The 57671-nt window shown below is 38.5% G+C and carries 65 protein-coding genes and 1 riboswitch (1 of these 66 only partly in view); of the genes, 57 read left to right on the top strand and 8 right to left on the bottom strand.

The features are described from left to right. Nucleotides 1-84: the 5' end (the start) of a Z-ring formation inhibitor MciZ gene (gene mciZ, locus MKX72_RS22230; protein ID WP_033579730.1), read on the bottom strand. It extends 84 nt beyond the left edge of the window; only the first 84 of its 168 coding nucleotides appear in the window; it begins with the start codon at nt 82-84; the stop codon falls past the left edge of the window. Nucleotides 85-155: 71 nt separating this feature from the next. Between mciZ and MKX72_RS22225 the strand changes: the two genes are divergently transcribed. From MKX72_RS22225 to lysA, 19 genes are all read left to right on the top strand, one after another. Then, nucleotides 156-707, top strand: a complete 552-nt coding sequence (locus MKX72_RS22225; RefSeq protein WP_028411551.1) for an NUDIX hydrolase — start codon at nt 156-158, stop codon at nt 705-707. 534 nt (nt 708-1241) lie between these two features. Next, entirely contained in the window at nt 1242-1886 is a 645-nt protein-coding gene (spoIIM, locus tag MKX72_RS22220) for a stage II sporulation protein M (protein ID WP_014458293.1), read from the top strand. 112 nt (nt 1887-1998) lie between these two features. After that, complete coding sequence (fur, locus tag MKX72_RS22215; protein WP_013059082.1) at nt 1999-2451, top strand: ferric iron uptake transcriptional regulator; 453 nt, start codon at nt 1999-2001, stop codon at nt 2449-2451. Between the two features lie 195 nt (nt 2452-2646). After that, complete coding sequence (locus MKX72_RS22210; protein WP_013059081.1) at nt 2647-2874, top strand: YqzK family protein; 228 nt, start codon at nt 2647-2649, stop codon at nt 2872-2874. Nucleotides 2875-2880: 6 nt separating this feature from the next. Further along, on the top strand, nt 2881-3774 hold the full coding sequence (xerD, locus tag MKX72_RS22205) for a site-specific tyrosine recombinase XerD (protein WP_028411550.1): 894 nt from the start codon (nt 2881-2883) through the stop codon (nt 3772-3774). A 197-nt stretch (nt 3775-3971) separates the two neighbouring features. Beyond that, a complete protein-coding gene (gene deoB / locus MKX72_RS22200; RefSeq protein ID WP_028411549.1) occupies nt 3972-5153 on the top strand; it encodes a phosphopentomutase in 1182 nt (393 codons plus the stop codon). 16 nt (nt 5154-5169) lie between these two features. Next, on the top strand, nt 5170-6000 hold the full coding sequence (locus MKX72_RS22195) for a purine-nucleoside phosphorylase (RefSeq protein WP_028411548.1): 831 nt from the start codon (nt 5170-5172) through the stop codon (nt 5998-6000). Between the two features lie 116 nt (nt 6001-6116). Further along, entirely contained in the window at nt 6117-7283 is a 1167-nt protein-coding gene (locus MKX72_RS22190) for a D-alanyl-D-alanine carboxypeptidase family protein (protein ID WP_033579732.1), read from the top strand. Nucleotides 7284-7385: 102 nt separating this feature from the next. Then, nucleotides 7386-7736 (top strand): anti-sigma F factor antagonist, encoded by a 351-nt coding sequence (spoIIAA, locus tag MKX72_RS22185; RefSeq protein WP_014458299.1) that lies wholly within the window; start codon nt 7386-7388, stop codon nt 7734-7736. Further along, entirely contained in the window at nt 7736-8179 is a 444-nt protein-coding gene (gene spoIIAB / locus MKX72_RS22180) for an anti-sigma F factor (protein ID WP_013084935.1), read from the top strand. The genes spoIIAA and spoIIAB overlap by 1 nt, the downstream gene beginning before the upstream one ends. Nucleotides 8180-8191: 12 nt before the next feature. After that, nucleotides 8192-8953 carry an RNA polymerase sporulation sigma factor SigF gene (gene sigF / locus MKX72_RS22175; protein WP_013059074.1) on the top strand — a complete coding sequence of 254 codons (762 nt, stop codon included), beginning with the start codon at nt 8192-8194 and terminating at the stop codon, nt 8951-8953. 161 nt (nt 8954-9114) lie between these two features. Then, nucleotides 9115-9735: a stage V sporulation protein AA gene (locus MKX72_RS22170; protein ID WP_028411546.1), complete on the top strand. Its 621-nt coding sequence runs from the start codon at nt 9115-9117 to the stop codon at nt 9733-9735. Next, a complete protein-coding gene (locus tag MKX72_RS22165; RefSeq protein ID WP_014458301.1) occupies nt 9725-10147 on the top strand; it encodes a stage V sporulation protein AB in 423 nt (140 codons plus the stop codon). Before MKX72_RS22170 ends, MKX72_RS22165 begins: the two co-directional genes overlap by 11 nt. 18 nt (nt 10148-10165) lie before the next feature. Further along, a complete protein-coding gene (gene spoVAC, locus MKX72_RS22160) occupies nt 10166-10627 on the top strand; it encodes a stage V sporulation protein AC (RefSeq protein WP_028411545.1) in 462 nt (153 codons plus the stop codon). Between the two features lie 13 nt (nt 10628-10640). Beyond that, nucleotides 10641-11672, top strand: coding sequence for a stage V sporulation protein AD (gene spoVAD / locus MKX72_RS22155; protein WP_155007653.1), 1032 nt, complete (start codon nt 10641-10643; stop codon nt 11670-11672). Continuing rightward, nucleotides 11660-12010 (top strand): stage V sporulation protein AE, encoded by a 351-nt coding sequence (spoVAE, locus tag MKX72_RS22150; RefSeq protein WP_013059069.1) that lies wholly within the window; start codon nt 11660-11662, stop codon nt 12008-12010. Before spoVAD ends, spoVAE begins: the two co-directional genes overlap by 13 nt. A gap of 6 nt (nt 12011-12016) precedes the next feature. Next, entirely contained in the window at nt 12017-12583 is a 567-nt protein-coding gene (locus MKX72_RS22145; protein WP_014458304.1) for a stage V sporulation protein AE, read from the top strand. After that, nucleotides 12576-14057: a spore germination protein gene (locus MKX72_RS22140; RefSeq protein WP_034270946.1), complete on the top strand. Its 1482-nt coding sequence runs from the start codon at nt 12576-12578 to the stop codon at nt 14055-14057. The genes MKX72_RS22145 and MKX72_RS22140 overlap by 8 nt, the downstream gene beginning before the upstream one ends. A 138-nt stretch (nt 14058-14195) precedes the next feature. Next, complete coding sequence (lysA, locus tag MKX72_RS22135) at nt 14196-15515, top strand: diaminopimelate decarboxylase (RefSeq protein ID WP_098112925.1); 1320 nt, start codon at nt 14196-14198, stop codon at nt 15513-15515. A 47-nt stretch (nt 15516-15562) separates the two neighbouring features. Here the strand turns inward: lysA and MKX72_RS22130 are convergent, their stop codons facing one another. After that, complete coding sequence (locus tag MKX72_RS22130) at nt 15563-16438, bottom strand: DUF1002 domain-containing protein (protein WP_014458307.1); 876 nt, start codon at nt 16436-16438, stop codon at nt 15563-15565. Between the two features lie 389 nt (nt 16439-16827). Between MKX72_RS22130 and MKX72_RS22125 the strand changes: the two genes are divergently transcribed. After that, nucleotides 16828-17262 (top strand): peptidylprolyl isomerase, encoded by a 435-nt coding sequence (locus tag MKX72_RS22125; protein ID WP_013059064.1) that lies wholly within the window; start codon nt 16828-16830, stop codon nt 17260-17262. 244 nt (nt 17263-17506) lie between these two features. After that, a complete protein-coding gene (locus tag MKX72_RS22120; RefSeq protein ID WP_013059063.1) occupies nt 17507-17860 on the top strand; it encodes a GNAT family N-acetyltransferase in 354 nt (117 codons plus the stop codon). A 75-nt stretch (nt 17861-17935) separates the two neighbouring features. Here MKX72_RS22120 and MKX72_RS22115 read toward each other — a convergent pair whose 3' ends face one another. Both MKX72_RS22115 and MKX72_RS22110 read right to left on the bottom strand, forming a co-directional pair. After that, nucleotides 17936-18457: a DUF309 domain-containing protein gene (locus tag MKX72_RS22115; protein WP_014458309.1), complete on the bottom strand. Its 522-nt coding sequence runs from the start codon at nt 18455-18457 to the stop codon at nt 17936-17938. Nucleotides 18458-18589: 132 nt separating this feature from the next. After that, nucleotides 18590-18688, bottom strand: coding sequence for a YjcZ family sporulation protein (locus tag MKX72_RS22110; RefSeq protein WP_170836726.1), 99 nt, complete (start codon nt 18686-18688; stop codon nt 18590-18592). A 198-nt stretch (nt 18689-18886) separates the two neighbouring features. Between MKX72_RS22110 and MKX72_RS22105 the strand changes: the two genes are divergently transcribed. From MKX72_RS22105 to MKX72_RS22050, 12 genes are all read left to right on the top strand, one after another. Next, nucleotides 18887-19642: a segregation/condensation protein A gene (locus MKX72_RS22105; RefSeq protein WP_013059060.1), complete on the top strand. Its 756-nt coding sequence runs from the start codon at nt 18887-18889 to the stop codon at nt 19640-19642. Next, nucleotides 19639-20211, top strand: coding sequence for an SMC-Scp complex subunit ScpB (gene scpB / locus MKX72_RS22100; protein WP_048019796.1), 573 nt, complete (start codon nt 19639-19641; stop codon nt 20209-20211). The genes MKX72_RS22105 and scpB overlap by 4 nt, the downstream gene beginning before the upstream one ends. 117 nt (nt 20212-20328) lie before the next feature. Further along, nucleotides 20329-21477 carry a D-alanyl-D-alanine carboxypeptidase family protein gene (locus tag MKX72_RS22095; RefSeq protein WP_033579737.1) on the top strand — a complete coding sequence of 383 codons (1149 nt, stop codon included), beginning with the start codon at nt 20329-20331 and terminating at the stop codon, nt 21475-21477. Next, complete coding sequence (locus MKX72_RS22090; protein ID WP_013059057.1) at nt 21470-22069, top strand: nucleoside recognition domain-containing protein; 600 nt, start codon at nt 21470-21472, stop codon at nt 22067-22069. The genes MKX72_RS22095 and MKX72_RS22090 overlap by 8 nt, the downstream gene beginning before the upstream one ends. Beyond that, complete coding sequence (locus tag MKX72_RS22085; RefSeq protein WP_013084923.1) at nt 22066-22599, top strand: spore maturation protein; 534 nt, start codon at nt 22066-22068, stop codon at nt 22597-22599. The genes MKX72_RS22090 and MKX72_RS22085 overlap by 4 nt, the downstream gene beginning before the upstream one ends. Before the next feature lie 86 nt (nt 22600-22685). Then, a complete protein-coding gene (locus MKX72_RS22080; RefSeq protein WP_028411537.1) occupies nt 22686-23411 on the top strand; it encodes a pseudouridine synthase in 726 nt (241 codons plus the stop codon). A gap of 198 nt (nt 23412-23609) precedes the next feature. Then, nucleotides 23610-24131 carry a thiol-disulfide oxidoreductase ResA gene (gene resA, locus MKX72_RS22075; RefSeq protein WP_028411536.1) on the top strand — a complete coding sequence of 174 codons (522 nt, stop codon included), beginning with the start codon at nt 23610-23612 and terminating at the stop codon, nt 24129-24131. Between the two features lie 12 nt (nt 24132-24143). Beyond that, a complete protein-coding gene (locus tag MKX72_RS22070) occupies nt 24144-25766 on the top strand; it encodes a cytochrome c biogenesis protein ResB (RefSeq protein ID WP_155007655.1) in 1623 nt (540 codons plus the stop codon). Between the two features lie 11 nt (nt 25767-25777). Continuing rightward, on the top strand, nt 25778-26956 hold the full coding sequence (ccsB, locus tag MKX72_RS22065; RefSeq protein WP_155007656.1) for a c-type cytochrome biogenesis protein CcsB: 1179 nt from the start codon (nt 25778-25780) through the stop codon (nt 26954-26956). A gap of 327 nt (nt 26957-27283) precedes the next feature. Next, nucleotides 27284-28000, top strand: a complete 717-nt coding sequence (locus MKX72_RS22060; RefSeq protein ID WP_013059051.1) for a response regulator transcription factor — start codon at nt 27284-27286, stop codon at nt 27998-28000. Further along, complete coding sequence (locus MKX72_RS22055) at nt 28000-29772, top strand: ATP-binding protein (protein WP_033579740.1); 1773 nt, start codon at nt 28000-28002, stop codon at nt 29770-29772. Before MKX72_RS22060 ends, MKX72_RS22055 begins: the two co-directional genes overlap by 1 nt. Nucleotides 29773-29943: 171 nt before the next feature. After that, entirely contained in the window at nt 29944-30633 is a 690-nt protein-coding gene (locus MKX72_RS22050) for a peptidoglycan DD-metalloendopeptidase family protein (RefSeq protein ID WP_033579741.1), read from the top strand. Nucleotides 30634-30664: 31 nt separating this feature from the next. On the opposite strand, the gene serA is transcribed toward MKX72_RS22050, so the two are convergent. After that, complete coding sequence (gene serA / locus MKX72_RS22045) at nt 30665-32239, bottom strand: phosphoglycerate dehydrogenase (RefSeq protein ID WP_028411531.1); 1575 nt, start codon at nt 32237-32239, stop codon at nt 30665-30667. Between the two features lie 299 nt (nt 32240-32538). Continuing rightward, nucleotides 32539-32682, top strand: a riboswitch (FMN riboswitch). A 154-nt stretch (nt 32683-32836) separates the two neighbouring features. Here serA and MKX72_RS22040 point away from each other — a divergent pair. After that, the gene (locus MKX72_RS22040; RefSeq protein WP_155007657.1) at nt 32837-33412 is read left to right on the top strand and encodes an ECF transporter S component; all 576 of its coding nucleotides are present in this window, start codon (nt 32837-32839) and stop codon (nt 33410-33412) included. A gap of 81 nt (nt 33413-33493) precedes the next feature. On the opposite strand, the gene MKX72_RS22035 is transcribed toward MKX72_RS22040, so the two are convergent. Continuing rightward, complete coding sequence (locus MKX72_RS22035) at nt 33494-33742, bottom strand: ferredoxin (protein WP_013059046.1); 249 nt, start codon at nt 33740-33742, stop codon at nt 33494-33496. A gap of 257 nt (nt 33743-33999) precedes the next feature. Here MKX72_RS22035 and MKX72_RS22030 point away from each other — a divergent pair, with 257 nt between their 5' ends. The 10 genes from MKX72_RS22030 to MKX72_RS21985 all read left to right on the top strand — a co-directional run bounded on the left by MKX72_RS22030 (nt 34000) and on the right by MKX72_RS21985 (nt 43432). Continuing rightward, on the top strand, nt 34000-35049 hold the full coding sequence (locus MKX72_RS22030) for a helix-turn-helix domain-containing protein (RefSeq protein ID WP_049166180.1): 1050 nt from the start codon (nt 34000-34002) through the stop codon (nt 35047-35049). Nucleotides 35050-35072: 23 nt separating this feature from the next. Then, nucleotides 35073-36590 carry a RecQ family ATP-dependent DNA helicase gene (locus tag MKX72_RS22025; protein ID WP_028411528.1) on the top strand — a complete coding sequence of 506 codons (1518 nt, stop codon included), beginning with the start codon at nt 35073-35075 and terminating at the stop codon, nt 36588-36590. Then, nucleotides 36590-37195 carry a CPBP family intramembrane glutamic endopeptidase gene (locus MKX72_RS22020; protein WP_028411527.1) on the top strand — a complete coding sequence of 202 codons (606 nt, stop codon included), beginning with the start codon at nt 36590-36592 and terminating at the stop codon, nt 37193-37195. The genes MKX72_RS22025 and MKX72_RS22020 overlap by 1 nt, the downstream gene beginning before the upstream one ends. A gap of 88 nt (nt 37196-37283) precedes the next feature. Next, nucleotides 37284-37739: a DUF2663 family protein gene (locus MKX72_RS22015; RefSeq protein ID WP_033579743.1), complete on the top strand. Its 456-nt coding sequence runs from the start codon at nt 37284-37286 to the stop codon at nt 37737-37739. Nucleotides 37740-37793: 54 nt separating this feature from the next. Next, nucleotides 37794-38168, top strand: coding sequence for a hypothetical protein (locus MKX72_RS22010; protein WP_028411525.1), 375 nt, complete (start codon nt 37794-37796; stop codon nt 38166-38168). A gap of 20 nt (nt 38169-38188) precedes the next feature. Further along, complete coding sequence (locus MKX72_RS22005) at nt 38189-38956, top strand: metallophosphoesterase (protein WP_028411524.1); 768 nt, start codon at nt 38189-38191, stop codon at nt 38954-38956. 107 nt (nt 38957-39063) lie between these two features. Continuing rightward, nucleotides 39064-39975 (top strand): MerR family transcriptional regulator, encoded by a 912-nt coding sequence (locus tag MKX72_RS22000; RefSeq protein ID WP_028411523.1) that lies wholly within the window; start codon nt 39064-39066, stop codon nt 39973-39975. A gap of 127 nt (nt 39976-40102) precedes the next feature. Next, nucleotides 40103-40705: a genetic competence negative regulator gene (locus MKX72_RS21995; RefSeq protein WP_025750420.1), complete on the top strand. Its 603-nt coding sequence runs from the start codon at nt 40103-40105 to the stop codon at nt 40703-40705. A gap of 357 nt (nt 40706-41062) precedes the next feature. Next, the gene (locus MKX72_RS21990) at nt 41063-42328 is read left to right on the top strand and encodes a Glu/Leu/Phe/Val family dehydrogenase (protein ID WP_370506064.1); all 1266 of its coding nucleotides are present in this window, start codon (nt 41063-41065) and stop codon (nt 42326-42328) included. A gap of 132 nt (nt 42329-42460) precedes the next feature. Beyond that, nucleotides 42461-43432 (top strand): YpdA family putative bacillithiol disulfide reductase, encoded by a 972-nt coding sequence (locus tag MKX72_RS21985; RefSeq protein ID WP_098626945.1) that lies wholly within the window; start codon nt 42461-42463, stop codon nt 43430-43432. A gap of 19 nt (nt 43433-43451) precedes the next feature. On the opposite strand, the gene MKX72_RS21980 is transcribed toward MKX72_RS21985, so the two are convergent. Then, a complete protein-coding gene (locus tag MKX72_RS21980) occupies nt 43452-44423 on the bottom strand; it encodes an asparaginase (protein ID WP_034270914.1) in 972 nt (323 codons plus the stop codon). A gap of 198 nt (nt 44424-44621) precedes the next feature. Here MKX72_RS21980 and prsW point away from each other — a divergent pair, with 198 nt between their 5' ends. The 10 genes from prsW (at nt 44622) to MKX72_RS21930 (ending at nt 53960) form a co-directional block, all read left to right on the top strand. Continuing rightward, nucleotides 44622-45272 carry a glutamic-type intramembrane protease PrsW gene (gene prsW / locus MKX72_RS21975; protein WP_028411520.1) on the top strand — a complete coding sequence of 217 codons (651 nt, stop codon included), beginning with the start codon at nt 44622-44624 and terminating at the stop codon, nt 45270-45272. Between the two features lie 145 nt (nt 45273-45417). After that, entirely contained in the window at nt 45418-46350 is a 933-nt protein-coding gene (gene sleB / locus MKX72_RS21970) for a spore cortex-lytic enzyme (protein ID WP_028411519.1), read from the top strand. Nucleotides 46351-46367: 17 nt separating this feature from the next. Continuing rightward, on the top strand, nt 46368-47717 hold the full coding sequence (gene ypeB / locus MKX72_RS21965) for a germination protein YpeB (RefSeq protein WP_014458333.1): 1350 nt from the start codon (nt 46368-46370) through the stop codon (nt 47715-47717). Between the two features lie 153 nt (nt 47718-47870). After that, complete coding sequence (locus MKX72_RS21960; RefSeq protein WP_155007658.1) at nt 47871-48536, top strand: flagellar brake protein; 666 nt, start codon at nt 47871-47873, stop codon at nt 48534-48536. Nucleotides 48537-48604: 68 nt separating this feature from the next. After that, nucleotides 48605-48781, top strand: coding sequence for a YpfB family protein (locus MKX72_RS21955; RefSeq protein ID WP_013059030.1), 177 nt, complete (start codon nt 48605-48607; stop codon nt 48779-48781). 162 nt (nt 48782-48943) lie between these two features. Further along, the gene (gene cmk, locus MKX72_RS21950) at nt 48944-49618 is read left to right on the top strand and encodes a (d)CMP kinase (RefSeq protein WP_034270899.1); all 675 of its coding nucleotides are present in this window, start codon (nt 48944-48946) and stop codon (nt 49616-49618) included. Further along, nucleotides 49615-50202: a lysophospholipid acyltransferase family protein gene (locus MKX72_RS21945; RefSeq protein ID WP_033579748.1), complete on the top strand. Its 588-nt coding sequence runs from the start codon at nt 49615-49617 to the stop codon at nt 50200-50202. The genes cmk and MKX72_RS21945 overlap by 4 nt, the downstream gene beginning before the upstream one ends. 162 nt (nt 50203-50364) lie before the next feature. Beyond that, entirely contained in the window at nt 50365-51501 is a 1137-nt protein-coding gene (rpsA, locus tag MKX72_RS21940) for a 30S ribosomal protein S1 (protein WP_028410732.1), read from the top strand. Nucleotides 51502-51517: 16 nt separating this feature from the next. Next, nucleotides 51518-52567, top strand: coding sequence for a type 2 isopentenyl-diphosphate Delta-isomerase (fni, locus tag MKX72_RS21935; RefSeq protein WP_098112919.1), 1050 nt, complete (start codon nt 51518-51520; stop codon nt 52565-52567). A gap of 178 nt (nt 52568-52745) precedes the next feature. Beyond that, the gene (locus tag MKX72_RS21930; protein WP_028411514.1) at nt 52746-53960 is read left to right on the top strand and encodes an MFS transporter; all 1215 of its coding nucleotides are present in this window, start codon (nt 52746-52748) and stop codon (nt 53958-53960) included. 30 nt (nt 53961-53990) lie between these two features. Here MKX72_RS21930 and MKX72_RS21925 read toward each other — a convergent pair whose 3' ends face one another. After that, a complete protein-coding gene (locus MKX72_RS21925) occupies nt 53991-54128 on the bottom strand; it encodes a YpzI family protein (RefSeq protein ID WP_013059024.1) in 138 nt (45 codons plus the stop codon). Between the two features lie 120 nt (nt 54129-54248). Here MKX72_RS21925 and MKX72_RS21920 point away from each other — a divergent pair, with 120 nt between their 5' ends. The 3 genes from MKX72_RS21920 to MKX72_RS21910 all read left to right on the top strand — a co-directional run bounded on the left by MKX72_RS21920 (nt 54249) and on the right by MKX72_RS21910 (nt 57511). Further along, entirely contained in the window at nt 54249-54854 is a 606-nt protein-coding gene (locus MKX72_RS21920; RefSeq protein ID WP_028411513.1) for a YphA family membrane protein, read from the top strand. Nucleotides 54855-55151: 297 nt separating this feature from the next. Continuing rightward, nucleotides 55152-56462: a ribosome biogenesis GTPase Der gene (gene der, locus MKX72_RS21915; RefSeq protein ID WP_014458340.1), complete on the top strand. Its 1311-nt coding sequence runs from the start codon at nt 55152-55154 to the stop codon at nt 56460-56462. A gap of 17 nt (nt 56463-56479) precedes the next feature. Further along, entirely contained in the window at nt 56480-57511 is a 1032-nt protein-coding gene (locus MKX72_RS21910; protein ID WP_013059021.1) for an NAD(P)H-dependent glycerol-3-phosphate dehydrogenase, read from the top strand. The last annotated feature ends 160 nt before the right edge of the window (nt 57512-57671 follow it).

Genomic DNA, 57671 nt, shown 5'->3' with positions numbered 1-57671 from the left:
TTCGCCGTATTCTTTTAACTTTTGCTTAATTTCCCATGCTTTACCGACTAAAATGATTTGCTTCTCGTGAACATAAACTTTCATTTTTTCTACCTCCCAAGATTCGTATGATAGAATATATGTAAGAGTCAAAAAAATAGAACGAGGTGGAGAAAATGGATCATTTAACAGAAAAAATGCGGTCTTCTGAAAAGCTGTTTGGAGGCAGAGTGATTGATTTGTACTTAGAAGAAGTAGAGCTTCCGAACGGAAAAACGAGTACAAGAGAAGTAGTTAAGCATCCTGGAGCTGTCGCTGTCATTGCGTTAACAAGCGATCATAAAATGGTTATGGTCAAACAGTATCGCAGACCGATGGATCGTATTTTAGTGGAAATTCCAGCCGGCAAGCTGGAAAAAGGAGAAGAGCCGATTGTAACGGCAAAACGTGAGTTAGAAGAAGAAACGGGCTATACAACAGATTCCCTTAGCCATATTATTTCTTTTTACACATCGCCAGGTTTTGCAGATGAGTTGGTTCACGTTTATTTAGCAGAAGATTTAAAAGTGATGACCACCAAAGCGGAATTGGACGAAGATGAATTTGTTGAAGTGATGGAAGTTACTGTAGATGAGGCCCTTACTCTTATTCAAAACAAAGAAATTTACGATGCAAAAACAGCATATGCTGTGCAGTACTTACAGTTAAAAAGCGGATTAGGAGAGTAAGAGAGTTTTTTCTTTTACATACGTACGGCAATCTAGCAATTTAGAGGTTTACATTGAAACGTCATTTGATGTGAGAAAAAACAGGCATGCGCGTATCTCTAGCTTAAAAAATGTGTGACAACCATATATTAGTTGAAGAAAAATCCGAACGATAAATAGAGATTCTTGATTTAGAATCAAATTCGTTCGGATTTTTTTTAAGTTGATGGTGAACGTAGCTTTCATTTATGTAGTTGGTTCTAGCGGTTGATTGGAGGTCAAGGCGAAGACTCCTGTGGGAAAAGCGGAATAGGTGAGACCCCGCAGGAGCGTACGCGACGAGGAGGCTCACCGGCCGCCCGCGGAAAGCGAAGCCTTGCATGAAAATCAACAGCGGTGTCACAAGCTATCCATACTATCTCATTTGTTCTTATTTAGATTAGATTAATTTCATTATGTCTTAATCTCTTTTTTATGTGATAGATTTAAAAGATTCTTGGCATAGTTTTTGTACTCTATCATACACTCTATTAAGCGATTAATAGGAGGAAGACGATGAGAAAAAAACAATTGCCATTATCGTATGCAAGACATTTTCAAGAAAACAGTTCTATTTATTTATTTGTAACCGTGCTGTTTTTAATGGGAATCATTTTTGGGGCTATTGTTGTAAATAGTTTGACGCTTGATCAAAAAGAAGACCTGTACTTCTATTTAAACCGGTTTTTCGGACAGGTAAAGAGTGGGGAAGTAGCAAGCAGCGTTGAAATGTTTCAGCAAAGTTTTTTTCACAATGTTAAATACTTAGGGCTCATTTGGATACTAGGAATTGCTATTATTGGTTTGCCTGTAGTGTTAATTCTGCTGTTTTTAAAAGGAATGGTGATTGGTTTTACCGTAGGCTTTTTAGTCAATCAAATGGGACTCTCTGGGTTTGCGCTATCTTTTGTATCTGTTATGCCGCAAAATATCTTTCTCATACCGGCATTTCTGATTCTGTCTGCAGCTTCAGTTGCCTTTTCTTTGAAGCTCGTGCGGCAGCAGTTTTTTAAAAAAGCAGCGGAGCCTATTTCTGCATCCTTTTTACGCTATAGCGGCACGATGATTGCAATGGTATGCTTGGTTGCCTGTGCAGCTACAGTTGAAGCTTATGTATCACCTACTTTAATGAAAAGTGTAATGGCTCTATTAAATAAGTAAGAATAAGTATTAAATAAAAAGAATTCTTTTTTCTTATTAAGAATAACTTTATTTTGACACCCTCGACACATCTGATATAATGGATTAGTGAATGGCGAGGGAGGGAATAATTATGGAAAGTCGAATTGAGCGAATTAAGCAGCAGTTGCACTCAGCTAGCTATAAATTGACACCTCAACGTGAGGCGACTGTAAGAGTACTTCTTGAACATGAAGAGGATCATTTAAGTGCCGAAGATGTATATCTCCTCGTCAAGGAAAAGTCTCCGGAAATTGGATTGGCAACTGTTTATCGTACGTTAGAATTGTTAACTGAACTTAAAATTGTTGATAAAATAAACTTTGGCGATGGCGTTTCTCGCTACGATTTAAGACAAGAAGGAGCCGCACACTTTCATCATCACCTTGTGTGTATGGAATGTGGATCTGTGGACGAAATTCAAGAAGATTTGCTTGAAGACGTTGAAGAAATTGTGGAAAAGCAATGGAATTTTAAAATTAAAGATCACCGCTTGACATTTCATGGCATTTGCCATCGCTGTCAGGATAAAGAAGACAAGCAGTAAAAGCCTTTTCCATAATGGAGAAGGTTTTTTGTTGTACATAAATAGAAAAAATAAAGAGGTTACAAGCTATATGGTTTTATAGAAAGAAAGGAAATGACAAGGAGAGAACTCAGCGTATAAAGGCAAGAAACATGTATAAAACCTGTCCCAATTGGCATATCTTCTAATAGAATCAAAAATTGGAGGAATTGTTTCATGAAATCATGGGCTGAAATGGTATATAATACATGTAAAGTATTTATCTTATTTACCGGGTTTACTCTTTTGTTTTATTTTGGAATGATATGGGTATCTCAAGAGTATCAAAATTATAAACGTTATGATGAGCCGTCGGGTTCAGCAGTTAAGGTCATGCAAGCAAGTGTGAACAAAGATCAGACGTGGCTGGAGCGTTTATTTATGTTTTATCAAAACGGGGAGTAGAGGCTATTGAATGATCAAATTCAAGATTTTATTCATTATTTAGTAGTAGAGCGGGGACTGGCGAAAAATACGATTGATTCGTATGAACGAGATTTAAAAAAGTATGCTCAATATTTAGAGCATGTAGAGCAGCTGAAATCATTTAATGAAGTAACAAGACTCCACATCGTTAATTTTCTGAAATATTTAAGTGATCAGCAAAAATCATCTAAAACGATTGCGAGACATGTAGCTTCAACTAGATCTTTTCATCAATTCTTACTAAGGGAAAAAGCAGCGGATACAGATCCATCCGTTCATATTGATACTCCGCAGCTTGAGCGCAAGCTGCCAAAAGTGCTAAATGCAGAGGAAGTAGAGGCGCTGTTAAATGTGTTTGATACTTCGACGCCTTTTGGCATACGAGACAAAGCGATGCTTGAATTGCTTTATGCTACTGGAATTCGTGTATCTGAACTCGTTAACTTAAATATTGATGATGCACATTTGACGATGGGATTTATTCGGTGTATCGGAAAAGGGAATAAAGAAAGAATTGTCCCCATCGGAAGGTTGGCAACAGAGGCGATTGAAGAGTACTTACAGCATGGCCGGAGTATTTTAACAAAGCAAAAGGAACAGGACAAAGCACTTTTTGTTAATCATCATGGAAGGCGCTTGACAAGGCAGGGGTTTTGGAAAATATTAAAAAAGTTAGCTTCTGAAGCAAAAATTGAAAAAGAATTAACTCCACATACGTTACGGCATTCGTTTGCTACTCATTTGTTAGAGAACGGCGCGGATTTGAGAGCTGTTCAAGAAATGCTCGGGCATGCGGATATTTCGACCACTCAAATTTATACACATGTCACAAAAGCGCGTTTAAAAGATGTATACAATCAGTTTCACCCGCGAGCGTAGGAAGATCCCAATGTCCAGTAAGTTCATAGACATTGGTTTTTTTGATTGAAAACACTTTCATTCCTGTGTACAAAAAAATAAAAAGCGTCTATACTAATAGAGAGGTCAGACTTCTGACCAATAAGAGAAGATGGTTAAATTATTTCCAAACGGGAATTTTATAGAGAATAAATAAATTGATATTTGGAGGGAATAAAATGGCGCATACATATAAACGCGTATTTTTAGTTGTCATGGATTCAGTAGGTATCGGTGAATCACCGGATGCTGAAAAATACAATGATAAAGGTGCCGATACGTTTGGTCATATTGCAGAACACTGCAACGGTCTTCATATGCCTAATATGGCTAAGCTTGGTCTAAGCAATATCCGTGAAATTAAAGGAATTGATAAAGCCGAAAAACCGTTGGCTTATTATACAAAAATGCAGGAAGCTTCTGCCGGAAAAGATACAATGACAGGTCATTGGGAAATTATGGGTCTTAATATTGATACGCCTTTTAATGTGTTTCCAGACGGATTTCCAGAAGAGCTGATTTCACAATTAGAAGAAAAAACAGGCCGTAAAATTATTGGAAACAAACCAGCATCTGGTACAGAAATTTTAGATGAGCTAGGAAAACAGCATATGGAAACAGGTGACTTAATCGTCTATACATCAGCGGATTCTGTTTTGCAAATTGCTGCTCATGAAGAAATTGTTCCAATTGATGAATTGTACAAAATTTGTGAGATTGCTCGTGAATTAACGCTTGATGATCCATATATGATTGGACGTGTTATCGCTCGCCCGTTTTTAGGTGAACCAGGTAACTTCACTCGTACATCCAATCGTCATGACTATGCATTAAAGCCTTTTGGACGTACAGTAATGAATGAATTAAAAGACAATGACATCGATGTTATTGCTATCGGTAAAATTTCTGATATTTACGACGGAGAAGGGGTCACAAAATCTCTTCGTACCAAGTCGAATATGGACGGCATGGATAAGCTAGTTGATACATTAAACATGGACTTCACAGGCTTAAGCTTCTTAAATTTAGTTGATTTTGATGCTCTCTATGGCCATCGCCGCGATCCACAAGGATATGGGCAAGCGCTTGAAGAATATGATGCACGCTTGGAAGAAGTATTTGATTTATTAAAAGAAGATGATTTATTGATTATTACAGCGGATCATGGAAATGACCCTGTTCATCATGGGACAGACCATACGCGTGAATACGTGCCGCTTCTTGTGTACAATAAAGGCATGAAAGAAGGAAAAGAACTTTCTATTCGTCAAACGTTTGCGGATATTGGCGCAACGGTAGCAGAAAATTTTGGCGTAGCAATGCCTAAGCATGGAAAAAGTTTTTTACAAGAGCTGAATTAAGCAGGGGGAATGGAGTATGAAAAAAGAATATATTGAAAAAGCAGCAGCATATATTAAAAATCAATCAGCTGTTACACCAACCATTGGGCTTATTTTAGGTTCTGGGCTAGGGGTATTAGCTGACGAAATTGAAGGCGCGGTAAAAATTCCGTACAACGACATTCCTGAGTTCCCGGTTTCAACAGTTGAAGGTCACGCAGGTCAATTAGTAATAGGTACTATTCATGACGTACCGGTTGTAGCTATGCAAGGACGTTTTCACTTTTATGAAGGGTACGCCCTTGATAAAGTAACATTTCCAGTGCGCGTAATGAAAGAAATCGGTGTAGAAACGTTGATTGTAACGAATGCAGCAGGCGGAGTAAACGAATCCTTTAATCCAGGAGACTTAATGATTATTTCTGATCATATTAATAACTTTGGAACGAACCCTTTGATTGGACCTAATGACTCTGATTTTGGCGTAAGATTCCCGGATATGTCAACTGCTTACTGCAAGGACCTTCGTCAATTAGCGAAGAAAGTAGGAGCTGATTTAAATATCGCCTTACAAGAAGGTGTATATGTAGGAAATACAGGTCCAACATATGAAACGCCTGCTGAAGTACGAATGCTTCGCATTATCGGGGGAGACGCGGTCGGTATGTCTACAGTACCAGAAGTTATTGTAGCACGCCATGCAGGTATGAAAGTACTGGGTATTTCTTGTATTTCTAATATGGCAGCTGGTATTTTAGATCAGCCGTTAAATCATGAAGAAGTGATTGAAACGACTGAAAAAGTAAAACAGCAGTTTTTATCGCTTGTAAAAGAAGTAGTAAAGCAACTTCCAGCTGATCAAAAATAAGAAGAAAATATGACTTCAAGCATCGAGAATTTCTCGATGCTTTTTTTATTTCGTTTAGTATAAATCGATTATACCTTGGAAAAAATAGGTTGTATAAAGAATGGAGGTTTGTGGAGATGAAGCGAACTATTGTAAAGTTACTCGTTGTCATATTTTTATTTCCACTTATGACGCAACCTGTTTTAGCCGCAGAAAAAAAGAGTTCTGAGCTTGCTGACAGTGCTAGGTCAGCTATTTTAATTGAACGGGATACAGGAAAAATTCTATACGAAAAAAATAGTAATCAAGAACTTCCCCCTGCCAGTATGACTAAAATTATGACAATGATTTTAATTATGGAGGCTTTGGATAAAGGGAAAATTACCTTAAAAGATAAAGTGCGAGCAAGTGAATATGCCGCTTCAATGGGAGGCTCACAAATCTTTTTAGAGCCCGGAGAAGAAATGACGGTAAATGATTTGCTAAAAGGGATTGCGATAGGTTCTGGTAACGATGCTTCTATGGCAATGGCTGAATATTTAGCTGGATCAGAAGAAAAATTTGTAGCAAAGATGAACCAAAAAGCGAAAGAGCTTGGTTTGACTCATACAAAATTTCAAAATCCGACAGGCCTGCCTGTAGAAAATCACTATAGTACAGCTCATGATATGGCCATGATGGGCAGAGAGCTACTAAAGTATGAAAAAATTATTAACTATACAAGTAAATACGAAGCTTATTTACGCACGGATACAGATAAGAAGTTTTGGTTAGTAAATACGAATCGTTTAGTGAAGTTTTATCCCGGGGTTGATGGACTCAAAACGGGATTTACAGGTCAAGCTAAGTATTGCCTGACAGCTACCGCTAAAAAGGGAAATATGCGTGTGTTAGCGGTTGTATTCGGTGCAAGCACGCCAAAAGATCGCAATAATCAAGTAACCAAAATGTTAGACTACGCATTCAGTCAATATACAACGAAGCCTTTATACAAAAAAGGAGACGTTATTGCCAAGATAGATGTAAACAAGGGTAGTGAAGATCAGGTAACAGCCGTTACGTCAGAGCCTATTTCTGTTTTATTGAAAAAAGGAAATGCAGCCAAAGATGTTAAAACAGAAGTGAAAATGAACGAGAAGTTAAATGCGCCTATTCAAAAAGGCGACAAAATTGGAACGTTGACCATTAAGAAGGATAACAAAGTAATGAGTTCTTCACCGCTTCTTGCAAAAGAAGATATCGATGCTGCTTCTTGGTGGAAGCTATTTAAACGTACGTTCTCTATTTTCTCTCAAACATCTTAAACAGCTAAATGTGACGAAATAGAACTAGTTTTGTCGGTGAGAAGGATTCTATTCTGTTGGCAGCGAAAGATTGACTATAAGATTTCCGAGGAGGTTTGTATAGTGAGTCTTTCAATTGAACTGGAATTCAAACAAGATGTCTTGTTGGTTCGATTAACAGGAGAATTAGATCATCATACGGCAGAAGAGCTAAGAAGCAAAATCACCCAAGCGATAGAGAAGGAATCTATCAGCCATTTGATTTTAAATCTACAGCATTTAACCTTTATGGACAGCTCTGGCTTGGGGGTTATTTTAGGGAGATACAAACAAGTTCATAATAACGGTGGGGAAATGGTTGTATGCGCTATTTCTCCCGCTGTAGAACGTTTGTTTAATATGTCAGGCTTATTTAAAATTATTCGTTTTGAACCTAATGAAGAAAACGCGCTTCAAAAATTGGGGGTGGCATAATGAAAAATCAAATGAACCTCCAATTTTCCGCGCTTAGTCAAAATGAATCGTTTGCCCGTGTCACGGTAGCATCATTTATTACACAGTTAGATCCAACAATGGATGAGTTAACAGAAATTAAAACAGTCGTATCTGAAGCAGTAACAAATGCTATTATTCACGGCTACGAAAGCAATCCGGATGGTGTGGTATATATTTCTGTGACGCTTCATGAAGACGGTGTAGTGGAGCTGATGATTCGTGATGAAGGAATTGGTATCGATAACGTGGATGAAGCAAAGCAGCCTTTATACACAACGAAACCAGATCTAGAACGCTCTGGAATGGGTTTCACCATAATGGAAAACTTTATGGACGAAATTCGAGTAGAGTCTACTGTATTAGAAGGTACGACCTTATATTTAAAAAAGCACTTAACAAATAGTAAAGCGCTATGTAATTAAGGAGACTTGCCAATGGATGTGGAGGTCAAAAAAAATAAAAACGAACCGTATTTAAAGGATCATGAAGTTAAAGACCTCATCAAGCGCAGTCAGCAAGGTGATCAAATTGCACGAGATACAATCGTCCAAAAAAATATGCGGCTCGTTTGGTCGGTTGTTCAACGTTTTATTAACCGTGGTTATGAGCCCGATGATTTATTTCAAATTGGATGTATAGGACTATTAAAGTCCGTTGATAAATTTGACCTATCGTATGATGTTAAATTTTCAACATATGCTGTTCCGATGATTATTGGTGAAATTCAGCGGTTTATTCGTGATGATGGCACGGTAAAGGTTAGCCGTTCTCTGAAAGAAATGAGCAATAAAATACGTAAAGCAAAAGATGAGCTTTCCAAATTGCTTGGACGCGTCCCTACAGTCGCTGAGGTTGCAGAACATTTGGATCTCACTCCTGAAGAAGTAGTGCTGGCTCAAGAAGCTAATCGTGCTCCTTCGTCTATTCACGAGACCGTCTATGAAAATGATGGAGATCCAATTACCCTTCTTGACCAAATTGCTGATCATACGGAAGCGAAGTGGTTTGATAAAATTGCATTAAAAGAAGCAATTGAAGAACTTGATGAGCGTGAAAAGCTCATTGTCTATTTGAGGTATTACAAAGATCAAACTCAGTCCGAAGTGGCCGCAAGGCTGGGAATTTCTCAGGTTCAGGTATCGAGGCTTGAGAAGAAAATCTTAAAACAAATGAAGCTGCATATGAATGACACGTAATACTTAAGAAGCAATCCGTTTTGCTATTCAAAGAAGAATAGTGAAACGGATTGCTTTTTTTATTTGGTAATTAATGGTCTGTTCAGAAACGTGAATTAGAAAATTTAAGAAAATCCATACTACACGTACAGGGAGATAATGAATCGTAAGGTGTGATATGAATGGAAAACGTTCTTTATCTTAAAATGAGGCATCGTATTCAAGTAAAACCTGATGAAGCTGTAAATATTGGACAATTAGCAATGGTTATAGCAGGAGATTCTGTTCAAAAGCAAATTGAAAAGCTAATTGTCTATCAAGTAAGTATGAGTGATCGAAATATTATCATTGTTGATTTAATGAAGGTAATTGAAAAAGTTGCCTCTCAGTATCCGCACTTAGACATTCAGACGATTGGACCCGCTCAAACAATTGTAGAGGTCGTGTATAAAAAGAGACAATATTCCTTTTTGTTTTTTCTAGCTGTTTGGTTTCTTCTCTTCATCGGAGCTGCTTTAGCAATTATGAACTTTCACGAAGATGTGAGTATGAGACAAGTACATCAAAAATTGTTCTATATGCTGACCGGTCTGAGAGATAAGCAGCCTTTGCTGATTCAAGTACCTTACTCTATCGGTTTAGGGTTGGGAATGATTCTGTTTTTTAACCACGTCTTTAGAAAACGAATTAATGAAGAGCCTAGTCCTCTCGAAGTCGAAATGTTTAATTACCAGCAAGACTTAGATCAATACGTCATTATGCACGAGAATAAAGAAAGTATGAAAAAAATTGATGATCATTAACATTGTGATGACCATTGTAATTGGACTTGCGGGAGGATTGGCTGCAGGTGCTGGATTTGTAGCATTTTTAACGGTGCTGGGCATTATTCCGCGTTTGATGCAGCTGACCAAAACCATGAAATACATTCAAGCATATGAGTGGGGAGTCGTAGGTGGTGCCGTTACAGGCGGTTGGTGCAGTCTTCATCAATACACGTGGCAGTTTCCTGCGGTGCTTATTATGATCATAGGTCTAACGAGCGGTATTTTTATTGGGATGCTGGCAGCAGCGTTAACAGAAGTGCTTAATGTATTGCCGACGTTAACGAAACGAATAGGAATGGAAGGCAAGCTTATTTTATTGTTAATGGCCATTGTACTAGGCAAAGTATGCGGGTCATTATTTCATTGGATTTATTTTGTTAATCAATAAGAAAAGGATGTATGTAACATGGCAAATAATCAAAAATTAAAAGATAACTATCAAGAAAGCATTAAACCATTTCAGCCTAAACCTTCATATGTGGCAAATTGCCTAAAGGCCTTTTTGGTAGGGGGAATCATTTGTACATTAGGACAGGCAATTCAAAATTTCTATATTGCATTTTTTGACTTTAATGAAAAAAATGCAGGTAATCCTACCGTCGCAACCCTTATTTTAATATCTGCGCTCTTAACCGGGTTTGGGATATATGATCGTATTGGTCAATTCGCAGGTGCAGGTTCAGCCGTTCCTGTTACGGGTTTTGCCAATTCCATGACGAGTGCAGCGCTTGAACATCGAAGTGAAGGAATTGTTCTCGGCGTTGCGACCAACATGTTCAAGCTGGCTGGAAACGTCATTGTATTTGGAACGGTTTCGGCTTACGTTGTAGGAATCATTCGCTACCTTTTTAAAACTTATTTGCTATGAAAAGAGGGGGATTATGAGAAAAACTGGAAAGCAAACGTGGGTTTATGAAAATCCTATTTACATTAATGCTACAGGAACAGCAGTAGGGCCAAAAGAAGCAGATGGACCGTTGGGAGAAACATTTGATATTACACATAAAGATTTGCACTGTGAAGAAGACAACTGGGAGTTAGCTGAAAGAAGACTGATGACGGAGTCCATTGACTCCTGCTTGCAAAAAATAAATTTATCCTATGAAGACATTGATTTGTTTTTGGCTGGAGATTTATTAAATCAAAACGTAACGGCTAATTTTGTAGCTCGACATAACCAAATTCCATTTCTATGCATGTTTGGCGCTTGCTCCACATCAATGGAAACGCTGGCAACAGGGGCAGCTCTTGTGGATGCGGGATTTGCTAATCGTGTTATTGCATCAGCGAGCAGTCATAACGCAACCGCTGAGCGCCAATTTCGAAATCCTACCGAGTACGGAGGACAAAAACCAGATACGGCAACGGCAACTATTACGGGAGCAGGGGCAGCGCTAGTCTCGAAAGAAAAAGGTATTGTGCGTCTCACGTCTGCAACGGTTGGGCGTGTAATGGATTATGGGATTAAAAACGCAAACGATATGGGTTCTGCTATGGCACCAGCTGCTGCAGATACCATTCAAAGGCATTTGGAAGACTTAAACGTCGCGCCAAGCGAGTATGATCTTATTTTAACAGGAGATTTATCTGGTGTAGGCAGTCCAATTTTAAAACAGCTGCTCAAGGACGAAGGCTACGATATATCAACCAATCATAATGATTGCGGATTGATGGTATATCGCCCCGACCAAAATGTATTTGCAGGAGGAAGCGGCTGCGGCTGCTCGGCTATTGTCACGTATGGTCATATTTTAAATGAATTAAAATCGGGAAACTTAAAGAAAGTGTTTATGGTGGCAACAGGAGCTCTTTTAAGTCCAACGATGATTCAGCAAAAAGAGTCAATTCCAACAATTGCTCATGGCGTCGTCTTAGAACATATTGGGGAGGGGGATGATCAATGGAGTATGTAATAGCTTTTGCTGTAGGAGGAATCATTTGCGTTATTGGGCAGCTGCTGCTGGATCTTGCTAAACTTACTCCAGCGCATGTTATGAGTTCGTTTGTAGTTGCGGGAGCGATTTTAGATGGATTTGGTCTTTATGATAAGTTGATTGAATTTGCTGGCGCCGGAGCGACGGTTCCAATTACAAGCTTTGGTCATTCCTTGCTGCACGGAGCGATGAAGCAAGCAGATGACCATGGATTTATCGGGATTGGGATTGGGATTTTTGAACTTACCTCCGCTGGAATTTCAGCAGCTATTTTATTTGCTTTTATTATCGCGTTAATCTTTAAACCGAAAGGATAAAAGATTATGAAAAAAAGAAGGATCATTATTGTAACCGATGGCGATGAATATGCGCGCAAAGCAATTGAGCATGTAGCTAAATCCGTTGGTGGCAGGTGCATTTCGAGGTCATATGGAAACCCTACTACGTTAACAGGTAGTCAAACGGTAGATTTAATTCTTCAAGCACCATATGATCCCGTCTTTGTGATGTTCGACGATAGCGGTTTCTTAGAGGAAGGACCTGGGGAAATTGCTTTGCTGCATGTAGCAAAGCATCCTCAAGTAGAAGTTCTTGGAGTGATTGCCGTTGCATCACGTACTCATCAAAGCGAATGGACAAGAGTGGACGTGACCATTGATCGTTTTGGGGAAATATCGCATTACGGCGTGGATAAAAGCGGAATTCAAGAGTTAGAAGTCGGACGAATTAATGGAGATACAGTTTACTGCTTGGATCAGCTCGATATTCCCTTAGTTGTAGGAATAGGAGATATCGGCAAAATGGCTAGGATGGATGATGTCAAACTGGGATGTCCTATTACTGAAAAAGCAGCAAGACTTATTTTAGAAAGGAGCGGTTCGTTTGGGTAAGCTAGCAGAGAAGAAAACAGCTATTTTTTCAAAAGTGCAAAAAAACGATCAGTGGTTCAAGGAAAACGCTAGTATGAACACAAGCTTTGATGTGGGCGTACGTAAACTGCTTATTTTGGATCGAGAAGTTCATATTTACTACGTAACGGGGCTGTGTGATAGTTCATTTATTATTGAAATTGCAAAAGTACTCATTCAAATTAATGATAATGAAGTTGAACGAGCAAAGTTAAAGGATATTGTTGAAAACCGTCTTATTCATCAGCAAGTCAAGCCTTTAAAGACGCTGGATGATGGAATGGTATCGGTTTTATCAGGACTGCTATTCGTTTTAATTGACGGTGAAGAAGTTGGCTTTGAAGTCGATGTGCGTACATATCCTGGCAGATCCCCTGAAGAAGCGGATACAGAGAAAGTGATTCGCGGAGCAAGAGATGGATACACTGAAAACATCATTATCAATACAGCGTTAACAAGAAGACGAATTCGTGACGGAAGATTTCGTTTTGAAATTATGAAGGTAGGCGAACGATCAAAACTGGACGTAGCGATTGGGTACATAAATGGCGTAGCTGATCCAGGGCTGGTTAAACTGATAAAAGATGAACTGGAAGCAATTGATATAGATGGTTTGCCGATGGCTGACAAATCAATTGAAGAGTTCTTAGTCAAACAAGGAATTAATCCTTTTCCAATGGTACGCTATACAGAACGACCGGACACAGCAGCAGCTCATGTGCTAGAAGGGCATGTGATCATTATTACCGATACGTCTCCAAGCGTTATTATTACGCCAACTACGCTGTTTCATCACGTGCAGCATGCGGAAGAATACAGGCAGTCTCCTTCTGTAGGAACGTTTATCCGCTGGATACGTTTTTTAGGAATTCTTGCTTCTCTTTTCTTATTACCGCTATGGCTATTATTTGTACTTGAACCAGATCTGCTGCCGGCAAAATTGCAATTTATTGGGCCAAACGAAGAAACAAATATTCCAACTGTTGTTCAAATTTTCTTAGCTGATTTTGGGATTGAGTTTCTGAGGATGGCGGCGATTCATACGCCGACACCGCTTGCCACGGCGATGGGCTTGATTGCAGCCGCGCTTATTGGGCAAATTGCTATTGATGTAGGTCTTTTTGTTCCGGAGGTTATTTTGTATGTGGCTATTGCAGCAATTGGTTCATTCGCGACGCCAAGCTATGAGTTAGCGGTAGCAAATAAAATGCTGCGATTGTTTCTGTTAATTTTCGTGGCGGCCTTTCATACTCCAGGGTTTCTTATTGCGACAACGTGTATCATTCTCTACATGGCGCGACTAAAATCATTAAATACGCCTTATTTGTGGCCGTTTCTTCCATTTAATCCGCAGGCTTTGTGGCAGATTCTCATCCGCACACCGGTTCCTGGAGCGAATCCGCGACCTAGTATTGTGCATCCGCAGGATAAAGACCGCCAGCCTGCAAAACCTTAAACAAAATATGTGGTTGAAACCTGTATGAAGATGTGATAGATTTGTTTTAAATATGGAAAATAATAAATATTTAGACAGTTAGCAGCGAATTGCCGTTAACTGTCTTTTTTACACTATACACAGGAACGGGGTCTAAACATGTTTTTACACGGAACAAGTCGCATAAATAAGCAGGGGCATCTGGAAATTGGTGGAGTTGATACGGTTGAATTAGCATCAAATTTTGGGACACCCCTTTACGTATATGACGTGGCTTTAATTCGGCAGCGTGCTAGAGGATTTAAAGAAACATTTGAAAAGCATGGGGTAAAAGCACAGGTCGCTTATGCAAGCAAAGCTTTTTCGACAATTGCAATGGTCCAAGTCGTTCATGAAGAAGGTCTTTCGTTAGACGTTGTTTCGGGGGGAGAACTGTATACGGCTTTAGCAGCTGACTTTCCAAAAGAACGGATTCATTTTCACGGAAACAATAAAAGCCGAGCAGAACTAGAAATGGCCGTCAAAGAAGATGTAGGATGCATTGTAGTTGATAATTTTTATGAAATTGCATTGCTTGAGGAAATAACGGAACAGTATCAAAAAAAGATGCCTGTTCTTCTCAGATTAACGCCTGGAATTGAAGCTCATACACATGATTATATCTTGACAGGGCAAGAAGACTCGAAGTTTGGATTTGATCTTCAAAACGGTCAAGCAGACGAAGCTGTGCATCTTGTGCAAAATAGCAAGGGGCTAGAACTTTTAGGCATTCACTGTCATATAGGATCGCAAATTTTTGAAACAACGGGATTTATTATGGCGACTCAAAAGCTTTTTGCAAAAATGAAAGAGTGGAAACAACGTATAAAATTTGTTCCGCAGGTATTAAATTTAGGCGGGGGTTTTGGCATTCGTTATACGGAAGAAGATCAGCCTATCCCTGTTTCTCAGTATGTGGAAGTTATTATAGAAGAGGTCAAAAAGCAGTCCAAACAGTTAGAAGTAGAAATTCCTGAAATTTGGATTGAGCCCGGGCGCTCTCTTGTAGGAGATGCTGGAACGACCCTGTATTCAATCGGTTCTCGTAAACACGTACCGAATGTACGTGAATATGTAGCGATTGATGGAGGCATGAACGACAATATTCGTCCCGCACTGTATCAAGCGAAATATGAAGCGGTCATTGCCAATCGAATGAATGATGAGAGTGATGAGCTCGTATCCATCGCAGGTAAGTGCTGCGAATCGGGGGATATGCTGATGTGGGATGTACATCTTCCAAAAGCAAACCCAGATGATTTATTAGCGATGTTTTGTACAGGCGCATACGGTTATTCTATGGCAAGTCACTATAACCGTTTGCCAAAGCCAGCTGTCGTGTTCGTAGAAGATGGAGAAGCACAGCTAGTCGTAAAACGCGAAACGTATGAAGACATTGTAAAAAATGACGTGAAATACAAAGTGACGGTAAAAAAGTAACGAGTGATTAACGTAAAAAAAGAGCCTCTTGTTCAAGAGGCTCTTTTTTATGAGAATAACGATTTAATAGCATCAATAATATCAACAAAGAATTGTTTTAATTTATCAAGAAATGATTGGCCTTCTTCTGACTGAAGAAATGTTGTTACTTTTTCCTTTGTCGCAGAAAGCTGGTCTTTTACTTGGTTCCAATCGATGTTCATATCTTTTAACCGATTGAAAAAGTCAACCAGTGTATTAAGCTCTGAATCTGTTAATTTAATACCTAAATCATCAGCCACGCGCTGAATTAACGTGCGTAAATCGTCCTTTGTTTGAGGATTTTCTTTAGCAATTTCTTCTTTAATCGTTGCCATAAACTGCGCTGCTTTTTCTTTACCGATTTTTTCACCAAGTTCAGATGTTTGGACCATCTCTTCGTTGGCTGCTTTTTTTACTTCTTCTGGGATTTTTTGATCTGTTTGAACTTCATATGCTTTCATAATACCTGTTAAAGCGGCTGTACCAGATACTTCAAATGGAGCAGTAATCTGGATTTTTGCATCTTTAACGCCGGCGGTCATTAAAGCATTAATATACATGTCATCTGTAATACCATTAATATTTTGAGTTGATACGCTTAAACCAGAATCTTTTGAGCCAAGGGTAATACTAGAAGATGAAATAGCACGAGATCCAATAGTAGCCTTTGGAATAAAGTCACCTAAGTATTCATGCTCTTCTTGGTTTGTCACGGTTACTGTTTGAGCATTGCTTGGTGCATCAAGGTCATTTAATACCTGTTGCTTCTGAGAGCTGGTTAAGTCCTGACCTAATGTAATAATCACATCGCCCGGAGCAGCATCTGCAAAACTTTTTAAGGGTGCGGTTAGGAATAGAAGAAGACCTAATGTCACCATCATTGCTTTTATCGTTAATTTCAAACCTTTTTCCTCCTTTAATCCCATACTTGCCCTATTATAATACGGGCAGGTCTGAAGTAACAGAGTCAATTCATCATTTTCCCATAAATCAGTCTAGAGGCGTAGATTTCTATATAAAATGAAATCTATGTATCTCCATCACTGTATTAGACGGATGATACTATAAAAAGTTTCATCTCACAACTACTATTTTTTATTTAGAGCCCTACGATAAGAAAGTGAAAAAGTGCATTCATTGAATTCATGAGCTTGTTTGTAGTAGAATAGAGTGAGTTTATAAATGTAAGTGTTCTGCCTCTAGGTGGCATTTACAACTTTTACGTTTTGCCGCTTTGACGGGGAAGATAGAGCCTGTAGCGGTACTAATACATATATTGGAGGTCATTTATATGAAAAAAGCAAGTATTTTAATGGAAAATGGTGAAAAAATTCTAATCGATTTATTTCCGAACGAAGCACCAGGAACAGTAGAAAACTTTGAAAAGTTAGCTAATGAAGGATTCTACAACGGCGTAACGTTCCACCGCGTTATCCCTGGATTTGTTTCTCAAGGAGGAGACCCAACTGGTACAGGTGCTGGCGGCCCTGGCTATTCAATTAAATGTGAAACAGAAGGAAACCCTCACAAACACGAAGCGGGTTCTCTATCAATGGCGCATGCTGGTAAAGACACAGGCGGCAGTCAGTTCTTTCTTGTTCATGAGCCACAGCCTCATTTGAACGGTGTTCACACTGTATTTGGAAAAGTAACAGAAGGACTTGATACAGTGTTGAAAATGAAAAATGGCGACGTAATGAAAGAAGTAAAAGTCTGGGAAGAATAAGAGTATACTGCTATAAATGGATATCAGCTAATAAAACGTCATAACAACCTTTTACAGGGGGTTACGGCGTTTTTTCTTCGCGCAACAGCTCAAAAAGCGTAATAGATTAGGTTTCTCATACACGCGTGACATATGACAAGCTTTTGTGTAATATTGCTATTTACTTATAAATTTTGTATGATAAAAGCAGTAAAAAACGCAGCGCATTAATTTGTAGGAAAGTTTGAGGACGAGGGAGAATCGTATGCTTATTCGCTATAAACGAAACTATGAAAAAATTGCCATGGGTCTTCTATCGTTTGTACCTACGGAAAAAGATTTAAAAAAACTTCAACAAACGATGAAAGAATATGAGCAAAACGAACATTGGCAGCTGTATCTTTGGAAGCAAGAAGAAGATATTATTGGAATTGTTGGCATTTCCATGCTCGATAAAAGTTTGATTGAGGTTCAACACGTCAGTGTAAACCCTTCACACCGCCAACAGGGCATTGGCAAAAAAATGATTAAAGCTCTTAAAGAAATGTATACGACTGCACAAATTAAGCCGAGTGAAATCATCGCTCCTTTTTATGAAAAGTGTCAGGCGGATGAATAAAGAAAAGCATGATTAGTTGAGGTGCGAAAGCGTCTTTCACATCCTAGTCATCATAAAACAACAGGTAGCTTCTAGCTACCTGTTGTTTTGTTTTGCCAATAAGTTCGCTTGTCTTTCCGCAATCACATCTGAACGATCTCGCGTGCTGTGACGATGAACAATCGCATCATTTTGCAGATTAGAAGCTGATAACCAGACAAGCTGTTTATCAGTGCTTCTTTGTTTGCAAGCTCGTAATAATGCTGGATCTTCAATAGGTAAGTTAATGCTTTTATATGGCTGATAGGTATCGATTAAAGCTAATTGTTTGCGAAGAAGTTTAAGCAGTGAAGGATAATTAAGTCCAAGCTGTGCAATATTTTCTTCTTCCTTCGTTAAAATTGCCAGCGCCTTTTGCATCGTTCTTTTGGCTCCCGCGAAATTTTGACGTCGATGATGATAGAGTGAAACAGCAATTTGAATAAGGCCAACCCAAATAATATTGCGGTGTCCTCTTTCGTCTTTTTTCCAGTGTTCTTCTAGCAGTTCATGGCATTCAAAGTAATCCCGGTCGCCATGAAAATGAACTAAATAATCAATATAGGCTTGTGAATACAATCTTGTTCCCTCCTGGTAAGACTCTATATGTAGTGTATCACAAAAATTAGCTATTCATCAGCGCTGTGCCTTTAAAGAGACAAACGTGCTCAAGGTATGGCGAACACGTTTGTTTTTATTCAATATGTGTGGTTAGAAGCGTAAGCAAGAACAACCAACAATAATTAATAAAATAAACAGTACAACAATTAAAGCGAAACCGCTACCGTATCCACAAGATTTTTCACCCATGCGAGTTCCTCCTTCAGCCATTTGAAAATGTTATTACCTTGACATCATATGTATGTTTAAACTTTTTGTATGGGCAAATGACCTATTTTTACGTTAATTTGTATTGGACATGTGTCTATAATCCTCTATACTAATGATAGTAACGTTATATAAAGTAGCAGAAATGATAAGCAATTGAAAAGTGTTGGTGAGATAAAAGTGGAGTACAGTGTAAAAGTAGATGCGTTTGAAGGACCTTTAGATCTTCTTCTGCATTTGATTAACCGATTTGAAATTGATATTTACGATATCCCAGTAGCGACAATTACTGAGCAATATATGATGTTTATACATACAATGAATGAGCTTCAGCTAGACGTTGCCAGTGAGTATCTAGTCATGGCAGCAACTTTGCTTCAAATTAAAAGTAAAATGCTTCTGCCTACGTATGAAGAAGATATGGATGAAATTGAAATGGTCGATGAAGAAGATCCCCGTGAAGAATTGATGCAGCGCTTAATTGAATATCGAAAGTTTAAAGAAGCGGCAGTAGAGCTTCAAAAGCTGGAAGAAGACCAAAGTCATGTGTATACAAAACCTCCAAGTAATGTGCAAATAAATGCAGAAGAACGTACGCAGCCTCAGGACGAAGGGTTGGATATATCACTGTATGATATGCTAAGTGCTTTTCAAAAGTTAATGAAACGAAAGCAAAACAAAAAGCCTATGCAGACGAAAATAGCAAGACAAGATATTCCAATTGACAAGCGCATGAGTGAAATTGTGAATGAATTAAAAGCCTTTAAAGGGAAAAAAAGTTTTTATCAGCTGTTTCCTTATCAAGAGCGTGATCATATTGTTGTAACGTTTTTAGCTGTGCTGGAATTAATGAAAGAAAATGAAATCGTTGTGGAACAGCAGCACAATCTAGACGAGCTTTATGTATCGTATCGAGAAAGGAATGAAGAGGAATGACAACGAATAATTTACAGGCTATTATTGAGAGCTTACTTTTTGTTTCTGGTGATGAAGGTCTGTCTATTAGCCGGTTAGCTGAGATTATAGAAAAGCCTCATGAAGACATTCAAGGTGCTTTGGAAAGCTTAGAGCAAGAGTGTAAGTTCAGAGGAGTTACACTTGTTGAAATAGGCGGGGCCTATCAGCTTGTTACAAAAAAAGAGCATGCACCATATATTGAGAAGCTCGTAGAAGCTCCTGCTAATCAATCATTGTCACAAGCAGCGCTTGAAACGTTAGCTATTGTAGCGTATAAGCAGCCAATTACAAGAGCTGAAATCGAAGAGATTCGCGGAGTGAAAACGGAAAGACCTCTTCAAACTTTAATTGGAAAGGTTCTGTTAAAAGAAGTGGGACGAGCGGAAGGCGCAGGGCGTGCCATCTTATACGGAACGACAAAAGAATTTTTAGGCTATTTTGGGCTTAAAAGTATCGAAGAGCTGCCGCCGCTTCCAGAAGATTTGTTACAAGAAGGAACCGATCAAGAGGCAGATTTATTTTTTCAATCGTTTCAAGAAATGAAGTGAAACCGTAAAAGAACATAGAGTTTTTCTATGTTCTTTTTTGTATGGACAAATCTTTTCATTCATAACCAAAAAAGACGAGCATAAACTTGTACAAACAGGTAGAGGGACGGGGATGACATGAAAAGAAGCAAAAAAAGTATCATCTATCTATTTATTGTATTGCTATGTCTCAGCGGTTGGCCTTCCGTATCATCTGCAGCAGGGAGTGTAAGTGCTCATAGTGCTATTTTGATGGAACAGAAGTCAGGAAGAGTGTTATACGCTAAAAATGCAGATCAAGTTAGCCGAATTGCTAGCATCACAAAAATTATGACAGCAATACTGGCGATTGAATCTGGCAAAATAAATAAAAAAGTTACCGTTAGCCACAACGCAGTTGGCGTTGAAGGTTCTTCTGTGTATTTAGTTGAAGGTGAAAAAATAAAATTAAAAGATTTAGTGTATGGCTTGATGCTTCGCTCAGGTAATGATGCTGCTGTAGCTATCGCAGAAGCCGTTGGAGGAAGCGAAGATGGATTTGTTTATTTGATGAATAAAAAAGCAGAAGAAATTGGCATGACGAATACAACATTTCAAAATCCGCATGGATTAGACGATCATGAAAATCATCGCTCAACAGCGCACGATATGGCTCTGCTTATGCGCTATGCAATGAATAATAAAATTTTCAAAGAGATTTCAGGAACAAAAGTCTATCGAATGAAGCACCCTGAAGAGAAATGGGATCGAGTGTGGAAAAACAAAAATAAACTGCTGACAACACTATATGCATACTGTACTGGCGGAAAAACAGGATATACAAAATTAGCAAAACGAACGCTTGTGACAACTGCTACAAAAGATGGAATGGATTTAATCGCCGTAACGATTAATGCGCCAGATGATTGGAACGATCACATTTCCATGTATGAAAATGCATTTGATAAATATGATATGACCAGTTTAGCTGCAAAAGGCGAATTGGCAGATATAAAAGATTCTTTCTATAAAGATCAGTTGTATATTAAACGAAATGTCGTCTATCCTCTTACAAAGAAAGAACAGAGCTCTGTAGAAGTGAAAACAACGTTAATTCAGCCTAAAAAGCAGTGGGAAGAAACAGGGAAAGTTCCTAATGTTGTAGGGAAGCTCGATATTTATAGAAGTGGAGAAACGATTGACAGTGTTCCTATTTATTTCGAAAAGCAGGCCGAGCAGCAAGAAGGTTTCTTTAATCGAGTGAAGCGATTAATGTTTATTCAGTCTGGAGCCAAAACAGATGGTTAATATTATTTGGATGCTGCTGACCATTATCGGAATTGTTTTTGCAATTATAAATGGGAAAATTGGTGATGTAAACAAAGCAATTTTTCAAGGAGCAGGCGAAGCGGTGACCATCAGCATTGGATTAATCAGCGTGCTGGTCTTTTGGTTAGGTATGATGAATATTGCTCAAAGTGCAGGGCTTCTCGACAAGTTAGCGAAACTATTTCGACCCATTATTACTAGACTTTTCCCTGATGTTCCAAAAGATCATCCGGCCTTAGGATACATATTGTCCAATATGATGGCGAATATGTTTGGGCTGGGAAATGCGGCAACTCCTCTTGGTATTAAAGCGATGGAGCAGCTTAAAAAACTGAACGGCGACAGAGACGAAGCAAGCCGTTCTATGATCACACTTTTAGCACTTAACACAACCAGTTTAACGCTTATACCGACCACAGTTATTGCCATTCGAATTACGTATAACTCGGCTAATCCTACTGAAATTGTGGGTACTACGCTTTTAGCAACTGTTGTAGCTACGATAGGAGCTATCATCATCGATCGCTTCTTTTATTATCGACGTACGCGAAAAGGAGGAAAACGAAAATGACGATGCTTAATCAAGTATCATTGATGTTTATTCCTCTTATCGTAGGCTGTATTTTACTTTATGGAACCTACAAAAAAATTCCTACGTATGAAAAGTTTGTAGAGGGAGGGAAAGACGGATTACAAATTGCTTTTTCCATCATTCCTTACTTAGTCGGCATGTTAGTGAGCATCTCTATTTTTCGAGCTTCAGGAGCCCTTGATTTTTTCTTATCTGTTTTAAAACCTATGCTGCAAGCAGTCGGCGTTCCGGCTGAAATTGTACCTTTAGCTCTTATTAAACCGATATCTGGAACGGCTGCCCTTGGTATCACAACGGATCTAATTTCTACATATGGACCTGATTCTTTTATCGGTCGTTTGGCATCGACCATGCAGGGAAGTACAGATACCACGTTTTATATTTTAACGGTTTATTTCGGAGCGGTTGGCATTAAAAAAATGGGAGATGCGCTGAAGGTTGGTTTACTGGCGGATTTGGTAGGGATTATTGCCTCAGTTGTGATCGTAATCCTTGTATTTGGCCGGTAAGAAATCGAAAATTCTACCTCTGTGTGGCAAATAGACTTGTGTATTACTTCGTAAACAAGTAAGATGTTACAAGAGGTGAAGTGTTAATGGAACGATTACAAAAAGTGATTGCTCACGCAGGTGTAGCATCAAGACGTAAAGCTGAAGAATTAATCGGCCAAGGCCGAGTGAAAGTAAATGGAAAAGTTGTAAAAGAATTGGGCACGAAAGTAGGTCCTAACGATAAAATTGAAGTAGACGAAGTGCCGGTAGAAAGCGAAGCGCCCGTTTATTTTATGCTATACAAACCAAGAGGCGTGATTTCAGCTGCTAACGACGACAAAGGAAGAAAAACAGTCGTTGACTTCTTTCCGCATGTAGAAGAAAGAATTTACCCGATTGGACGTCTGGACTATGATACGTCGGGTTTACTTCTTTTAACAAATGATGGTGAATTTGCTAATCAGCTAATGCACCCGAAATTTGAAGTGGATAAAGTGTATGTGGCTAAAATTAAAGGAATCCCAAGTCGTGAAAGCATCAGACAGCTGCAGCGCGGAGTGATGCTTGAAGACGGAAAAACAGCACCAGCTCGTGCAAAAGTTCTTTCCATTGATAAAAGCAAGCAGACGGCGATCGTAGAACTGACGATTCACGAAGGGAAAAATCGTCAAGTACGTCGCATGTTCGATGCAATCGGACATTCTGTATTAAAGTTAAAACGTGAGCGCTACGGACCTTTAGACTTACGCGGATTAAATGCAGGAGAAGCACGCGAGCTTACGGCTCATGAAGTCAAACAATTATATTCAATGTCTCAAACAGGTAAGTAATTTTCACTTACCTGTTTTTTTTATGAAAAATGTCGTGAATTAGAAAATCAAGCAAGGTTTTTTGAAAAAATGTCGAACTTGTAGAATGAGAGGAAGACTTCACAGAAACGTCGAAATATTATCGGAAAGCCACTACCAAAAAAATGATATAATGGTAGAAAAAAAGCGTATTGAAAGCGGTTAAAAGGAGTTCGTGCTATGAAAAAAAAGCGCTTGATTATTCGAACAGTTATATTAGCAGTTTTACTGTGCGCGGTTGGATATACCCTTTATGCTCAATTTTTTGCTGATAAACAAAAGGTATCGGTAGGAGATGAGGCACCTGACTTTATATTAAGAGATATTAATGGAGAAACTCATCAGCTATCAGATTACAAAGGCAAAGGAGTTTTTTTGAATTTTTGGGGAACATGGTGCAAGCCCTGTAAACAAGAGATGCCGGCGATGGAAAAGCAGTATGCAGCATATAAAAAGCAAGGCGTTGAAATTTTAGCTGTTAACGTTGCAGAAACGAATATAGCGGTAGAGCAGTTTGCTAAACAGTATGGGCTATCTTTTCCAATTTTGATGGATAAAGATTCACAAGTGTTGGGTGCGTACGGGATAGATCCTCTTCCGACTACGTTTTTAATTGATAAAAACGGAAAGATTGTAGACAGCTTTATTGGCGGATTAGAAGAATCTAAAATAAAAGAATATATGGAAGAAATTAAACCATAGGGAGTGTTGACAATGAAACACGTAAAATGTGAATGTGGACACGTTAACCCGCATGGTACGATTTTGTGTGAAGCCTGTGGTAAACCAATTGCAGAAGAAACAACTGAAAAATTAGTAGATATGCGTTATGAAGGAAGCGCAAGGCGATCGCAAACGTACAATAAAACAGTTATCGATAAAATATGGAATTTTTTCTCTTCTGTAAAGGTAGGCATTTGGATCATTATTGTGACGCTTGTTGCGTCTGCAGTCGGAACCATTTATCCTCAAGAAGCTTACATACCTCCTAATGTGACAGCAGGTGAGTATTACCAAAAGGAATATGGATGGACAGGAGAGCTTTATTATAAGTTAGGTTTTCATCATCTCTATGAATCGTGGTGGTACTTGCTTTTAATTGCTGCTTTAGGAATGTCGTTAGTCATTTGCAGTTTAGATCGAGTAGTGCCTTTGTACCGAGCTCTAAAAAAGCAGAGTGTAACAAAACATCCAAACTTCTTAAAGAGACAGCGTTTATACAGCACTTCATCATCGTGGACGGATCAAGATTATGAACATGTAAAAAGCATGCTGAAAAAAAGAAGATACTCTATTCGCGAAGAAAAGGGCAATCTGCTGGCTGAAAAAGGACGCTTCTCAAGATGGGGTCCATACGTTAATCATATCGGTCTCATTATCTTTTTACTAGGTGCTATGCTTAGATTTGTACCAGGTATGTATATAGATGAAGTTCTTTGGATCCGTGAAGGTGAAACAAAAGTTATTCCTGGGACGAACGGAGAGTATTTTTTGAAAAACCATCGTTTTACTGTGGAAACGTATGATAAAGATAGCGAAAGCGCCGTGTTTCAAGAAGCAATTGATCGTGCAGGGAATAATAAAGTAGCCAAAAAATATGAAGCGGATGTTAGTCTGTATAAGCGCGAAGGAAAGCTTATACCGGGAGCAGATCCAAAGCTAAAGAAAATAAAAGATTCAGAGATTCGTGTGAATCAGCCGCTTAAGTTTGAAGGATATGCCATGTACCAAGTGGACTTCAAGTTAAATGAGTTTAGCTCTATGTCTTTCCATTTAACAGATAAAAATGCAAATAAAAACGTTGGTTCACTTACAGTAGATTTACATAATCCAAAAGCAACATATGATTTAAAAAACGGATATAAAGTCAAGCTCATGAGCTACTTTCCAGACTTTTTCTTTGATGATGAAGGAAACCCAAATACAAAAACAAGAGTGCCTAACAACCCGGCTTTTGTATTTAAAATGATTACGCCTCAGCATAAAAAAGGCGAAGTTGCTTTTGTTGGAATTAGAGAGAACTTGGAACCGCTAGGAAATAACGATTATAAAATGACCTTTGCTGGTGTGGAAACGAAAAATGTAACGGGATTAACCGTTCGCAGAGACTATACGCTTTGGTTTTTAGGGATTGGCGGAGCCATCTTTATGATTGGTGTGATTCAAGGGATGTATTGGAATCATCGCCGCATGTGGATTCAAAAAGTCAATAATGAGATATGGTTGGCCGCACATACAAATAAAAACTGGTATGGTCTTAAAAAAGAATTAAATGGTTTATTAGAATCCATATCCCTCACACAGCTGAAGGACCAAAATGATAAAGAAACAAAATAGGAGGAAAAAGCATGGATTACGCGAGTATAAGTAGTAATTTACTGTATGTGGCGTTTATTGCTTATTTAGTTGCAACCTTTTTTTTCGGAGGAGCTATTCGAGATAAGCGAGCAGCTCAAAAGAAAACAAAGTGGGCAACGTTTGGAATTGCGGTTACCATCATCGGTTTTATTGCACAGATTGGCTATTTCATTACAAGGTGGATTGCATCAGGCCACGCTCCTGTTAGTAATTTATTTGAATTTACGACGTTTTTTGGCATGATGCTTGTTGGCGCATTTATTGTTATTTACTTTATTTATCGTCTTAGCATGCTTGGACTTTTTGCCTTGCCGGTGGCTCTTTTAATCATTGCTTATGCAAGCATGTTTCCAACTGAAATTACGCCGCTGATACCAGCTCTCCAGACGAATTGGCTGCATATTCACGTTACAACGGCAGCTACGGGTGAAGCCGTGCTTTCCATTAGCTTTGTTGCAGGATTGATTTATTTAATCAAAACAATTGATCAATCCAAGCGAAATAAAAAAGCATTTTGGCTGGAATTCATCCTGTATACGCTTATTAGTACGCTTGGGTTTGTAGCGGTGACGCTGGCTTTTAATGTGGCTCACTACGAGTCATCATTTAATTGGGTTAATAAAAGTGGCGAACAAGAGCAAGTCGTATATCATATGGTTCCGCTAGTGGGGCCTCATCAAAGTGAGTGGACAGACGGGAACGACATACAGCCGCTTGTTGATATGCCGGCTATTATCAATGCTAAAAAATTAAATACGGTTATTTGGTCGTTAGCCGGTGGGTTTGTCTTATATTGGCTGATTCGTCTTATTTTACGGAAGCGAATTGGAGCCGCGCTGCAGCCGCTTGTGAAGCAGGTAAACAGCGACTTGCTTGATGAAGTAAGCTACAGAGCAGTGGCGATTGGATTTCCTATTTTTACATTAGGAGCACTTATTTTCGCTATGATTTGGGCTCAGATGGCCTGGACGCGCTTTTGGGGATGGGACCCCAAAGAGGTGTGGGCGCTGATCACCTTTTTATTTTATGCCGCTTTTCTTCATCTTCGGCTGTCTAAAGGATGGCACGGTGAAAAATCAGCTTGGCTGGCAGTTGGCGGGTTTGCCATCATCATGTTCAACTTAGTGGCCGTGAACCTAGTTATTGCAGGTTTACATTCATATGCGTAACCTTTAAAAATAGAATAGAGGCTGAAATAAAGATATTTTAGTTGAAGAAGATCCGAACGATGAGTTGAGATTCTTGATGGAGAATCACATTTGTTCGGATTTTTTATTTGCATGGTGAACGGAGGCTTCATATATGTAGTTGCTTCTAGCTCCTGTATTTTATTTGTCCATCTGTAGATTGGATGGATTTCGATATGTCTCAACCTCTTTTTTGAGGAAAAAAGCTATTTTTCATAAAGGTGTTCACGAATTGTCACATTGTTTGGGTAACATAAGTAGAACTCGCCGGTTTTTTTTTGTACACTAAGACTAGGAGGTTGAAAATACATGCAAAACGAACAAAGATTACTGCTAGTAGACGATGAAGATCGCATTAGACGATTGTTAAAAATGTACTTAGAAAAAGAAGGATACATCATTGAAGAAGCAGCCGACGGGCATGAAGCAATCGAAAAAGCGTTACACATAGATTATGATTTGATTGTATTAGATTTAATGATGCCTGGCATAGACGGTATTGAGGTCTGTAAACAAATTCGCGAGAAAAAAGCAACTCCTATTATCATGCTTACAGCTAAAGGTGAAGAAGTAAACAGAGTCCAAGGGTTTGAAGTAGGTACAGATGATTACATCGTTAAGCCGTTTAGCCCAAGAGAAGTGGTTCTTCGCGTAAAAGCACTGCTTCGACGTTCTTCTCAAGCAACGTTTATTCAGCCAGAAACGAGCGTGAAAAACCTTATTGTCTTTGATCACTTAACCATTGATAATGATGCACATCGCGTTACAGCAGACGGAAAAGAAGTTAACTTAACTCCAAAAGAATATGAATTATTATGCTACCTTGCAAAAACGCCAGATAAAGTATACGACAGAGAGCAGCTGCTGCGTGAAGTGTGGCATTATGATTTCTTTGGAGATCTTCGTACGGTAGATACGCACGTCAAGCGTTTGCGTGAAAAGTTAAATCGCGTATCGTCACAAGCGGCGAAAATGATCGTAACCGTTTGGGGAGTAGGGTATAAATTTGAGGTTGAAAATAACTGATGTTTTGGAGAAGTGTAGTTGGTAAACTATGGTTTACTATCCTATTGCTCGTTACGCTTGTTTTATTTATTTTGACCATTTTACTGCTTCAGTTTTTTGAAAATTATCATGTTGTAGACGCAGAAAACCGTTTAACTAAAACGGCTGCTAAAATCTCTACCATTGTGCAGGAAACAGAGGATGAAAAGCTAGGACTATCCATTGCTCGTGAACTTGCAGATCAAGCAAGTGTAGTTATTGTTCAAGATAAAGATTTCTATTGGCATTCCACACATCCTGATAAAGAAAATAAGAAAGCTATTTCGGCCATTGTTAAACAAAACGATCAGCTAAATCAAGTGGTTGAAAAAGGCAAAGTAATACGGGAAAAAATGTACATGACCACAAAGAAAGACACGAGTGATGAGCCTTTAATGTTTGTTGTCGGTGTACCTTTAATGAAAGATAATAAACCGACAGGCGGCGTTTATCTGTATCAATCTCTTTCTGAAATTGAAGAGCCCGCTCAATATACGACTAAGTTCATTTTATTGGCTGCAGGTATTGCTATTATTTTAACTACTATCTTTGCTTTTTTCTTATCCACTCGAATTACAGCACCTCTTAGAAAAATGAGGCAGGCGGCATTTGAAGTAACAAAAGGGAACTTTGATACAAAAGTACCTATTTTAACTCACGATGAAATTGGAGAGTTAGCGATTGCTTTTAATCAAATGGGCAGGCAGTTAAAGTTTAATCTCAATGCGCTCAATCAGGAAAAAGAACAGCTTTCAAGTATTTTAAGCAGTATGGCAGACGGTGTTATTACGTTTAGTAGAGACGGATCGATTTTAATTACCAATCCCCCAGCGGAGCATTTTCTTCAGACTTGGTATTACGAGCAGGATGTGAACAACCAGCAGGTGCCTGAGCTTCCAGCAAACGTCGTGCATTTGTTTCAAACGGTAGTAGAGACTGAAACGGAGCGAAGTGCAGAGTTGAAAATTCAAGGGAAAACGTGGGTCATTTTAATGTCACCGCTCTATAATCAAACGAAAATCCGCGGTGCTGTAGCTGTACTGCGAGACATGTCTGAAGAGCGTAAACTTGATAAATCGAGAAAAGATTTTATTGCAAACGTGTCTCATGAATTGCGTACACCTATTTCTATGCTTCAAGGTTATAGTGAAGCTATTATTGACGATATTGCAAGTACGGATGAAGAAAAGAAAGAAATTGCACAGGTGATTTATGATGAATCACTCCGTATGGGCCGGCTTGTAAATGAACTTTTAGATTTAGCGCGAATGGAAGCGGGACATGTGCAGCTTCACTTAGAATCTGTAGCAATGGTTGAATTTACAGAACGTGTTTTGCGCAAGTTTCAAGGGTTAGCTAAAGAAAAACATATTAAACTGTCTCTTAATGGAAAAATAGAAGATGAATTTGAAGCGATGATTGATTCAGACCGTATGGAACAAGTGCTGACAAACTTAATTGATAATGCCATTCGTCATACGGATGACTACGGAGAAGTAAAGCTGCATCTTGATAAAAGTCAATCCGAAATCCATCTTTCTGTTCAAGATACGGGAGCAGGGATTCCAAAAGAAGATCTTCCGTTTGTATTTGAGCGATTTTATAAAGCTGATAAAGCCAGAACGAGAGGAAAGTCAGGAACTGGTCTTGGGCTTGCGATCGCTAAAAATATCGTGGAGGCACATCAAGGGATTATTGCGGTTGAAAGTGAATTAAATGAAGGAACAACTTTCTTTATCAAACTGCCAAAGTAAACACATGCTAAATAACAGTTTGTCTTCGGCTGAAATAATAAGAATAGCAAAGAGATGTGATTCATTGGAGAATCACATCTCTTTATTTTTTCTATAAACAAGTCTAAAAGAGAAGGAATTGGCATATAGTATGTTTTGTGTGCAATGATCTACATAGGAGGTTCTTTCTTCATGATTGACGTGTTAAGAAGAATATTGGTTGTATTAGTGATGGGATTGTGTATAGGTCTTTTATTTTTGGGCGGACAAATGGTAAAGGCAGAAGAGAAGCAGTGGGAGTGGCCGGTTGAAGGAGTCTTAACTGATATATTTGGTTCTCGTCACGCCAAACACTTTGGAATCGATATAGCAGCACCTGTTGGTACACAGGTGTATGCTGTTGCAAAAGGAGTGGTGAGCCGCTCTTATTATTCAAATACATACGGGCAAGTTGTTTTTATCAAACAAACGAATGGATACGAAACGGTCTATGCTCATCTAGAGAAACGACTTGTTGCAGAAGGAAATTCTGTAGCCGCAGGTCAAAACATTGGATGGGTTGGCAATACAGGACGATCTTCAGGTGCACATTTGCATTTTGAAGTTCATCAAGGAAGTTGGAATCCGGATAAAACCAATGCGGTAAACCCACTCGCCAAATTGGACAAGCAAAAACTATCGGCATACGTAAAAAACGATTTAGCTGCCACGGTTTTTCAGCAGTTACATCAGGCTTCTGATAACTGTATTCTTATCCATCAAGGAGATACATTATCTGAACTTGCGGCCAAATATGAAGTCGATGTGGAGCAGCTAAGAAAGTGGAATCATTTAAAGAACACCGCTTTAAATGCAGGACAAGTGTTAAAAATAAGTCCATAAAAAAAGAGCCGCTAAGGCTCTTTTTTCAATGTCACAACTCAATGCGCTGTATGGTCACAATTTCGCTTGTTTGTTTTAATGAAGTGATGACAGAATCATCTAAAAGTTTATCAAACGTGAGCATCATAATGGCTTCTCCGCCTTTTTGCTTACGGCCCACTTGCATGGTAGCAATGTTAATACGTAAATCTCCAAGTACTTTCCCTACATTTCCAATAACTCCGGGCTGATCACTGTGACGGATATAAAGAAGATGTCCTTCTGGATAAAAATCAATATCAAACGAATCAATATTAACAATTCGAGGTCCATATCCTGCTATATAAGTGCCCGTAATGGTAAATGTACGCTGTTCGCCTGTTACTGTAACGTCAATTATATTAGAATATCCTTGCGTATCTTCCGATGTTTTTTCACCAAATGTAATTCCTCGTTCTTTGGCAATCATAGAAGCATTGACTTCGTTAACAGGTGAGTCAATACGATGGGTTAAAAAGCCTGATAACAAGCTCCGTGTAATATAAGTGGTTTCTAAATCCGTCACTGTACCTCCGTAGGAGATCGAGATATGCTGAACGGGTTCTCGCATGCATTGAGATAAAATAGCTCCCATTTGTTTAGTAAGGCTCGTAAACGGCTGAATTTTTTCAAAAACTTCTTTAGAAAGCGTTGGTAAATTAATGGATGAACTTACAGGATTACCTTCTAGAAAACGCAGAACGTCATGTGCCACGTCTTCAGCAACGTTAAGCTGGGCTTCTTTTGTAGAAGCTCCTAAATGGGGAGTTGTAATAACTTGATCAAAATGTAACAAAGGGTTATCAATCGGCGGTTCAACTTCAAATACGTCAATAGCTGCACCTTGAACATGGCCAATTTCTAAATAATGAACTAAGGCTTTTTCATCAATGATCCCGCCGCGTGCGCAGTTTAATAAAAATACACCCTTCTTTGTTTTGGCTAATGTTTCATGATTGAGCAATCCCTTGGTTTCTTTCGTAAGCGGAGTGTGTACGGTAATTACATCCGCTGCTGCTAGTAATTCATCCAGGGATAATAATTCTACGCCTAGCTTTTCAGCTCGGGAAGAGGTTAAAAAAGGATCGTAAACGTGAACGCTCATATTGAAGGCTTTTGCGCGTTTAGCAAGCTCTGAGCCAATTCGTCCAAATCCGATAATGCCCAGGTGTTTGCGATTAAGCTCTGTTCCAACAAATGCTGAGCGGTTCCATTCGCGCGCTTTGACTGAAGCATTTCCTTGGGGGATATGCCGAAACAAGCTAGCCATCATAGCAAATGTATGTTCCGCCGTTGAAATGGTATTTCCGTTCGGCGCGTTAATAACGACAACCCCTCGTTTGGTTGAGGCTTCAATATCAATATTATCGACACCTACTCCAGCGCGAGCAACAATTTTTAAATTCGGCATTTTTGCCAGCAAATCCTCTGTAACCGTCGTAGCACTCCGTACTAAAAGCGCATCGTACGTATGCAAATCATTCTCAACTTCTTCAACTTTTTTTCGCGTAAGATTCACATGAGGAGCTTCAAGTAGTGGAGCAAGACCTTCATTGCTAATTGAATCAGCTACTAATACGTTATACATGACGTGAACATCTCCCTTGAATTTTACTATCATCAAATATTTGATAATTTACCATGTTAAAAAAATTCTGTCAATTATATTTTTTAAACTTTACAATTAGTTATCAAATACACAATTGTAAACGTAAAATTGAAACTATAAATATGTCATAATGCTGTTGGTTATGCACTTATTTCCTTATTTTACATATAAAACAGTAATGAAGTTTATAAAAGACATCAATTTAATAGGAATTAAAAAAACTTCTTTATTTACTTTTAATTCGAGATAACATATAATAAATTCATAATTAAATATTGGTCTATCTTCGGGGCAGGGTGAAATTCCCGACCGGCGGTAAAAAAACAAATTGTTTTGAGCCCGCGAGCTTATATGTAATACATACGAGCAGATTTGGTGAAATTCCAAAGCCGACAGTACAGTCTGGATGGGAGAAGGTGGAGGTTCAGCGTTCAAAACCTAATGTGATGAACGTTTATTAAATATGCCTGCCATGTCTCCTCTCAACGAATCATTTGTTGGGAGGTTTTTGCGTGGGGATATGAAGTTGAACCTTTCTTCTTTGAAGAGTGGATCACAAAGAAGGAGAGAGGCAAGATGCAACAAAGTAAGAAAACTCAAAAGCTGGTTATACTAGGAATGTTAAGCAGTATTGCTTACATTTTAATGATGATTAATTTTCCGATTCCTGGATTACCTCCGTTTTTAACAATTGATTTTAGCGAAATTCCTGCACTCGTAGCAGCACTTCTATTTGGACCTATGGCTGCTGTTATAGTAGAAGGAATAAAAAATTTATTGAATTATTTAATTCAAGGAAGTGCTACAGGGGTTCCGGTTGGTCAAGTGGCGAACTTTGTAGCTGGTTTACTGTTCGTTCTTCCTGTATCATATATGTTCCGTCGATTTAAAACAGCTAAAGGCGTAACGATAGGTTTGGTTACGGGTACGGTTGTAATGACGGTACTCATGGCTGTCTTAAATTATTATGTCTTTTTACCAGCGTATACAATCTTCTTACAATCGCCAGAAATGTCTAGTGAACAAGCGCGTCAATATATCGTTGCAGGTATTTTGCCGTTTAACTTAATAAAAGGAGCAGCAACAGGGGTTATTTTTGTCTTATTGTTTTCAAAAATGAAGCAATGGATCACGCGCCGCGTTGCTGTTTAATTCAATCGCTCTCCCGGGGAGAGCGATTTTTATATATAAAAAAACCTGCAGCATGTACTATACTACAGGTTTGTTCAATACTTATTCGAATTTATTAGCATCGCCTTCGAATTTTTCATCCGCTACGCGAATTGAATCCGTAGGGCAGCCTTCCATTGCATCCATCATATCATCTTCTAGATCTTCTGGAATTTCTACTACACCTTGGTTATCATCTAATGTTACGAATGCAATACCTTCATCATCATAATCATAAATGTCTGGTGCTGCTGCTCCGCAAGCGCCGCATGCGATGCAAGTATCTTTATCAACAATTGTATATTTTGGCATAACAAGACCTCCTGTAAAGTGTTCGAAAATTTCTCATTATATAATCTCTTCGCGAATCAAGAGTGAAATTTCTCCTTATTCATTGTAAAATGATTTATAAAACTTTTCAATAGAAAAGTCACTGAGAATGCTTATCAAATCAAGGTTTCTTCACTTATCCAAACGTTTTGATACATAAAGGAAAGAGCTAAAAAGCCTTTATCTCACATGCTATTGGTCACTTTTGGTACAATGAATGAGAAAGGAAGTTGACACCTTTGAATTATATTCAAGTTAGCATTTTATTTTGTATAAAACAGTTAAAAGGTGAGCGAACCGCCTATGGTATTTATCATTTATTAACAGGTAAAAAGTCAGCGCAAACAATTCAAGACGGAAAAATTTTTGGAATCTCTTTTCTTTTTCAGTCATTTTTTTACTTAGATAAACGGTCTTTTGAAACCTGCGTTGCATATTTAAAAGAACAGCAGTATATCGAAGAAACTGAAAATCAAAAGTATGTGATGACAGATAAGGGACGAACACGCCTTGAAGATGAACTGACGGCTCGGCCCTTTCATCCAGCTTTAGACGGATGGAAATTCGCAAGCAGTACTCAATTATTTTTAGCAAGAATCACTTTGTTCATTCAGACCTTATCAAACCTACAGTATTTTCAAAAAGGGTTTTTACCCATTTCCAAAAATCCTGAGGTCATTCAATGGGTCAAAACGTATATTATGTCTCAAAAGCAAACGCGTCAAGAGTTAGCCGCCGAGCTATTCAAAGAGCTCCGAACGTGCTTGAAAGATTGTACGGAACGGGATGCGTCTCTTTTTGTTTTGCAACTGACTGGATACGAAAGAGTAGGCTTTACAAAAAATCAGTTAGCATATCAATATGAACTCGATGAGCATTATGTGCATATTCAACTTTTAGGGGTTATTCATCATATCATTGAAAAAGTGAGTCAAAATAATGAAAGCTTTCATGTACTTTCTTCTTTTTTGCATGATCTATATTTAGAATTGCCTTTGACAAGCTCGACGTTAAAAACGTATAGCTGGCTTCAAAAAGGAAAGGCGCTTGAAGAAATTGCTTATATAAGGCGTTTAAAAGAAAGTACAATTGAAGATCATATTGCAGAATTAGCTCTGTTTGTTCCATCTTTTTCAATCGATGCATACGTATCGCCTAAGCAGCAGGAAGAAATTATCTCGGCTTTTGAAAGTTTGCGTACAAATAAATTAAAGGCGATAAAGGAAGAAGTAAAAGACGACGTTACCTATTTTCAGATTCGTCTCGTATTAGCAAAACATTTTACCTGATACTAAAAAAAGTGGTGTTTGATGTGAAGATAGAACAACTTCTACAGAAACAATTTGGCTATAGCCAATTTCGACTAGGACAAAAAGAGATTATTCAAGATATTTTAACAGGTCATAATGTGTTAGCGGTTCTTCCTACAGGAACAGGGAAATCATTGTGCTATCAGCTCCCCGCTTATGTGTTGAACCGACCGGTGCTGATTGTATCTCCTTTAATTTCACTGATGGAAGATCAAGTTCAACAACTAAAGGCAAGTGGAGAAAAGAGAGTTATTGCCTTAAATAGTTTCCTACAACAAGAAGAAAAAAGACGGGCGCTAAAAGATTTAGCTTTTTATCGTTTTATTTATGCATCTCCTGAAATTTTGCAAAACGCTGTTGTGGTAGAAGCATTAAAACAGGCAAAGGTAGGCCTTTTCGTTGTGGACGAGGCGCACTGTATTTCTCAGTGGGGACATGATTTCCGTTTGGATTATCTTCAGTTAGGAGATATATGGAAGGAACTTGGCAGTCCGCTATGTCTGGCACTAACAGGAACTGCGACTAGGGAAGTAGTGGAAGATATTAAGCGCTACTTATCGCTGCCTGCTGTCAACGAGCACATCTATTCCATGAATCGAAGTAATATTGCGATGAAAGTTGATTTTGTTGCAAGTATTGAAGAGAAAAAAGAGAAGTTGCTGATGTACGTTAGTGAACTGCAAAGTCCAGGAATTATCTATTGTTCCAGCCGATCTTGGACAGAAGCATTAACACAGCTTCTAAAGGAAAATGGGATACAGCGAGTGCAGTATTACCATGGGGGAATGGAACCGAATGAAAGAATGCTTGTTCAACAGCAATTTTTAGAAAATCAGCTGGATATCATTTGCTGCACAAGTGCATTTGGAATGGGGGTTAATAAATCGAATGTTCGCTTTGTTATTCATTTTCATACACCTACGCAGCTAGAAGCATACGTACAGGAAATTGGAAGAAGTGGACGCGATCAGCAAAACAGTATTGCGATTTTGCTTTATGCTGAAGGAGACGATGATTTTGCTCATTCTTTACTTGAAATTGAGCTTCCTTCTTCAGATATCATCTTATACTGCCTGTCGTATTTACGAAATCATGATCAGGCCATTCCTTTAAAACAAGTAGAGTCTCATTTTCTTTATACAGTGGGTATTCAAGAAACACATTGGCGATTTATTCGTTATTATTTGTACAGAGAAAATGTAGTGGAAAATGAACATGTTGAACCTAGGAAAATCCCTGAATCGCTGCATGAAACGATTGTTGCAGCTGTAAATAAACGTCTTCGAAACAAACATGACAAGTACCGTGCGATGAAGGAGTTTATTGAGGCAAAAGAATGCCGTCGTCAGGTGCTGCTTGGCTATTTCAATGAGCTGGGAAAATCAGAGCTTCAGAATTGTTGCGATTGCTGCGGATTGGATTTAGAAGCCTATAAAAAAACAAATGGTGAGCAAGAGCAATGGACATTTCAAGGCTGGGAATTAGAATTAGCTCGTTTGCTTCGTCAAGGAGAGATATAATGGCAAAGTCACAGCAAGAGCTTATTTCATCCATGACGGATGCAGAGCTGGTTAAAAATTTATATGTAACGCAGCTGCTCATCTGCTTTATTGCTTTAGGCATCGGTTTTTTCACATTTGATTCGTGGCATTCCTTTTTACAGTTTTTTGAGCTGGATTGGGCTTCTATTTTATTGTACGGGGGAGGTACAGCTCTCTTGGTAGTAGGAGGAGATATGCTTCTAATGAAGTGTGTACCCGAGCATTTATATGATGACGGAGGGATTAATGAACGTTTATTTGCTAATCGTTCCATTCCTCATCTAGCCCTTATTTGCCTAATCGTTGCCTGTTCAGAAGAAATATTATTTCGAGGGGTTATACAAGTTCAGTTTGGCCTTTTTTGGGCGAGTATCGTATTTGCACTCGTTCACATTCGATATTTAAAAAAGTGGTTTCTATTTATTTCGGTTGTGGTTTTAAGCTTTTTAATAGGGTTGCTGTTTTGGTGGACTGAAAATTTGTATGTCACGATTTTTACTCATTTTCTCATTGATTTTTTATTAGGCCTGCAGATACGAAAGTCAAAAGGGAAATCTGTACAGTCAGAAGAACTCATGCAGTAAAGGTTAAGGAAACAGCCATTATTTTCAGTGTTATCCACATAATCTTTTATATTCACTCATATGTTGTACTAGCATACGAGGGGGTGGAATGTTGGAAAACAAGTTGATAGACTTTGAAAGCGATGAAACACTTCAATATATATTAGCGAGCGTTATCAAAAGAAAAGAGACGGTTAATAAGCTGAAAGCTAAAGAGAAAAGATGGAAGCTTTTGTTTTTAGCCAGCGTAACGGCTGTTATTAGCTACTTTTTTTTCATATTTCAAAGCGGTTTTTTTACGACGTTTAGCGAATTTTTCTCATTTTTGTTAGGTAACATAGGGCATTTGATGTTTCTATTGCTTACCGTCTCCCTTTATTTTTATACTGTACAGCTGCAGAAAAAAAGCGAGAAAGCGGAAAAGACTTTTCAAGACTTGCGCTGTGAGATTATTAAAAGAAGCAAAGAGCTATGGGCGACGCCTGAAACATGGGAGAACCGAAAAGAAACGTTCCGCTGGATGCAGTCCACTTATGGAATTAATTTATATCATGAAAATAAATAGAATCGCATGAAAAAGCCTCTTTTTACATAGAAGTTTAGTGAAGGGGGTTTTTTTGTGAGAGATTGGTTTAACTTGCTGGCTGCGTGGTTATGCAGTTATTATATCAGCAGTTTAACGGCTGTAGGCTCAAAAGCTTCGTTAACCTATTTACTTATTCAAATGATTTTACATCCGTTAGATGTGTTTGGTATTATAATCTTATTTTTCACGGCTCTTTTTTGTCTGTCGGCGGCAGTTCGTAAAGTGTTTCTGCAAAGTCGGTTGTTTCTAAAAGGCTATAAGGTAAAATGGCATGAATATCTTGTTTCATGTCTATGTGTGATAGGAGTTTTATCGTTAAGTACAGTTGCGCTTTATCAAGTAGTAGGTTTGTTAACAATTGCGACAATTTATGCCCTTTCTTCTTTAACAGAAACACACCGTGTATAAAATGAAAAGAAGGAGAATATATGGTTATTTCTTTAATTATTTTAGCGTTAGGCATAGGCCTGCTGATTTTTATGTTTTCGGAAGCCCATCGTACATATGTAGAAGAAAGAACGATTCATTTATCAACATTTCCCGGAAATCAGCAGCCTTTACGCCTGTTTTTTATATCGGATGTACATAAGCGAACAGTTTCGTCGAAGTTGTTGGAAAAAATACCTGGTGAAGTAGATTTTGTGATCATAGGCGGTGACTTACTAGAAGGAGGAGTACCTTTATTGCGTGCTCGTCAAAATATTCAAAAGCTTAAAACGCTTGGACCGGTCTATTTTGTATGGGGAAATAATGATTACGAAGTAAGTCAAGTGCAATTGAAGCAGATGCTTAAGGATGAGGGAGTTATTACCCTTAAAAACGAGCATGTCTCTGCAGTTTCTAAACATGGTACTACATGCAATTTTGCGGGAGTAGATGATTTATCCGAAGGTGAGATGGATCTAAAGCGAGCTGTTTCTTCCATTGAACCTGACCAGCTTACCATTCTTCTAAGCCACAATCCTGATGTTATCTATTATGTAGATGAAGAATCAAAAGTAGATTTAATTTTGAGCGGACATACACACGGAGGACAGATACGCTTATTTAATTTTGGTATGTATGAATTAGGAGGGCTGAAAGAGAAAAGACAGATTCCTCTTTTTGTTAGTAATGGATATGGTACAACCTCCCTGCCTCTCCGTTTACAAGCTAGAGCACAAACGCATTATATCACTTTAAAAAGGAAAGAATAGCCTTGAACAAACTCTTTACATAGCATATACAAATTTTACACACAGGATAACTTATCCTATAATTCAATTAATAGAAACAGTTCACGAAGAGTAGTTGGAGGTTACGTATGGCTCACGAAGGGAAGTATAATATTAAAGCCATCTCAAATATGGTCGGGATCCAGCCGGGAACTTTGCGTGCATGGGAACGACGCTATCAAATTTTAAATCCTGTCCGCAATGAATCGGGGCATCGGTTATATACAGAGGAAGATTTGCGGAAATTAAAATGGCTCACGGAAAAAGTGAGCGGAGGTTTTACGATTAGTCAAGCGGTTTCGTTATTAGAAACGGAAAGTAGTACAGTAGGAGCGTTTGAAGAAGAAGGAGAAGTAGATTCCCCTCAGAAAATTAGGGATGAGCTGTTAACGATGCTTCTATCTTTTGAAGAAGGAAAAGCACAGGATTTAATTAATCATGCGTTTAGCCTGTATTCGGTAGAAAAAGTGGTTATTGATATTTTGGGTTCTCTACTCGTGACGGTTGGAGATATGTGGGAAAAAGGGCAAATCACAAGTGCTCATGAGCATTATACGACTCAAGTATTAAAAACGCGTATCAGCATGATTTTTTATTCGCTGCCTTCAAATGGCTTATTGCCTAAAGCGATTGCTGTATGTGGGCCTAATGAGACACATGAAGTTGGACTTCTAGTCTTTACGCTATTTTTACGCCGTAAAGGGTTTGAGGTTATTTATTTAGGAAGCAGCATTGAAGATAAAGATGTTGAGCTAATTGTTAAAGAAGTAGACCCAACGTTTTTATTTATGTCATGCACAATGATGGAAAATGCCGAGAAAACACTGAATTTGACGAACCAAATGATAAAGAAATTCCCGCATCTTAAAGTAGGATTAGGCGGTTATGTGTTTGATGGTTTAGATAGCAAAAGAAAAGGCGAGGCTCAGCCGTTTATTTTAGGAAATACAAAAGAAGAGTGGAACAGCTGGCTAACAAAAAAATTAGCAGAAATTGATTGAGAATAGCTTGTCTTTCCTTTCATAAACCTGTAAACTCGTAAGTAAACATCACGAACCGTTTTCCAAAAAATACATATACTGCATTATCGAACCATGTGGTTATGAGTGCAAGCGGGGAGGGACGCTAATGAGGCTTGAACGATTAAACTATAATAAGCTAAAAGTTTTTTTGACCTACGATGATTTAAAAGAAAGAGGGTTAACAAAAGAAGATCTATGGACAGATACATTCAAAGTAAAACAGCTCTTTCGTGAAATGATAGAGCAAGCTTCTCAAGAACTGAACTTTGAACCTACAAATTCTCTTTCGGTAGAAGTTTTTTCACTTCAAGCACAGGGAATGGTTGTATTTGTGACAAAGCAGTATGAAGAAGAAACCAGCTACGGTGAGTTCGATGAAGACGAGTTCGAGGACTTCATTGAAATGCAGGTCATGCTAGATGAAAGCGAAGACATGTTTTTTGAGTTTGATTCATTTGAAGATGTCATTCAGCTGACCAAGCGCATGTCAAACTTTTACGATACGGATAGCGTGCTCTATTCATTCGAAAAACGTTTTTACGTGCTGTTGGATTATCACATGCTGTCACCGGCTGAAGTTGGGAATATGATTGCGGTTTTGGCGGAGTATGGAAATCCCTCTACAATTACAAAGCACCGCGTAAATGAATATGGAAAAATATTAGTAGAAAAGAGAGCTCTGGAGTATATTAACTCTGTCTTTTCTTAACTGTTTAATTGAAATAATTACACCCGTGAAGGATAAAGCACTTTTATTAAAATAAGAGTGGCTGCACTTTCAGCTTGTACAAAGTTGTTGAAAGTGCTCTTTATCACCGGGTGTTTTTTATTTTTTTAAGACGATTAACGCATACTAGGAAAGAGGCAGACTTAAAACATTGTAGCATACCTTGTAAAGTTATTGGAAGCGTTTTCTTAGAAGAACACAAAAAATACTAAAAGTTCGATATTTTCCTTTGCAATGTAAAACTAAGGGTGTATACTATGTCATGAAAGAAGCACCATTCAATTAAAAACGAATAATTTTCGATACATTTTAGGAGGTTTACAGATGGTAGCCGACAAGATGCAAGACAGTAAAAATAGTCAAGAAGAGAAGCATGATGTTTTAAAATCTACACAAACAGTGATACATAAAGCGTTAGAAAAACTAGGCTATCCTGATGAAGTGTATGAACTATTAAAAGAGCCATTACGAATGATGACAGTAAAAATTCCTGTTCGTATGGATGACGGATCAGTTAAGATTTTTACAGGTCACCGAGCGCAGCATAACGATGCAGTTGGTCCTACGAAAGGTGGAATTCGTTTTCACCCAAACGTAACTGAAAAAGAAGTAAAAGCTCTATCTATATGGATGAGTTTAAAATGTGGAATCGTTGACCTTCCTTACGGTGGAGGAAAAGGTGGAATTGTTTGTGATCCTCGAAATATGTCTTTTGGAGAATTAGAGCGTTTAAGCCGCGGATATGTTCGTGCGATTAGCCAAATTGTTGGACCAACAAAGGATATTCCAGCGCCGGATGTGTTTACAAATTCACAAATTATGGCTTGGATGATGGATGAATACAGCCGGATTGATGAATTTAACTCGCCTGGCTTTATTACTGGAAAGCCCCTTGTCTTAGGTGGTTCGCACGGCCGTGAAACAGCGACTGCAAAAGGAGTAACTATTTGTATTCGTGAAGCAGCGAAAAAACGAGGCATTGAATTACAAGGTGCACGGGTAGTAGTACAAGGGTTTGGAAATGCAGGAAGCTTTTTAGCTAAGTTCATGCACGACGCTGGTGCTAAAATTGTAGGGATATCTGATGCATACGGAGCGCTGCATGATCCTAATGGTTTAGACATTGATTATTTATTAGATCGACGCGATAGCTTTGGTACAGTAACGAAATTATTCAATAATACTATCAGCAACAAAGAGCTGCTTGAACTTGACTGTGACATCCTAGTTCCAGCTGCGATTGAAAATCAAATTACAGAAGAAAATGCCCATAACATTCAAGCGAGTATTGTGGTGGAAGCAGCAAATGGACCAACAACTCTTGAAGCAACGCGCATCTTGTCAGAGAGAGGGATTTTATTAGTTCCAGACGTTTTGGCAAGTGCGGGCGGTGTAACAGTCTCTTATTTTGAATGGGTGCAAAATAACCAAGGTTATTATTGGACGGAAGAAGAAGTAGAAGAAAAGCTTGAAAAAGTAATGGTGAAATCATTTAATAACATCTACGAAACTTCTACAACTCGAAAAGTCGACATGCGTCTAGCTGCTTATATGATAGGCGTAAGAAAAATGGCAGAAGGCTCTCGCTTCAGAGGCTGGATTTAAAAACAGAACAGCAGAACAGCAGAACAATTGCGTAAATAGAAAAAATCTCCTATCATTAATGAGGAGATTTTTTTGTTTTACACTGCGTTAAAATAAAAAAAAGGTGCGTTTACAACTGAAGGAGTGACAGGCATGAAGAAAGAAAAAGTAATTATTGTTGGCGGAGGACCATGCGGGCTTTCAGCAGCTATTGAGCTTCAACATACAGGTATTGATGCCCTTGTAATTGAAAAAGGCAATATTGTGAATGCAATTTATAACTATCCGACCCACCAAACGTTTTTTAGTTCAAGTGAAAAACTAGAAATTGGGGATGTCCCTTTTATTACCGAAAATCGTAAGCCTGTGCGCAACCAAGCTCTTGCTTACTACCGAGAAGTGGTGAAGCGCAAGCAAGTTCGAATTCAGCCGTTTGAACGTGTCTTGCAAGTAGACAAACAAGCGGAAAACCAAATTATTGTCACAACATCCAAAGAGACATATGAAGCGGAGAATGTCATTATAGCTACGGGCTATTACGATCATCCTAATTATATGAATGTTCCTGGTGAAGATTTATCAAAGGTATTTCATTATTTCAAAGAAGCGCATCCGTATTTTGATAAAGATGTAGTCGTTATAGGCGGAAAAAACTCTAGCGTCGATGCAGCTCTGGAATTGGTGAAGTGTGATGCAAGGGTGACGGTTATTTATCGTGGCTCAGATTACTCCCCTAGCGTAAAACCTTGGATATTGCCTGAATTTGAAGCGCTGGTTCGAAATGGAACGATTGGGATGCATTTTAACGCTCATGTAACAAAGATAACGGATGAAACGGTAACATATGAGCAGGAAGGGAAAGAATTTACGATTAGTAACGATTTCGTTTTTGCCATGACTGGCTATCACCCTGATCACTCGTTTTTAACAAAAATGGGTGTGGAATTAGATGATGAAACAGGCCGCCCTTCTTTTAACGAAGAGACGATGGAAACAAACGTGGAAGGAATTTATATCGCTGGTGTGATTGCTGCAGGAAACAATGCTAATGAGATTTTTATTGAAAATGGACGTTTTCATGGGAAATCAATCGCTTCTCATATTATCAACAAAAACAACGCATAGGTTTCTATGCGTTGTTTTACTAATGATTAAATAGCTGCTGCAGCTCATCATGATTCGTTGTTACTTGGAGAGCAACCAACAGTTTAATGCGTGCTTTAGGACCATTTAAGCCATTTGAAAAAATAACGCCCATCTCTTTTAACAGCTTGCCACCGCCTTCATACCCATATACATCTTGAGCAATTCCATTAAAACAGCGAGAAACGAGCACGATGGGTATCTTTCGCTTCAAAAGCAATTGAATTCCTGGAATGGTGAGAGGAGGCAGATTTCCTTGACCGAGGGCTTCAATTACAAGTCCATCAACATTCATTGAAGCCACTGCTTGAAATAAATGGTCGTCCATTCCTGCATAAGCTTTTAATAAAGTGATTTGTTTATCTATTTGATTAACAGGATAAAATTCATGTTCTGTAGGCATGTGGTGAAAAGATACGCCGCGTTTTGTGATTAATCCTATTGGCCCGTACTGAGGGCTTTGAAATGTCGCCACGTTGCTTGTGTGGGTCTTGGTCACATTTTCAGCGGTATGAATTTCATCGTTCATTACAACTAAGACACCTTTTCCTTTTGCCCCTTCACTAATAGCCACCCGAACCGCAGATATAAAATTATAAGGACCGTCTGAACCGATTTCATTGCTTGATCTCATAGCTCCAGTTAAGACAATTGGAATATCTGTATGCACTGTTAAATCTAAAAAATAAGCGGTTTCTTCCAGCGTGTCCGTGCCGTGGGTTAACACGACTGCATCAATTTTGCCTTCATTAATTTTATCGCGTATTTTTTTTGAAAGTATAAGCATTTCCTTAGGAGTAATGTGAGGAGAAGGCAGATGAAATGCTTCTTCTACGATTACATTGGCCATACCTGAAACAGATGATGTTGAGCGGTGAAGCGGGTTTTGAATATCTGGTGCTACCGCTCCAGTTGCCATGTCTTCTTTCATCGAGATTGTGCCGCCGGTGTGAAGAATATAAACAGTTTTCATAGAGAGCTCCTTTCAATTTTTCGTATAAGTATGATACATTTTTTGGTATACTTGTTTAAGGTCTTTGTTAGGCTTTGTAAATCGACAGCAAGTTATGTGAGCATTTACATATAAAGATAAGGACATTATAGACGGAGATTTTCATCCTAAAGATAACATGTTACTATTAAAAAAAATAGAGGAGATGAGGCGCTATTTATGTTGGCGATTGTATCTGCAGGCATTGCGCCAGGATTGGCATTGTTAAGTTTTTTTTATTTGAAAGATGAATATGAAACTGAGCCTATTTCAATGGTATTAAAAACATTTATTTTTGGAGCAATGCTTGTTTTGCCAATTATGTTTATTCAATATGTATTTGGTGAAGAACACGTTTTTCAATCACCTTTTCTTGAAGCATTTTTTACGACAAGCTTTTTAGAAGAATTTTTCAAATGGTTCATTTTATATTTCACGATTTATCAGCATGTGGAATTTGATGAGCATTACGATGGAATTGTTTACGGGGCAGCTGTTTCATTAGGTTTTGCTACCGTTGAAAATATTTTATATTTATTTGCAAATGGTTTAGAATCAGCGCTAGGAAGAGCCATTTTACCCGTATCTAGTCATGCTTTATTCGGCGTCATTATGGGGTATTATTTAGGGAAAGCAAAGTTTTCTGAAGGAAAGGAAAAAACGAAGTGGACGCTGTATTCCGTATTTGCGCCGCTCATTTTACATGGAACATATGATTATATTTTAAAAACAATGGATCATTGGGTATTTATTATTATTCCATTTATGATTTATTTATGGTGGCTGGCATTAAGAAAAGTAAAAAAGGCCAAACAGCCATCGATTGTCTAGGCTCAGCTTGTAAATCTTTTTTGAGAGATTTACAAGCTGAGGTTTTTCATTTCGGTAAATTTTGCGCATCTTGTATAAAAAAACAACCTTTACAAAAAATACTCCTATCATCTTATCAGTTACATACGATGTAGGAGGTTTTGTCATGTTATCATTTCGATGTTTTAAAAAGTATGCATGTCTCATATGCATATGTTCATTTATTGCAGCGTCCGTTGTGAGTCCAAAGGCCGCTCACGCGTTTTCAAATCAAGTCATTCAACACGGAGCAGTTGGAGATGACGTTATTGAGCTGCAGTCGAGACTTCAGTATTTAGGTTATTATAACGGGAAAATTGACGGTGTATTTGGATGGAGCACATACTGGGCACTGCGCAATTTTCAATATGAATTTGGCATTAAAAAGATTGACGGTTTAGCAGGCTGGCAAACAAAGATTAAATTAGCTAACGCAACAAAATATCACGAAAGCTATGTGAAAAATCAAATTAGAAAAGGCAATAAGTTTACGCACTATGGTGGTAAGCCTCTTGATCAGCAGTCTAAAGGAAGCGGTAGCAGTGGAAAAAGCAGCGGGAACAATGGTCAGCAAAAAGCACAAAGCGGATCTTCTCAAGCAAAAAAACCTGCCAGTCAGCCGCAACGTAATACGTCTAAAGGAAATTCTGAACAACAGAAAGAAAAAGCACAAAAGCCAACAGCGGTGAATGTACCGAGCGGGTTTTCACAAAATGATATTCAGCTCATGGCAAATGCTGTGCATGGTGAAGCACGGGGTGAACCATATAATGGCCAAGTAGCCGTAGCGGCCGTTATTTTAAACCGAGTTAACAGTCCGTCATTTCCAAATACAGTCGCTGGAGTTATTTTTGAACCGCGTGCATTTACTGCCGTAGCAGATGGGCAAATTTGGCTTGAACCCAATCCAACATCTAAAAAAGCGGTTATGGATGCGATTAACGGATGGGATCCTACTGGGAATGCTATTTATTACTTTAATCCGGATACAGCAACAAGCGCATGGATTTGGTCACGTCCTCAAATTAAGCAAATCGGGAAACACATTTTCTGTCGATAAAGAGAGGTGAAGGAAACATGATTCGAACAATTTTAATTGTATTATTAGCTATTGGTGTTGTAGGTGTAGGGTATTGGGGGTACAGCGAACATCAAGAAAAAGATGCTGTGCTGCTTCAAGCGGAGAATACGTATCAACGAGCATTTCATGATTTGTCATATCAGCTAGATTTATTAAATGATAAAATCGGTGGCACGCTTGCCATGAGTTCGAGAGATCAGCTTTCGCCCGCGCTTGCAGAAGTATGGCGTTTAACTTCTGAAGCTCATAACAATGTAGGACAGCTGCCTTTATCGCTTTTACCGTTCAATAAAACAGAAGAGTTTCTTTCAGATGTTGGTGACTTTACGTACAAAGTGGCGGTAAGGGATTTAAGCAAATCTCCCTTAACAGATAAAGAGTATAAAACGTTAAATTCGCTTTATGATCAGTCAGGCGAAATTCAAAATGAAATGCGTCAAGTACAGCATCTAGTCATTGATAATAACTTGCGCTGGATGGATGTTGAGCTAGCTCTAGCCACAAAAGAAAAGCAAGGGGACAATACGATTATTGACGGATTAAAAACCGTTGAAAAAAGTATGGATTCTTTTGCCGAAACAGATTTAGGGGTTATGAATGCAACGAATGAACAGGAAAAAAACGCTTTTCATCAATTAAAAGGTAGAGAAGTTAGTGAAGATGTTGCCAAACAAGTGGCGCGTTCGTTTTTGAATTTAAAAGGAAATGAACAAATTCATATTGTAAAGAGCGGAAAAGATGCCGATTATGAGGTGTACAGCTTAACCATTACAGATCCAAAGACTAAACAAGAGACGTATATGGATATTACCCAAAAAGGTGGATATCCGCTTTGGGTGCTCGAAGATCGAGATATTAAAAAACAAAATATTAGTTTAAACGATGCTATGAACAAAGCGACTAAGTTTTTAAAAGATCATCGTTTTGAAAGCCTAGTGATGGCTGAAAGCGCTCAATACGATAACATGGGAGTCTTTACATTCGTTGAGCAAACGGAAAGTGGAGTTCGGATTTATCCGGATTCAGTTAAAATGAAAATGTCTTTAGAAGATGGATCTGTGATTGGCTTCTCAGCTAAAGACTTCTTATTAAAACATCGTACAAGAGATATTCCAAAACCTAAAATTTCGAAAGAACAGGCAAAAACCAAGCTAAACTCGAATGTAAAAGTGATGGAAGACCGCTTGGCAATTATTACAAATGATTTAAACGAAGAAGTGCTATGCTATGAGTTTTTAGGGACAATTAAAAATGATACGTATCGTATTTTTATCAATGCCGATACGGGTTTTGAAGAGAAAGTCGAAAAACTGCAAAACTCAGAACCTTTATATAATGAAGTATAAAGCTGAGAAACCGGTGTCTATAGACACCGGTTTTTTGTATTATATAAGTTTTTTTGAGTCTAAATGACTAATTTTTATTTACAAAATAAATATATTTGACTATGTTTAAATAAAGGGAAAAAGTGTATATAGTGGAACTGAAGGAGAGAGAAGATGATAAAAGCGGGAATGAGGTTGACGTTAGAGAGCGGGCACAGAGAGTCTACCTTACAACAAACGTATCGATGTAAGGTAGTTGAGTTTACGGAAGACGTGATTTATATTAGCTATCCGCTAAATGAAGAAACGCAGCGAAGTGCTTTTTTACTAAAAGGTACAAAATTGCTGGCTACGTTTATTGGATATAATCAAAATGTATATACCTTTCCAACTGAAGTAACAGGACGCGAAATAAAAGGCATGCCTGTTGTAAAACTCTTTTACCCGGGCGATAAAAAGTTAAAGTCCATCCAAAGAAGAAATTTTTTCCGTGTGCCGCTTACAGTGAAGGCGGTGATAAAAAGTGAACAAGAACAGCAGGTCGTAATGGAAATCATGACTAAAAACATCAGTGCAGGTGGAGTAGCCGGCTCCTTCCATCATTCGCTGCTTTTTAATGAGAAAGATTCCGTTGTTGTACGATTAAGTCTTCCTAATCGTGAGGGAACTTTGCAGCATCTTGAATTAAAAGGGGAAGTTGTACGAATTACCGCCCCGACTTCCTGTAAAGTAGGTCAGCTATCTATTAAATTTATGGACATGGAAAAACAAACGAAAGAAATGATGATTCGTTATACCTTAAAGCGTCAGCTCGACCTAAGGAGAAAAGGTCTTCTTTAGCGTATAAAAAAAACTTCTCTTTCCTAAACTGTAAGCAAAGGTATCACTTCTTACAAAAGGAGAAAAAGATGAATCGAATAGAACGAATTTTAATTAAATTAGTGGTTATTCAATTTGTGTTTTTAATAATTGCCCAATGTATTTTACTATCTAGCAGTCACAGTACATATTTCTCAAAGGTCATTCAGTATGAGGGAGTTAGCAAAAATAATTTTAATAAAATTATTGAAACATTCGACCAGTAGTCGGACGTATGGTAGAATAACTAGGAAAGAAACATGCAGTGAACACCAGGCAGGAGAAGACCCCCTGCTCTTTTTTTCGTTTATAAACGTTTCATATAAAATGGCTCATTGTATAAAAGATGAAAGTGGTTTGTTCCTGTTTTGAAATTAAGGGAGGCACTTATGAAAAAACAAATTTCAATCGCGATTGACGGCCCTGCAGCTGCTGGGAAAAGTACAGTGGCAAAGATTATAGCAGAAACCTTATCATATATTTATGTTGATACAGGAGCGATGTATCGTGCTCTAACGTATCAAGCGCAGAAAAACCAGGTAGATTTGCAAAATGAAGAAGAGCTATTGCATTTGCTTAACGAAACAGTAATCGATTTAAAACCGTCTGAATCTGGGCAGGTAGTCATTTTAAATGGACAGGATGTTACAAGTGAAATTCGTTCCGCAGAAGTAACCAATTCTGTATCCATCGTCGCGAAACATCGTGCAGTTCGTGAAGAGATGGTAGCGAGACAGCAGGGTCTTGCTAAAGATGGAGGCGTTGTAATGGATGGACGTGATATCGGTACACACGTGCTTCCTCAGGCAGAAGTTAAAATCTTTTTATTAGCGTCTGTGGATGAAAGAGCACAGCGACGCCATGATGAAAACATAAAAAAAGGTTTTGAATCAAATTTAGAGCGTTTAAAAGAAGAAATTGCCCGCAGAGACAAGCTGGATTCTGAGCGTGAAGTAGCACCTCTTAAAAAAGCTGAAGATGCAATTGAAATCGATACAACTTCCTTATCGATTGAAGGAGTTGTAGAAAAAATACTTTCTATTACAAACGAAAGGATTGGATGATTTTGAGCTTTTATATGTTTGCACGTGGCATTGTAAAAGGTATTTTAACACCAGTTTACCGTTATGAAGTAATCGGTGCAGAAAATATCCCTTCAGAAGGCGGAGTTTTGCTTTGTTCAAATCATATTGACAACTTAGATCCGCCTACGGTAGGTGTGACATGTCCAAGGCCTATTTCGTTTATGGCAAAAGCAGAGCTGTTTAAAGCACCTTTTCTGAAGACGGTTCTGCCAAAGTTAGAAACGTTCCCTGTAAAGCGGGGGATGGCAGATCGTGAAGCTTTGCGCCAAGGGTTAAAGATTTTAAAAGAAGGAAAAGTGCTTGGATTGTTTCCAGAAGGAACAAGAAGTAAAGATGGAAAATTAGGAAAAGGAATGGCTGGAGTAGGCTTTTTTGCTTTGCGTTCAAAAGCAGCTGTTGTTCCTTGTGCTGTTATTGGTCCATATAAGCGTTTTGCAAGGTTAAAAGTAGTGTACGGACCGCCAATTCAGATGGATGAACTTCGTGAACGAAAGGCATCAGCCGAGGAAGTAACCGAAGTTATTATGAAAAGCATTGGTGAATTAATTGAAAAATATCAATAGTTTGTAACCTTATGACTTGACAAAAGATTCTATTTATTAGAAGTTAGTAACAAAGAGAGTTTTTTCTATACAGAGCTATATACAATAATGATGAGCTAAAAGAGTGAAGAACTCTTACAAGGGAATACATATTGTAGATGGATATTGGAGGAGGAAAAGACGATGACAGAAGATATGAATCAAGTAGAGGTAACGTCATTAGAAGTAGGAGAAACAGTAAAAGGTACTATTACAAAAGTAGAAGAAAAGCAAGTGTATGTAGATGTGCCTAACAGCAAACTAGACGGTATTATTCCAATTAGTGAATTAGCGAGCTTACATATTGAAAAAGCAGGGGATGTAATCCAAGAAGGTGCCGAAGTCGAAGCGAAAGTAATTAAAGTGGAAGACGATGTGCTTGTGTTATCTAAACGGGCTGTAGATGCTGAAAAAGCATGGGACGGTTTAGAAGCAAAACTTTCTTCAGGTGAAGTGTTTGAAGCGGTAGTCAAAGAAATTGTCAAAGGCGGATTAGTAGTAGATATTGGTGTAAGAGGGTTCATTCCAGCTTCTCTTGTTGAAACTCATTTCGTTGATGATTTCGCAGAATATCAAGATCAAACTCTTACAGTCAAAGTAGTGGAATTAGATAAAGAAAAAAATCGCGTGATCCTTTCGCATCGTGCAGTTGTAGAAGAAGAGCTTGTACAACAAAAAGAAAATGTTCTTGAGTCATTAAAAGAAGGTCAGGTTTTAGAAGGAACCGTTCAGCGCTTAACAGACTTTGGTGCGTTTGTAGATGTAGGCGGAGTAGATGGGCTAGTGCATATCTCTCAGCTTTCACATACGCGTGTAGAAAAGCCTTCAGACGTAGTAGCTGAGGGAGATACTGTGAAAGTCAAAGTATTATCTGTTGACAAATCAACGGGTCGTGTTTCATTATCTATTAAAGATACGTTAGAAGGTCCATGGTCCAACATTTCTACGAAGCTTCGCCAAGGTGATGTAGTAGATGGAACTGTTAAAAGACTTGTATCTTTTGGAGCTTTTGTGGAAGTTCTACCTGGAGTAGAAGGACTTGTACACATTTCTCAAATTTCACATAAGCATATCGGGACACCGCATGAAGTGCTTTCTGAAGGCGAAAAAGTGACGGTAAAAGTACTTGATGTGAATGAACAAGAACGACGCGTTTCGTTAAGCATTCGTGACCTTGAGGAAGAAGAGCAAGAAGATTACGGTGACTATGAATTACAAGAAGAGTCAAAAGGCTTCCAATTAGGTGATATGATTGGGGATCAATTAAAAAAATTAAGATAAGTAATGGTGATGATTTGTGAGCAGAGCAAAACGTAAAATTGATCACATTCATCATGCGATTCAAACGGGACAGCATCGGCTGCACGGGCTAGATGATATTCGCTTCGTTCATAATAGCTTACCAAATACAGGCGTGCACGATGTTCATATTGATACAAAAATTGGCGAACTTTTGTTAAGTTCGCCAATTTTTATAAATGCTATGACGGGTGGAGGCGGACAAGAAACGGAACGGATTAACCGTTCGTTTGCTCAAATTGCTCATCATGGTCAATTAGCAATGGCCGTTGGATCGCAGATGGCTGCGATTAAAGATGAAAAGGAAGAACAATCATACAGAGTAGTGCGTCAAGAAAACCCTAACGGAATTATTTTTGCCAACCTAGGCAGTGAAGCTACAGTTGAACAAGCTAAAAAAGCGGTTGATATGCTTGAAGCAAATGGACTTCAAATTCATTTAAATGTTATACAAGAACTGGTCATGCCAGAGGGAGATCGTGATTTTACCGATGCATTACGTCGTATTGAACGAATTGTCCGAGAAGTAACCGTTCCTGTAATTGTCAAAGAAGTAGGTTTTGGGATGAGCGCTCAAGCAGTGCAAAAACTTAAAGATGTTGGTGTTGAAATCGTTGATATTGGTGGGTACGGTGGTACCAATTTTTCGAAAATCGAAAATGAAAGACGAGCAAAACATTTTCACTTCTTTAATGATTGGGGAATTTCCACAGCAGCTTCTTTAGCGGAAGTATCTCAGCACGTAGAAGGTATATCCATTATTGGTTCAGGAGGTATTCAAACCTCTATGGATGTTGCTAAGTCCATTGCGTTAGGAGCTTCTGCAACGGGAATGGCAGGATATTTTCTATCCATTTTAATGAAGTCTGGTTTAGAAGCAGTCGTAGAAGAGATAGCCGAGCTGCATGAGGAGTTAACGTTTATCATGGCTGCATTAGGAGCAACTTCTATTGCTAAGCTTCAGCAAATGCCTCTAGTTATTACAGGGGATACCCATAGCTGGCTGACTCAGCGAAATGTATCTATAGAAGCATTTAATAACAGATGATAAAAAAGCAAGCAGTTAACTGCTTGCTTTTTTATTTCCTTAGAAGATGAATGATCGCGTTTTCATTAAAAAAAACAAAAAATGTTGGCAGAAGAAGTGACAAAAAGCATGAAATCCCAAACGTTAGCCACTTATAATAAGTTAAATAAACAGAAAAATCAGAAAAAGAGGTGGCGTAATGAAAAAGGGACATCCTATATTTACAATTTTTCTTTTCTTTTTAGGCTGGGTTTTCATGTATGCAGATCGTAATATTTTATCTCCAGTTATGGGAGATATCGGTGCGCAGTGGGACCTTAATAAAGCTGAACTTGGTCTAATGTCTACTGTGTTTTTTGCAGCGTATGCAGCTATGCAGATTCCAACGGGTTTTTTGGCAGATCGATTTGGTCGCGTTAAGATCTTAGTGGCTGGATACATTTTGTTTGGAGTTGCCACATTCTTTACAGGACTTACGACTACTTTCGGTATGTTCTTGCTCATGCGGGCGCTGACAGGACTTGGAGAAGGAACGTATTATGGTTCACAATACGGAATTTCTTCAAGCATCACGTCTGAACGATACCGAGGTCTAGTGTCTGCGCTCATCAATAGTGGAATGGCTTTTGGTATATCGCTTGGTTTTATCGGTTCTACATACATTACATATACGTTAGAAAAAGACTGGCAGTTTACTTTTTACTTATTTGCTATTCCGACTATAGTAATAGCTATTTTAATAGCTTTCTTTGTAAAAGATAAGCAAAGGGATCAAGAAAAAAATTCGCTAAATAAAGAAACAAAGCAGTCGCTAAAAGTATTATTTACAAAAAATCATATTTTCGTATACATTTTAATCTTCTGTTCTCTTTACGGATTTTTTGGGATGCTGACGTGGCTTCCTTATTATTTGCAGCACTCGCGCGGCTTAGAAGGGTCTCAAACAGGCATCATAGCATCTTTAGTACCGTGGGCGTCTATTCCAGGAGCAATCTTCTTTGGATATATATCGGATCGAATTGCAAATAAAAAAGCATTAATTGTGAGTTTGTCAGTAGCGGGCGCTTTATGTCAATTTTTTATTCCCTATACAGAGAGTTATTCTTGGCTATTAATCGGCTTAATTGTGTACGGTCTGATAGGGAAATTAGCATTAGATCCGATTTTAATTTCGTATATGGCGGATATTACTCCCTCTTCCATGTACTCTAAAGTGTACGGTTTTTTTAACTTCAGCGGCATGCTGTCATCGATCTTTGCACCTTACATTACCGGATATTTTGCAGATAAACTTGGAAGTATGGAATTCGGATTTTATTTGTCAGGAGCACTATTGTTAGTGGGAGGAGTTCTCTTTTTGTTTACAGGAAAGAAAGAACGTTCCTATCCTGTTTCACATCCAGTTTTAAAATAAAAAATGCGCTGACTTAGTCAGCGCATTTTTTTATTTATGCTCATTTAACTCGCGCGCTTCTTCAGGACTTTGCAAGCTAGTTGCTCCCGGATAGTGAAGTCCTTGATCACGGTCAGATTCAACTCGTTTTGATTCCTTTAATTTTTTCTCTTGACGATCTTTTCCCATTTTATATTCCCTCCTTTTTTCTGATAGGTTGTCCAAAATAAGCGGTTCTATTCTAAAACCCCGATTAAGTTTTCCAAAATTGATACATACTGATGACAGATAGGGGAGGTGCCATATTCAGTGGACGGAATTTTCTTTTATTGGCTTTCGTGGATGGGATGGATTGTTGCGACTTTTCTTATGCCCAAAACAGCTAGGCGTTGGAAGGTAGCAGCCATTATATTAATCAGTATACTCCTAAGCGGAATGAACATGCATATGACTCAGTTTTCATGTAGCTACACCGCTTTGTTTTTAGTGGGAGTAGCGTGTGTGTATGCTTCAGGCTACAGCCGATTTCAGCAGTTATATTATGTTATTGTATGCGGCATTATAATAATTGCCTATGCTAGTTTTTGTTTACTTGAGCTCTATGATCCTGTCTGGATTTTTATTGATCGTAAGTGGATTTTGACTGGACTTATCTTATATATTTGCTTTATGGTGGTTAAAGATGCTGAAAAAAGATTCGCAGCAATCATTTTAGGTGTAGTTGGAGGAGACTTTTTATACGCAGTTGTCATTCGGGATATCGCATCTTATGAAATAGGGTCTCTTCGTACACTCGACGTTTTAGCCACAGCAGTAGGAGCGATGTTTATTTGGGAGATGCTGGTTTATTTCTCTGCTTATTTAGATTTGTACGTGCTGAAGTCTCACAGGCAAAAGCAAAGTACTTACAAATAGAAGAAGAGATTTCGTAAAATTATATTGTTGTTACCGGTGATTTTTGATAAAATTGTTTGATTGAAAGAGTAATGCTTATTCAGCGGATAGGCAGTTAATCAGTTCAGTATAAGAAAGAGCTGATAAAAATCCTGCTTTATCGCTTATGATCGATTAGTAGAGGTCATGCCACGCTGCATGGCCTCAATTTTTGAAAAACGAATGATCTTATTTATTTGTACATGTAGATAAATACCTTTAGTCGATTAAAGACTGGTTGCCGATACATAAAAAAGATCAAGGAAAGGGAAGAATCGTATGCCAAAACCAATTATTGCGATTGTTGGTCGTCCCAACGTAGGAAAATCAACAATTTTCAACCGAATTGTAGGAGAGCGAGTATCTATTGTAGAAGATATTCCGGGTGTAACTCGTGATCGTATCTATAGTTCAGGTGAGTGGCTGAATTTGGACTTTAACATTATTGATACTGGCGGTATTGATATTGGAGATGAGCCATTTTTAGAACAGATCAAACAGCAGGCAGAAATTGCAATTGATGAAGCGGACGTAATCATTTTTCTAGTGAATGGACGCGATGGAATTACTGCAGCTGATGAAGAAGTGGCGAAAATTTTATACAAATCCAAAAAGCCCGTCGTCCTAGCCGTTAATAAAGTAGATAATCCTGAAATGAGAGAATTAATCTATGATTTCTACGCACTAGGATATGGAGAACCGTTCCCAATCTCAGGAACGCATGGTTTAGGTTTAGGTGACCTGTTAGACGAGGCAGCTAAGCATTTTCCAAAAGAAAAAGACGAAGACTACGGAGAAGAAGTCATTAAATTTTCATTGATTGGTCGTCCTAACGTAGGGAAATCTTCATTAGTTAATGCTCTTCTAGGTGAAGATCGTGTTATTGTCAGTGATCTCGCCGGTACGACACGCGATGCTATTGATACGAAGTTTACAAAAGAAGATCAAGAATATGTTGTTATTGATACAGCTGGAATGAGAAAGCGTGGAAAAGTGTACGAGAGTACTGAAAAATACAGCGTACTTCGCGCATTAAAGGCAATTGAACGCTCAGACGTTGTCTTAATTGTATTAAATGCTGAAGAGGGTATTATTGAACAAGATAAGAAAATTGCTGGCTATGCACAAGAAGCTGGAAAAGCTGTCGTCATTGTTGTGAACAAATGGGATACAGTAGAAAAAGATGAAAAAACAATGAAAAAATTTGAAGAAAATATACGCGAGCATTTTCAGTTCTTAACATATGCTCCAATTGTATTCCTTTCAGCTAAAACGAAAAAACGTACGCATACGCTATTGCCAATGATTGATCTTGCAAGCGAAAGCCATGCGGTGCGTGTAGAAACAAGCATCTTAAACGATGTAATTATGGATGCAGTAGCAATGAACCCTACGCCTACTCACAACGGCAACCGCTTAAAAATCTATTACACAACTCAAGTAGCAATCAAGCCGCCAACTTTTGTTGTGTTTGTAAATGATCCTGAGCTAATGCATTTTTCATATAAACGTTTCTTAGAAAATAAGCTTCGTGAAGCTTTTGGATTCGAAGGAACTCCAATTAAAATTATTGCAAGACCAAGAAAATAACAGAGGATGTGATCGGCGTGGAAAGAATAGCTGTACTAGGAGCAGGGAGTTGGGGAACTGCATTAGCTTTCGTATTGGCAGAAAATGGACACGATGTTCGCATTTGGGGACATAGACAACAAGTCATTGATCAAATCAACGAGACGCATCAGAATGAAAAATATCTGCCTGGTGTAGAGCTTCCTCATCAGATTAAAGGTTTTACGTCATTAGAAAAGGCAATAGAGGGTGTTGAAACCCTTATTTTAGCTGTTCCAACGAAGGCCATTCGTGAAGTGTTGCAACAGCTAAAATCCCTTACCGATGAACTGTTTACAATTGTTCACGTAAGTAAAGGAATTGAACCGGATTCTCTTTTACGTATATCTCAAATGATTCAACAAGAAATTGATACAAAAGACATCGTTGTCTTATCAGGCCCGAGTCATGCTGAAGAAGTAAGTAGAAGGCAGCCGACAACCGTGACGTCAGCTTCAACAAATATACAAGCAGCAGAAAAAGTACAGGATTTATTTAATAATCAACAGTACTTCCGTGTTTATACAAATCCTGATGTGATTGGTGTGGAAATTGGGGGAGCGTTAAAAAATATTATTGCTCTTGCTGCTGGTATCACGGATGGACTTGGATATGGTGACAATGCGAAGGCCGCTCTTATGACTCGTGGCTTAGCTGAAATCGCTCGCTTAGGTACGGTGCTTGGTGCCAATCCTCTGACGTTCTCAGGTTTAACCGGGATTGGAGATTTGATTGTAACGTGTACAAGCGTTCATTCTCGAAATTGGCGCGCTGGTAATCTTCTTGGAAAAGGCAAAAATTTAGACGAAGTATTAGAAAATATGGGAATGGTTGTAGAAGGTGTACGCACGACGAAAGCAGCTTACCAGCTATCTCAAAAATACGACGTAAAAATGCCGATTGCTGATGCTTTATATAATGTACTGTTTAATGATGTGAAGGCAAAAGATGCAGTAGACGCGCTTATGTCTCGTACTAAAACACATGAAATGGAAGATTTAGCGAATGTTTTAGGAGAAAAATTAAATTAAGTGCAAAGAAATATGAAAAAATAGGCAATTGGTGATACCCAAAATCATTTACTTGCATAAAATAACGTGTAAATAAAGATGAGTAGAACTGTTAGTATGGGAATATTTAGTTACGGTCGAAGCGAAGAGCCCCCTTCGCTTCGATTTTTTTATGTGAAAA

This window comes from Priestia sp. FSL R5-0597 (assembly GCF_038006305.1).
GTDB lineage: Bacteria > Bacillota > Bacilli > Bacillales > Bacillaceae_H > Priestia > Priestia zanthoxyli.
Note: the sequence above shows the minus strand (reverse complement) of the source record. Positions and strands in the feature narration are given on the sequence as shown.

Coding starts and splice junctions, on each gene's coding strand:
- MKX72_RS22225 (WP_028411551.1), top strand. CDS start 156: ATGGATCATTTAACAGAAAAAATGCGGTCTTCTGAAAAGCTGTTTGGA.
- spoIIM (WP_014458293.1), top strand. CDS start 1,242: ATGAGAAAAAAACAATTGCCATTATCGTATGCAAGACATTTTCAAGAA.
- fur (WP_013059082.1), top strand. CDS start 1,999: ATGGAAAGTCGAATTGAGCGAATTAAGCAGCAGTTGCACTCAGCTAGC.
- MKX72_RS22210 (WP_013059081.1), top strand. CDS start 2,647: ATGAAATCATGGGCTGAAATGGTATATAATACATGTAAAGTATTTATC.
- deoB (WP_028411549.1), top strand. CDS start 3,972: ATGGCGCATACATATAAACGCGTATTTTTAGTTGTCATGGATTCAGTA.
- MKX72_RS22195 (WP_028411548.1), top strand. CDS start 5,170: ATGAAAAAAGAATATATTGAAAAAGCAGCAGCATATATTAAAAATCAA.
- MKX72_RS22190 (WP_033579732.1), top strand. CDS start 6,117: ATGAAGCGAACTATTGTAAAGTTACTCGTTGTCATATTTTTATTTCCA.
- spoIIAB (WP_013084935.1), top strand. CDS start 7,736: ATGAAAAATCAAATGAACCTCCAATTTTCCGCGCTTAGTCAAAATGAA.
- sigF (WP_013059074.1), top strand. CDS start 8,192: ATGGATGTGGAGGTCAAAAAAAATAAAAACGAACCGTATTTAAAGGAT.
- MKX72_RS22170 (WP_028411546.1), top strand. CDS start 9,115: ATGGAAAACGTTCTTTATCTTAAAATGAGGCATCGTATTCAAGTAAAA.
- MKX72_RS22165 (WP_014458301.1), top strand. CDS start 9,725: ATGATCATTAACATTGTGATGACCATTGTAATTGGACTTGCGGGAGGA.
- spoVAC (WP_028411545.1), top strand. CDS start 10,166: ATGGCAAATAATCAAAAATTAAAAGATAACTATCAAGAAAGCATTAAA.
- spoVAD (WP_155007653.1), top strand. CDS start 10,641: ATGAGAAAAACTGGAAAGCAAACGTGGGTTTATGAAAATCCTATTTAC.
- spoVAE (WP_013059069.1), top strand. CDS start 11,660: ATGGAGTATGTAATAGCTTTTGCTGTAGGAGGAATCATTTGCGTTATT.
- MKX72_RS22145 (WP_014458304.1), top strand. CDS start 12,017: ATGAAAAAAAGAAGGATCATTATTGTAACCGATGGCGATGAATATGCG.
- lysA (WP_098112925.1), top strand. CDS start 14,196: ATGTTTTTACACGGAACAAGTCGCATAAATAAGCAGGGGCATCTGGAA.
- MKX72_RS22125 (WP_013059064.1), top strand. CDS start 16,828: ATGAAAAAAGCAAGTATTTTAATGGAAAATGGTGAAAAAATTCTAATC.
- MKX72_RS22120 (WP_013059063.1), top strand. CDS start 17,507: ATGCTTATTCGCTATAAACGAAACTATGAAAAAATTGCCATGGGTCTT.
- MKX72_RS22110 (WP_170836726.1), bottom strand. CDS start 18,688: ATGGGTGAAAAATCTTGTGGATACGGTAGCGGTTTCGCTTTAATTGTT.
- scpB (WP_048019796.1), top strand. CDS start 19,639: ATGACAACGAATAATTTACAGGCTATTATTGAGAGCTTACTTTTTGTT.
- MKX72_RS22095 (WP_033579737.1), top strand. CDS start 20,329: ATGAAAAGAAGCAAAAAAAGTATCATCTATCTATTTATTGTATTGCTA.
- MKX72_RS22090 (WP_013059057.1), top strand. CDS start 21,470: ATGGTTAATATTATTTGGATGCTGCTGACCATTATCGGAATTGTTTTT.
- MKX72_RS22085 (WP_013084923.1), top strand. CDS start 22,066: ATGACGATGCTTAATCAAGTATCATTGATGTTTATTCCTCTTATCGTA.
- MKX72_RS22080 (WP_028411537.1), top strand. CDS start 22,686: ATGGAACGATTACAAAAAGTGATTGCTCACGCAGGTGTAGCATCAAGA.
- resA (WP_028411536.1), top strand. CDS start 23,610: ATGAAAAAAAAGCGCTTGATTATTCGAACAGTTATATTAGCAGTTTTA.
- MKX72_RS22070 (WP_155007655.1), top strand. CDS start 24,144: ATGAAACACGTAAAATGTGAATGTGGACACGTTAACCCGCATGGTACG.
- ccsB (WP_155007656.1), top strand. CDS start 25,778: ATGGATTACGCGAGTATAAGTAGTAATTTACTGTATGTGGCGTTTATT.
- MKX72_RS22060 (WP_013059051.1), top strand. CDS start 27,284: ATGCAAAACGAACAAAGATTACTGCTAGTAGACGATGAAGATCGCATT.
- MKX72_RS22055 (WP_033579740.1), top strand. CDS start 28,000: ATGTTTTGGAGAAGTGTAGTTGGTAAACTATGGTTTACTATCCTATTG.
- MKX72_RS22050 (WP_033579741.1), top strand. CDS start 29,944: ATGATTGACGTGTTAAGAAGAATATTGGTTGTATTAGTGATGGGATTG.
- serA (WP_028411531.1), bottom strand. CDS start 32,239: ATGTATAACGTATTAGTAGCTGATTCAATTAGCAATGAAGGTCTTGCT.
- MKX72_RS22040 (WP_155007657.1), top strand. CDS start 32,837: ATGCAACAAAGTAAGAAAACTCAAAAGCTGGTTATACTAGGAATGTTA.
- MKX72_RS22035 (WP_013059046.1), bottom strand. CDS start 33,742: ATGCCAAAATATACAATTGTTGATAAAGATACTTGCATCGCATGCGGC.
- MKX72_RS22020 (WP_028411527.1), top strand. CDS start 36,590: ATGGCAAAGTCACAGCAAGAGCTTATTTCATCCATGACGGATGCAGAG.
- MKX72_RS22015 (WP_033579743.1), top strand. CDS start 37,284: ATGTTGGAAAACAAGTTGATAGACTTTGAAAGCGATGAAACACTTCAA.
- MKX72_RS22005 (WP_028411524.1), top strand. CDS start 38,189: ATGGTTATTTCTTTAATTATTTTAGCGTTAGGCATAGGCCTGCTGATT.
- MKX72_RS22000 (WP_028411523.1), top strand. CDS start 39,064: ATGGCTCACGAAGGGAAGTATAATATTAAAGCCATCTCAAATATGGTC.
- MKX72_RS21995 (WP_025750420.1), top strand. CDS start 40,103: ATGAGGCTTGAACGATTAAACTATAATAAGCTAAAAGTTTTTTTGACC.
- MKX72_RS21990 (WP_370506064.1), top strand. CDS start 41,063: ATGCAAGACAGTAAAAATAGTCAAGAAGAGAAGCATGATGTTTTAAAA.
- MKX72_RS21985 (WP_098626945.1), top strand. CDS start 42,461: ATGAAGAAAGAAAAAGTAATTATTGTTGGCGGAGGACCATGCGGGCTT.
- MKX72_RS21980 (WP_034270914.1), bottom strand. CDS start 44,423: ATGAAAACTGTTTATATTCTTCACACCGGCGGCACAATCTCGATGAAA.
- prsW (WP_028411520.1), top strand. CDS start 44,622: ATGTTGGCGATTGTATCTGCAGGCATTGCGCCAGGATTGGCATTGTTA.
- sleB (WP_028411519.1), top strand. CDS start 45,418: ATGTTATCATTTCGATGTTTTAAAAAGTATGCATGTCTCATATGCATA.
- ypeB (WP_014458333.1), top strand. CDS start 46,368: ATGATTCGAACAATTTTAATTGTATTATTAGCTATTGGTGTTGTAGGT.
- MKX72_RS21960 (WP_155007658.1), top strand. CDS start 47,871: ATGATAAAAGCGGGAATGAGGTTGACGTTAGAGAGCGGGCACAGAGAG.
- MKX72_RS21955 (WP_013059030.1), top strand. CDS start 48,605: ATGAATCGAATAGAACGAATTTTAATTAAATTAGTGGTTATTCAATTT.
- cmk (WP_034270899.1), top strand. CDS start 48,944: ATGAAAAAACAAATTTCAATCGCGATTGACGGCCCTGCAGCTGCTGGG.
- MKX72_RS21945 (WP_033579748.1), top strand. CDS start 49,615: ATGATTTTGAGCTTTTATATGTTTGCACGTGGCATTGTAAAAGGTATT.
- rpsA (WP_028410732.1), top strand. CDS start 50,365: ATGACAGAAGATATGAATCAAGTAGAGGTAACGTCATTAGAAGTAGGA.
- MKX72_RS21930 (WP_028411514.1), top strand. CDS start 52,746: ATGAAAAAGGGACATCCTATATTTACAATTTTTCTTTTCTTTTTAGGC.
- MKX72_RS21925 (WP_013059024.1), bottom strand. CDS start 54,128: ATGGGAAAAGATCGTCAAGAGAAAAAATTAAAGGAATCAAAACGAGTT.
- der (WP_014458340.1), top strand. CDS start 55,152: ATGCCAAAACCAATTATTGCGATTGTTGGTCGTCCCAACGTAGGAAAA.